We start from the raw sequence: 56,758 nt of genomic DNA, 5'->3' as shown, positions 1-56,758 counted from the left end.
AACAACAATTGGCACTGTATCGCAGTGTGGAAGATTCAGCCGCCGTAAGCCGATCCGAAGTAATACGCGCCGAGGGCGACGCATCGTCAGCGAGCAGCAGGTTGAGCTTGGCTCGTGCCCGCTTGCAAGCGGCAGAGGCCGCAGCTGGAAGCGCGCAGACAGAACTGAGCCGCTTAACCGTGCGCGCTCCGATGTCGGGGGAAATTCTCGAGGTGAACATCCGCCCGGGCGAATTTGTTTCGAACCAAGGCGGCGGAGGCGGTGCACCGTTCATCCGCATGGGACAGACACGGCCGCTTTATGTACGGGTCGACATCGACGAATCCGAAGCGACCCGGCTCGATATGGGGGCCGCCGCGCTTGTCTCTCCACGCGGTGCAGCGGAAAGCCAGGTAAAGGCAGCATTCGTTCGGGCCGAACCGCTGGTTGTGCCCAAAACTTCATTAACCAACAGTGCCACCGAGCGGGTCGATGTCCGCGTTCTGCAGGTATTGTATGAATTGCCCGCGACGGTTGAGGGCCAGCAAGCCCTGTTCCGCGTCGGCCAGCAAATCGACGCGTTTATTCCCGCGAAATCGGGCATGAAGAAGGTAGATGCAGAGTGAAACGCGCTGCCCTCCTCCTTTCGGCATCAATCAGCTTTGCGCTGGTTGGGTGCGTAGCTGGTCCGCCACCAGAAATCGCCACACCGGTTCCCGAGGTCCCACAAAGCTTCACCTATGCACCCACTGGCTCAGAGGCGGCGGCATTGGCAGATTTGCTTCCGAGCGATGACCGAGCCTTTCTCAGCCTTTCAAACGCCGCCTTTGCCAATTCACCGAGCCTGCTCGAAGCAGCTGCACGAGTCGATCGGGCGATAGCCGGGCGAGGCGCGGCGGCCGCCAGTCGCATGCCGCAAATTACCGGTAGCGGATCTGTAGAGGCGACCCGCACCAACCCCAACCAATTTGGCACCAATCTGCCGCAAGGCATTTCAATTGACACCGAACGCGTCGCTTATGGCGCGAACCTGTCGGCGGTTTGGGACCCAGATCTGTTTGGCCGGTTGCGCGCGCAGGAACGCTCAACTGCCCAGCGCGCCGAAGCAGCCGCAGCCGACGTTTCGGCTGTCCGTTTGTCTTTGACTGCCGAAATAGCAGGAGCGGTGATTGACTGGCGCACGCTCAGCGAGCGAGAGGCTGCGCTCAATGAAGATCTTGTCGCGGCAGAATCGCTGGTCGCGCTGGCTGATATTCGCGAGCGCGCAGGTATCGCCCCGGGCTTCGACCGGGTGCGCGCCGAAACCACGGCCGAGGCAAGCCGAAGCCGCCTCGCCGTGCTGGCTAACGAACGTCCACGCATTGTAGGCCGGCTGATAACATTAACAGCCCAACCAGCCTCCAGAGTCCGTGAGATTCTGGACATCAATGCACCTGAAACAAGATTATCCGCCGCGCCAGCCAGCCTGCCGTCGAATTTGCTTAACAACCGCCCTGACATTATCGCTGCCTCGGCAAGGCTGTCGGCAAGCGATTCTGACCTCGCTGCCACCGCCGCCAATCGCTTCCCGCAATTTACCCTGTCTGCCGCCTTGGGCCTGCTGACCTTTGACCTCGGGGACTTGTTTAATGATGACGCAGTCGTCGGATCTGTGGGCGGCTCACTGCTTGCACCGCTCCTGGAATTCGGGCGTATCGAAGCACAAATCGACGGTGCCGCGGCGGATAAGCGGATTGCCTTCCAATCCTATCGCGGACGCGTATTTGCGGCTTTGGGTGAAACCGAAGCGGCCTATGGACTGGTTGCCGCCGCCGATCGTGAATTGGCAGCGGCAACCCGCGAATATGCTAGCGCCAACCGCGCAGCGCAGCTTGCCGAGGTTCGATTTCGTGCTGGTTTAGCCAATTTCCTGACAGTTCTGGATGCCCGCCGTGCCGCCGATGCCTCGGGCGAGCGGGTCGCTGCGTCTCGCGGACGAGCCAGCCGGGCGCGAGTGTTACTATGGCAAGCGCTTGGTGGTAATAATGTTGGTTTGCCCGAATAGAGAGTTGGCGGATTAAAGAATGGTCCGGTCAATCATCCAATATGCGCCGGTAATGCCGATCGCATAAGCCGCCAATCTGATCACCTGCTCAGACCAAGGTTTCGCAAATCTGGCAAGAGCGGCGAGCGCCGCCAGCAGTCCGCCAATAACCAACAACTGCCCTGCCTCTACTCCAATATTGAACGCCAGCAGCGCCGGAATAATCTCGCCATCGGGCAATCCAATGGCATGCAGCGCACCGGCAAACCCAAAACCGTGAAGCAGGCCGAAGAGAAACGCGACCACCCCTGGATGGCGGCGTGCGAGCGAAGGGCTTTCACCAGCCGGACGGAGTATTTCGAGTGCTAAAAATATGATAGAAAGCGCGATCATCGCTTCAACAGGACGCTGTGACAATCCGACAAAGCCGAGCGCTGCTGCGGCCAATGTTACCGAATGTGAAAGGGTGAAGGCCGTAGCCGCCAGGATTACCGCCTTCGGCTTTCGCACCAGTAGCACCAGCGCAATGACAAACAGCAGATGGTCCCAGCCCACTAGAATATGCTCGACACCCAATACGAAATAGGTCCGTAAGACTTGAAGCGTACTTGGCTGTCTGGCGATTTTGGCCACCGGTTCCCGTCCGGTTAGTCGCAACGCTTGTGATGGTTCCTCCAACGGCTTGATTCGCACCAGCATATCCGATTGCCCGATCAGCCCCGGCATCCCGATAGTTTGGCCGCCCAGCGGCCCTTCACACCTTAGCTGAGCGGCGCCGATCACCGCTGCGCCCGATGTGCCAATTTCGGGTTCGCCGGCAAATTTGCAAAGGATCGGGATTTCCGGTGGTGAGGGCATGGTTGTCGGCGGTACGGAGAAGGTCTGCTTCCACACCAGCTGCCATTCCTGCGAGCTTTGCTGGGTTAGATCGATATATCCGGGCCGCAATTCATCTGCCTGCGCGGATGATGGCCACAGCAACAGCGCCAAAATCCAAAGCCAAGCTTTCATTCCTCAATGGTCACTTGATAGGCATCGCGCAGCAATTGGTAAGCATCTTCTCGCCGGGTCTCCAGCGTCTGCGCGCGCCAGTCATTCTCGGCCCGCTCTCGAATATCGGCGAGCGGCGGCACTTCGCCAGCATTGCGCTGCCGCAATCGGACGACATGCCACCCAAAACCCGAAGGGATGGGGCCTACCCACTCACCATCTGGTTGCAGCGCCATCAACCGTTCGAGGAAGATCACGCCAAACCGCCGCTCAATTTCGCCAGACCCGCTCATTTTTGACGTAGTAGGCAGGGAAATAACCTCCCCCATGCCTTGCCATTCAGTCATTTCAGGCAGCTGGCTCAACGCGGCTTCTGCAGCATCTTTCTCTGAGAAATAGAGCTGGTCGAAACTGTAATCGGTATCGGGGGCAAATCTTTGCGGATTGTCAGCCAACCAAGTTTCAAGCGTCGTGTCAGAAGGCTTAGCAGTCTCCGCAATGCTGGTGGCGAGGAAGTCCATCTTATTGGCCAATCGCTTGCGCACCACAGCATCGTCGCGGTCCAGCCCCAGCCGCAAGGCCTCCCGATACAGAACCTCTTCGCGCAGCCATGTCTGTATCAGACTGTCCAGTTCAGCATCAGTGGGCGAGCGGCTCATGGTCTGCTCCCAGCCCAATGCTAACCGCGCCTGATCCTCGCGCGTGACGGTAATCTCGCGGCTCGTCGGATCGGCGGGCTCTCCCTTCCACGCAAAGAACGCGAACAGGATTGCGCCAGCAATCAGGAAGTGGACGAGCGGCTCGCGCGCCCAATTCTTGAAGGTCATGCGCCGGTCGTCGCCTTTGCTGCCGGACCAATCCAGATTGGCGAAGTGTAGGCGCGTTCCTGCGCGACCGATCCCTTCAGCGCCTCCTCCGTCAAATCAAAGCCAAATTTTACGGCATCATATAGAGGCCAGCGCGGAGTCGGGATTTGCAGTACGCGAACATAGTAAAATGCGCTCTGACCTTCGCGATATTCGGGATCTATCCACACGGTCCGGAGTTCAGCCGCGCCAATATCATTGGTGTAGGTTGCTGTTAAGCGGTCGACTGTATCGCCAACACCCGGAATCTTTCCGCCAATTGCGCGCCGCTTATCCTCGTCAGACCACACGACATCGAACACTTTTTCGCGCGTGGCCCCGCTCGCATCAACCCAGCCCTTCACGATCTGCACCCGGTCAAGATGCGCGCCGTCCGGGTCCTTCAGCGCCGACACAATGAATTGCGGCGCGGAGCCACTATCGGTCAACTCGCCGCCCATCGGCACGCCACCCGCATAGGCAGATTCCACCCAGTCGCTGGCGAAATCGATGCCCGCAAAATCAAATCCACCGAAAAACCGCACGGTCATTCGCGGGCCAGTGGTCGCGTAAACTTCTCGCCGCATCATCGCGTCGAAAATCTCGGCCCGCGTGTTCCCTCTTGCCCACACGGCGGCATAGCCGCTGGCGAGATAATGCCAGCCAAACCGGCCCAGCCGCGTACCAAGATTTTGCGATTCAAGGGCGCGGCCCTCGCGGGGCTCGTTTCCGGTATGCTTGCCGAAGAAATTTTCCTCGTCTGCTGTGGCGAGCGAGGTGTGGCTATCGGTCGATCCGATCATCCCGAATTTATAGGGATTTGCGCCGGTCTGCTGCTCGATTGAAAGGCCGCGCTTCAATGCCTCACGCAGATACTCACCGGCGAACATCGAATTATCTTTTCCTGCACTTAGCGGCAAATTGCCGAGTTCCCAGCCCACATCACCGAAACCCGCGAATTCATCATTTGGAGATAGGAACGGGTGACTTTCACTGTCACCCTTAATCTGGGTTGCTTCTATCACAGGTTCCCGCAGGGCACGGCGGCGCGCGGATTCGGCCGTCATTGGCCCACCGTCAGCCTGCGTCATTTCGAACATCAGGCCGTTAGACAGGTTTGAATTATGCGGAATGGCTAGCACCCTGCCGCCAGTCGATTCCTCATAGGCATCCATATAGTCGAATAGGGCGTCAAGCTTGCCATCGATGCCGGGGAAAGGCAGCGTCTTGGATGTGCGCTCATACCCATCGCGGTACATGACGACCCGGTGCAAATTGTTGCCATCAGGCATCAACGTCCATTCATAACCGGCAATCGGAGTGAACTTGCCCGGCTCGTAATATTTATCGAGCGTGGCGAGATGCGCGTTCCAAATGTTGCGGGTGTTTTCCGCCGATGCTTCAGGATCACGCAACGCCGCGGGCAATGTGCCAGCTGCTGCGGCAGTGATCAGTTCGGCAATCGCCAATTGCGACTGCTCGGGCGATTCATGCATCATATCGTGCCACTTACGCAAAGTCGGATCCTGGATCAGCATGCGCGGAGCATCATAAAGACGCCGTGTCGCCCCCAGTCCGTCACTGTGATCGGCGATAACCAGAAAATCGAGCGGATGCGCCAATTGCGCTTTCATGCCCATTGTCGCTTTAACTTCATCTCCGCGCGCGAATTTAAGCGCTGCTTCTGGCCCCAGCCGCGTGCCAAAGCCGAATGCATCGATCGAATTGTCGGTGTGAAGGTGGGTGTCGCCCCACAGGACTTCTTGCGGATATCGGGTCAGAACAACTGCGGCTTCTGCACTGGCCGCTTTTTGTGCATTCGCGACCGGATCCTCACGCAGGAGAAGCCACCATATCCCGACTGCAACAACAGCGAGCAGGGCTATCACACCGAGAATCTTTTTAATCATTAGCATAACTCTCCCCGCCGCGCTTCTGCGCGGTCTTTTCATGATTACGTTGGCAGAAATGGCAGCACGGTCAAGCTAGGCGGAGGATTTCTTGAGCAATGCAGAACGCGTGCAACGGCACACGACTTCATCGCGTTGATTACGCATTTCATGGGTGAACGTGACGATCCCGGCAGTTGGGCGTGAACGCGATTCTTTTAGCCCAGTCACTTCGCTGCTGGCACGCAGTGTATCGCCGATGAATACCGGCTTGGGCATAACCAGATCGCCATAACCCAGATTGGCGACCAGCGTACCGAGCGTTGTATCGCCTACCGAAAGCCCGACCATCAGCGAGAAAGTGAAAGTCCCATTGACCAAAATCTGGCCAAATTCAGACTGTTTGGCGGCCTCTGCGTCAAGATGAAGCGGCTGCGGATTATGCGTCATAGTAGTGAACAGCAAATTGTCCGTTTCGGTCACCGTCCGCCGGATTTCATGCTCAATCCGGTCCGCTAAATTCCACTCATCAAAATACCGGCCTGCCATCATATTTTTCCTTATCCAGCCATGTGTCCACTCCTGTGCCACACAGCCTCTTGATTGCAAATGAAACTGGGTTCAAATCGCGGCCAAGAATCCGCTCCCTTTGTGAGACTACCGCCATGACTAGACCCGAGCCGCTTGACCGTTCGAAACTCCGACTTGCTTACCGGCAAGAGGAAGCTGCGTGTGTCACCGAGAGGGTCCGTCAAGCCGCGCCGGTAACTGCGCTGCATAACCAGGCAGCAAAGATGGCAGTCGGCTTGATCGAGGGCGCGCGCCGCCGCAAAGCCAGCGGCATCGATGCGTTCCTGCACCAATTCGGGCTTGATACGGATGAGGGTATCGCCCTGATGTGTCTGGCAGAAGCGCTGCTGCGCGTTCCCGATTTTGCGACCGCGGACATGCTGATCCGCGACAAAATAGGCGATATCGATTGGGGCGAGCATATGGGCGAAAGCTCATCCACCTTCGTTAATGCAGCGACGTTTTCCTTAATGCTAACCGGCGAAGTGCTGGAACGACCCGAGGAACATCAGCGCGGCATGGGTGCGACGTTGAAACGCGCGGTTGGCAAGCTGGGTGAGCCGGTGATCCGCAAAGCAACATTGCAAGCGATGCGAATTCTTGGCGGACAATTCGTATTTGGACGGACGATCAGGGAAGCGCTCAAACGCGCCGCGCCTGAACGCAAGCAAGGGCTGTCACACAGTTTCGACATGCTTGGCGAAGCGGCGATGACCTTTGCCGATGCGGAACGGTACCGCATTGCCTACGAACACGCCATCGACAGTCTGGTCAAAGAGGCAAAAGGTGGTTTCGCTAAATCGCCAGGAATCTCGGTGAAACTGTCGGCGCTGTATCCGAAATATGATTATCTCCACGCCGATGCCGCGAAGAGCGCACTCGTGCCGATATTGCGCGATCTCGCAATCAAAGCCCGTGATGCCGACATCCATTTCACTATCGACGCGGAAGAGGCCGAACGGCTGGAACTGTCGATGGACATTCTCGAAGCGCTAGCGGCGGATGACGCTGTGTTTGCTAATGGCACTGCGGAAGGCTGGCAGGGTTTCGGCCTAGCGATCCAGGCCTATGCAAAACGTGCCGAGCCGCTGTGCGAATGGGTGGTAAAACTGGCCCGCCGGTATGACCGCCGCTTCATGGTCCGGCTGGTAAAGGGTGCCTATTGGGACACCGAGATTAAGCTGAGCCAAGTTGGCGGCTTCAGCGATTATCCAGTGTTTACGCGAAAAGTCTCGACAGACATTTCTTACCTCGCTTGCGCAGCCAAATTGCTGGAAGCCAGCGATGCTATTTATCCCGCATTCGCTACTCATAATGCTTACACAATTGGCGCGGTCAAAGCCTTGGCGGGTGACAAGCCGTTTGAATTTCAACGTCTGCACGGCATGGGCGAGGATATTTATGAAGAGCTAGCCAAAAGCGAGGGAAGTTCGCCTACGTCGGTCCGTATTTATGCTCCGGTTGGCACGCATAAGGACTTGCTAGCCTATCTGGTTCGGCGCTTGCTGGAAAACGGCGCGAATTCCTCCTTCGTCAACCGGATGGCGGATGCCGAGGTGCCAGCTACGGAACTTGCTACCGATCCAGTTGCGGATTTGAAGGCGCTCGAGCCGATCCGTAATCCATCAATTCCATTGCCAACCGACATTTTTCCTGACCGGATCAACAGCGCCGGGATCGATCTGGCCGATCCGCTGATCCGCGAACCTTTGATGGCGCGGCTTGCTAAACTTGAATCAGTCCATTGGCATGCAGAACCTACTTTCTGCTCTGACGATCCCCATGAAGATGGCGCGGAAATCGCTCCGATCAATAAACCACACGATCTGACCAGCGAAGTCGGGACCCGCCGCGACAGCCTTCCCGAAGAAATCGAACGGGCAATCGGCATTGCGGCAAAAATTCAACCGGGTTGGAACGCCTTGGGCGGTGAGAATCGTGCGCTGCTACTCGAAGCCGCTGCCGACCTGTTTGAAGAGCATTCGGACGAGTTTCTGTCTCTTTGCCAACGTGAAGCGGGCAAGACTTTACCTGATGCAGTTTTGGAGTTGCGAGAAGCGGTCGACTTCCTGCGCTATTATGCCGGCGAGGCGCGAGGCTTATTCAGCGAGCCCTTCATGCTTCCCGGCCCCACCGGAGAAGAGAACCGCCTGAGCCTAGCTGGCCGAGGCGTGTTCGCAACGATCAGCCCTTGGAATTTTCCATTGGCTATCTTCATCGGCCCGGCAGCCGCAGCGCTTGCTGCAGGCAACAGTGTGGTGGCAAAGCCGGCGGAACAAACCCCGCTGATCGCATCGCTGGCCATTCGCCTATGCCACCAGGCTGGCATCCCTGAAGAAGTGCTCCAATTGCTGCCAGGCGCAGGCGATGTCGGGCAGCTTATCACATCCGATCCCCGACTGGCTGGCGTCGCCTTCACAGGTTCGACCGATACCGCCCGCGCCATCAACCGGACGCTCGCGGCGCGGGATGCTCCGATTGCAACCTTTGTGGCAGAGACTGGCGGGCAAAACGCAATGATTGTCGATAGCTCTGCCCTGCCCGAGCAGGTCACCCGCGATGTGGTAGCCAGCGCATTTCAAAGCGCAGGTCAGCGTTGTTCGGCATTGCGGATGCTGTATCTGCAAGACGATATTTTCGACGAAACCCTAGCTATGATACGCGGTGCATTTGAAGCGCTGGACATCGGCGATCCGGTCAAGCTTGCAACCGATGTGGGGCCGGTTATTGATCCTGACGCAAAGGCTGCTCTGGAGCGCCATGTTGCCCGCCGCAAGAAAGCGGGCCGCACTGTTTGGCGGCGCAAGATGCCCAAGGGAACGGGCGCAGGGTGTTATGTTGCGCCAACGATTATCGAGCTCGATTCAATCCTTGATTTAAAGCGAGAGAATTTTGGGCCAGTCCTCCATGTCGCTCGATTCAGATCTGAAGAGATTGAACAGGTTATCGACGATATCAACAGCACCGGATTTGGCCTGACACTCGGGCTCCACAGCCGCATCGAAGCAACGCGGCGCTTGGTCGAGGCGCGCGCAAGAGTGGGCAATTTCTACGTTAATCGCAACCAGATCGGCGCGGTGGTGGAAAGTCAGCCGTTTGGCGGAGAAGGCCTATCCGGCACTGGCCCCAAAGCGGGCGGCCCACATTATGTCACACGCTTTGCAACCGAACGGGTGGTGTGCATCGACACCACGGCGGCCGGCGGCAATGCGAGTCTGCTCGCTAGCTAGCCCTAATCGTGAGTTAGACATTTCATTGCAGGTTCACCCTTCTGTCGGCTAACAGGCCATCATGCGTAAACTGCTTGTCATTTTTGCCGCCCTGATTGCATCTTTCTGGTCATTGCCCGCTGCTGCCGAAGTCACAATAAGCTTCCATAGCTTCAATGGCTCGGTTTTCTTTGGCCGCTATCCGCACGCTTTTGTGATCCTGGAAGGGACACTGGACGGGACGGGCGAGAAGGTGAGTGAGAATTATGGCTTCACCGCGAAGAAGGTCTCGACTGCAATCCTGTCAGGCCCGGTGGAGCATGGCATCATGGTGGAAGAAGCAAGCTACATCAAAAAGACCAACCGCCATTTCAGCGTGACGTTGACTGATGAGCAAGTGGCGAAGGTGCGCGACACAATGCGCGCCTGGCGTGATGCGCCGGGAAAATATTACGACCTGGAGAAGCGCAATTGCATCCATTTCGTTGGCGCGATGGCGGAAATTGCCGGTATCACGGTTGATTTCCCGCAGCAGATGTTGCGCCGCCCCAAGAAATGGATGAATTATATTGCAGCGAAAAATCCTCATCTGGGCGCAAGCCGGATAAGGTAGTATTCGCGCAACAACGGGGAAAAGAACCGCTGAACGCTTGTGCCGGCAGTAACTCTGGGGAATCACACTCAAATGGCGATTCTCAGCGATAAATGGATTAGAACAGCGGCACAGGAAAAGGGCATGATCGAGCCCTTTGTCGAAGCACAGCGCCGCGACGGCTGCATTTCTTACGGGCTCAGTTCATTCGGCTATGATGCACGGGTCGCACCCGAGTTCAAGATTTTCACCAATGTCGATTCGACTATTGTCGATCCCAAGGACTTCAACCCGAAGAATTTTGTCAACCGCGAAACGGATGTCTGCATCATCCCGCCGAACTCCTTCGCGCTAGCGCGGACGGTCGAATATTTCCGTATTCCGGAAGACGTGCTGGTAATCTGCCTCGGCAAGAGCACCTATGCGCGTTGCGGGATCATTGTGAATGTGACACCACTGGAACCGGGCTGGGAAGGCCATGTGACGCTGGAATTTTCCAATACGACACCGCTCCCGGCAAAAATCTATGCCAATGAGGGTGCCTGTCAGTTCCTGTTCCTGAAAGGCAACGAACGCCCCGAAGTCACGTATGCTGACAGGGCCGGCAAATATATGGGCCAAAAGGGCGTCACTCTGCCTAAATTGTGAGGCAATTCGGGGCAGCGAACGTTATTCGTTCCGATCCGAAGCCCCATTGCCGCTACGTCTTTGACTCTGCACCCATCTGCGCCCATTCAAGGCGCAGATAAGGAGAGTTTGATGACCAAAGAAGCCCGCGAATTTGATATCGTTGTTTATGGCGCCACCGGATATACTGGGCGGCTTGTCGCTGAATATCTAACCACCCATTACGCCGGCCATGCCGATGCGCCCAAATGGGCAATGGCTGGCCGCAACCAGTCAAAACTGGAGGATGTGCGGGATCTGATAGGCGCACCGAAAGACACCCCTTTGATCGTCGCCGATGCGTCTGACCCGGACAGCCTGACCGCAATGTGCAAGCGGACCAAAGTCGTGCTGACCACGGTTGGCCCATACCAGCTTTACGGCAATGAATTGGTCGAAGCCTGCGCTCGCGAAGGCACCGACTACACCGATCTGTGCGGTGAACCCACTTGGATGTCGCAGATGATCGAAAAGCATAATGACCTTGCCAAAGCGTCTGGCGCGCGCATCTGTTTCTCCTCCGGCTTTGATTCGATCCCGTTCGATCTGGGCGTGATGATGCTGCAAAAAGAATCCAAAGCGCGGTTCGGCAAGCCAGCCACCAGCGTCAAAGGCCGCGTTCGCGCGATGCAAGGCGGCCCGTCAGGCGGCACCGTCGCCAGCATGAAAGAAACCATGAAAGCGGTGGCAAAGAACCCTAAGCTTATCGGTGTGCTGCAAAGCCCGTTCGGGCTGACCCCCGGTTTTAAAGGGCCAAGCCAGCCGTCTGGTTTAATACCCGAATATGACAAGGATTTGGGTAAATGGGCTGCGCCATTCGTGATGGCGGTAATCAACACCAAGAACGTCCACCGCACCAATTTCCTGCTCGGCCACCCCTATGGCGAAGATTTCAAATATGATGAAATGATGCTCACCAGCGCTGGCGAAATGGGTGAGAAAGCCGCCAAGGCAATCTCCGACATGGCCAAAAATCCTTTCGGAAGCAAACCGCCAGCACCGGGCGAAGGTCCGACCAAGGAAGAACGCGAGAACGGTTTCTATGATGTCGTGTTTCTTGGTGAAACCGCTGACGGTGAGAAGATTAAATACGGCGTAATTGGCAAATATGATCCAGGATATGGCTCGACCAGCCGAATGATCGCTGAAACCGCCATTGCATTGCTCAGCTGCGACGCCGATGGCGGAATCGGAACGCCAGGTTCATTCCTCGGTGAAAGCCTGGTCAAACGCCTTCAGGACAATGCAGAAATCAGCTTTGCGGTTGAAGACTGAATAGTCGGTGCAGCGTGCGGACCGCTTAGAAGCTGGTCCGCACGCTCACTTTGAAGTTTCGGCCGGATAGCGGGACAAAGTCTTTAGTGAAACTGGCGTGACGCCGCCCGGTCGCGTTCAGGATATTGTCCGCCTGCAAGACAATCGCGACAGTGCCATTATCGCGTAGAGGTCTCCACGCAATCGATGCATTCACGAACGTAAATCCATCGGTTTGGGTTTCAAATGGAGCTACGGATTTCTGGCTATCAAACCATTGGACTTCGACACGACTGTCGAAATCTCCAGTTGCGGCCTCGAGCGCGCCAAGCAAGCTCAATGGCGGAATCCTTGGCAAAGCATTACCGTTTGAAAGTTTCGCATTGATGTAATCACCGCGCAGATCAGCGGTCAGGCGGACCGGACCATTCTCGATCAAAGGCAGGGAAATCTCGCCCTCGACCCCGAAATAGTCGACATCGCCCTGCAGATATTCAAACACCGGCAAATCATCTTCCTCGCGGCCGGTTTCGCTCAGAAAAATGTAATCGCTAAACCAGCTTTGGAACACCGCCACATTGACGCTGGCAAGACCCACGCGGCCCCGCACGAACGCTTCGACACCCCACGCAGTCTCGGTGCTCAAAAATGGGTCCCCGACTTCAAATGCCTGTGTCGCAATATGCGGCCCATTCGAGAATAATTCTTCGGCGCTTGGCGCACGTTCTGCGCGCGATCCGGTGACGCCGAAACGAAGCCCGTCTTGCGTTTCATGGGCAATCGAAAGCGCGCCAGACACAGTTCCAAAATCACGCTCGACACCCAAATCCTGTGCGCCCACCTTGGTCGCTTCATATCGCGCCGCCATTTCCAACTGAACCGGGCCGGTTTCTACCTCCTGCAATGTAAAAATAGCGAACTGATCGGTACGGTTCGGCGGTACATAGGCCTCTGCACCTTCAGCGCGGAAATCGCGGAAATAATACTGCGTGCCGATAGACCCATTCCATGTGCCTTTTCGGTTCTGTTCTATAACCGCGCGAGCCTCCAAGCCCGAAACATCGAACACTGTGCCGACCTCGGCGCCTTCAAATTCCGTGTGGGTGTAATCGCTGAATCCAACCCGTGTGTGCAGCGCATTGAAAAAGCCATCACCCAAATCTAGGTCACCGCGCAAATCAGCGCGAACCTGGCGCAGACCAATCGTTACGTTTTCATTTTCTTCCTCTGCGCCAAATTCTGGCGCACCAAAAGCCGGCGCATCGGCCTCTTCTTCGCCATGATGTCCCGCACCAGGGCTAGTCGGGATGCCATAGCTGGTGTCATAAACGCCAACCGAAAAACCGAGGCTGCTTTCACCTTTGAAGAAAGCCAATCCAACATCGGCGCTCCACGTTTCGGTCGCGCTGTTGCGCAAAGTCCCGCGCTGAGCGGCTGTCTCGCGCAATTCATCCGCCTCTTCGAATTCACCCTCCAATTGCTCCGCCGCCGCGTCTTCCAAAAGCTCCGCGCGAAGGCCGGGTGCAATCACGAAACCGGGCACCGTCAGATCACCTGTTTGGCGATAAGCTCCGTTTGCGTGGATGACGAAATTCTTGCCGATTGGGACGTCGACCGACAGCCCGCCTTCATACAAATTGGCGGCGCTATTAGCAGCAATTGAGGCATCCACATGGACAGGCTCTTGCGGCACACGGCGCGGAATTCGCCGGTCGATGATGTTAACGGCACCGCCGATTGCCTGACTACCGTAAAGCATCACGGCCGGCCCGCGCAGGACTTCTATCGATTCGGCGGTTAGCGGGTTGATCGAAACCGCATGGTCTGCCGAGGTGTTGGAGACATCGATTGCACCGATACCGTCCACTAGCACCTTGACGCGTTCACCCGAAAATCCGCGCAGAACCGGACGCGAAGCACCCGGCGAAAAGCTGGTAGCCGATACGCCCGGCAGTTTTGCCAGAACTTCTCCGATTTGGCCGTCCTGATTGCGTTGGAGCTCTAGTCCCTCAACCACTGAAGTCCCTGCAAGGACGTCAAGTTGGGTCAAGCCCACCGCCCTGACAATGATTTCTCCGGCGGCGTTCACACGCCGGTCGTGGTAATCATCATCAAGCCGTTCATCGGAGACGGCTTTGGATTCTGGCTCAGCCTGCGATTGATCTTGTGCCAGCGCAGGATGTGCAAAGCAAAGCCCAACCAGAGGAACAAGCGACACACCAAGCAGGTTTCGAACTTTGTTACGGGGCAAGGAAAAGACTTTCTGTATGTTACAACGTAACGTGCCAATAACTTACTCTGGCTGAGTTGCAACAGGGGATTGCGACAGACAGCGCAAATCATCCGCCGAACTGCAATAATCATCCATAATTTGCGGAGCCGCGAACTGCCGCTTCGCTAGGGAGCATTAAGACAGGAGCGCAGCCAAAGCTGCGCTCCTGTTCATTTTACCCTATACAAGAATTGCAAATTCTATCTGGCGACTTAGCCCGCTGGAGCGACCAGCAAACGGCCGTTCAAATCTTGCACCGGGCGAGCGTTATTACCCATGATCCCGCCAAGTGAGCGCAGCTGATCTTCGCTCATCGTCACCGTGTCCTTGGCGACATGCCAATTAACACCTTCACTACAAGGCGGTGTGGTAAGCGATCCTTGAAAGCGGAAAACATCGAGATCATCCGGCAACATGCCATTGGGATCAAGTGTGACATCGCTTACTGCACGCGGATCGGCTTTGGTTGCCGGCGCCGCTTCGATAATTTTGGCCAACTCGGCATTGGCATCGCCTATTTCAAACAGGACGCCAAGCACCGCCAGCTTTCCTGTGGCATCAGCGTGCACGAAATGCGCAACCATCGGGTATTGCTGGCCGTGCATGACTTCTTCGGATGGTGTATGGAAATGGACCTGAAGCAGATTGAACTGCATTGTTCCGCTGGTCAGCTTTGACCCTTCAGCGAATCTTGCTTCCACTGTGTGGCCATTGTTGAGAATAGTCAGTGGGCCAGGTTGGTAATCGGTGAACACGGAAACATCGGCGCGAGCGTTAGCCTCAGCCAAATCAATCGGCGATTGCATCAGTCCGCTTGAACATTTTTCAAAGGCCGGATCAAGCGATCCCCAATTTTCCGGGCCCGTCGCGCCTTCATAGCTCCAGTCAGTTGCCAGCGCAGTTCCTGCAAGAGAAACAGTCGCAGCCGCAGCAACACCAAATTTTACAAAATTCTTCATGATAGTCCTCTTTGTTGGATATTACCGACAAAACGAGGCGAGCAGAGATTCGTTTCAGTGAAAGTTACAGCCACTTTTGATAGGTTTTGTCTATGGTGAGCCAGCAATCGCAATTCGATGGCAAAGACGAGCGTATGGGCAATTAAATGGGGGCGACGCAGCACAAAGCCTCCCCGCAATGGGGCAGGCTCTGACTTACGATAAATCGAAGAAATGGAGCGGGCGAGGCGATTCGAACGCCCGACCCCAACCTTGGCAAGGTTGTGCTCTACCCCTGAGCTACGCCCGCTCACTAGACGTCCCCGAAACTGGTGAATCACCGTTGTTTCGGTGGGGAAGCGGGCAGTTAGCAGTGGTTTTCAAAGGCGGCAAGCGGAAAGTGGGACAAAGGTCGGAGGAAGACAGATGAATCACTGCCCACCCTGTTTCGCCCTTCACATATCGGGTAAAAGCCCCACATAGAGCGAACACTTTTAGGGCTTAGAAGGATTACATTGTGGCAAGCATGGGGCTGAATATCGAAGAACAGAAGGCAGTTGAGAAGTTCCGCGCCGAAGTAGTCGATCCGTCGATGACCAAATTGGTGATTCTCGATTTCTGGGCGGAATGGTGCGGCCCGTGCAAGGCGCTCACCCCCATGCTTGAGAAAGTGGCAGCAGAATACGCCGACAAGGGCGTGGTGCTGGCGAAGATAAATGTCGATGAAGAAAAATTCATCGCCGGCCAGTTCCAGGTCCAGTCAATCCCGACAGTCTATGCGATGTTCCAAGGCCAGCCAGTCGCAGATTTGACGTCAGCGCGCAGCGAATCGCAGATGAAGCAGATGCTCGACGAATTGCTGGAAAAGCTGCCGCTTGATGGCGCTGCCGATGGCGCGGTGAATAGTGGAGCCGGTCAGCCACAGCAAGATGTTGGACAGTTTGTCGAGATGGCGGAACAGGTGCTGACAAAGGGTGATCATGAACGCGCTGCGGGTGTGTTCATGCAGGTAATCCAGATGGCTCCCGATAACATTCCCGCCCATGCGGGCTTGATCCGTGCGTTGGTTGCTGGCGGACGGACAGAGGAGGCGCGAAACATTGCGGATGCGCTCGAACCGGCGATTAAGGATGACCCTTCGGTTCAGCAGGCTCTGACCGCGCTTGAACTGGCTGGAACACGGGTGGATGCAAGCGAGTTGCAGGCATTGCGCGAAGCAGCTTCTTCGAACCCAGCTGATATGGAAAAGCAATTGGCATTCGCCGAGGCTGCGTTCGCCGCTGGTGAACGCGATGAAGCCGCCAATGTCCTGCTGGCAATGGTTGAGGCAGATCGTGCGTGGAACGAAGGCGCGGCACGCACCAAATTGCTGCAAATCTTTGAGGCGACAGGCCTCGAGGATCCATGGGTCGTCACCACCCGTCGCAGCCTGTCGAAAATCCTGTTCAGCTAAGCGCATGGGCCAGCGACTTTCGATATTTCCGCTCACTGGCGCAATCCTGTTTCCCGGGTTGCAAATGCCGCTGCATTTATTCGAGCCGCGTTACCGCGCGTTGGTGAGCGATGCGTTGGCGCGGGACCGGCGGATTGCGATGATCCAGCCGCAACGCCCGATTGAAGGTGCGCCGCTGTACAATGTCGGCTGTGTTGGCCGGATAAGCGATTTCGAGGCCCTGGAAGACGGGCGCTATAACCTCGTTCTTGAGGGCGAAAGCAGGTTCCGCATCATCAAGGAGCTCGATGTCACTACCCCGTTTCGCCAAGTCGAGGGACAATTGATTGACGAGCCCGAAAATGAATTTCTCAGCAGCATCGAACGCGCCAGCTTTGAACGCGAAGCAAGGCGGTTTGCCGATGCGCAGGGCTACAGCGTCGACTGGACTTCGGTGACCAGCCTCGATGATGTGTCGCTAATCGATGGCGTTTCGCAAATTGCTCCGTTCGATTCAGCTGCCAAGCAAGCCTTGCTCGAAGCCAATACGCTGAACGAACGCTGCGAGTTGCTGGTTCAACTCATGCAGTTTTTCGGCAAGCGTGATGGCGATAATGACCGGGTTACGCTGCAGTAATTAGATCCCGAAACTGCCCTTCAACCCGTCAATCACATATTGTGCGGCGAGCGCCGCGAGCAGCACGCCCAGCAGCCGGGTAATGACCGCTTCGACCTTGTCACCAAGCAAGCGGATCAGTGGACCAGCCGCGATTAAAGCAGCCATTGTAATCAGCAACACCGAAGCAAGCGCGCCCAAGATCACAAGCGTTTGGTCGGTCCCTTGGGCATTGTTCATCAGCAACATGACCGCCGCGATTGCGCCCGGTCCCGCTAGCATAGGCATCGCCATCGGGAATACCGAGACATCTTCCGCCTGTTCGGGGTTAGCCGTGACTTTCTCCGCCCGTTCTTCGCGGCGCTGGGTGCGTTTTTCGAACACCATTTCGAATGCAATCCAGAACAACATGAAGCCGCCAGCAATGCGGAAACTGTCGAGCTCGATATGCAGCGCAGCGAGCAATTGTTCGCCGAACAGGGCAAAGCCGACCAAAATCACCATCGCAATAAAGCAGGCGCGGATCGCCATGCTGCGCTGCTGGGCGGTGCTCGCGTCCTTGGTCAAACCGGCGTAAATTGGCGCACAGCCAGGCGGATCGATAACCACGAACAAAGTGATGAATGCAGAAATGAAGAGCTCGGTCATTTTCGCCGCTTAGTCGTCTTCGAGCGGGGATGAAAGCCCCTCTTCAATCGCTGTTTCCCATCCAGCAGCGGTAAAATAATCGGCGGCGATATACTTGGTCCCGTCAGCGCGGTGCTCCCACCGCCAGCGCAAGGTTCCATCGCGTGAAGTAATTTCACCCCTAGGCTGCTGGCCAATAGCCGTTACCTCAGGCGGGCGAGTAAGGCCTTGCCCGGCGCGCGGGCATATCGCGACAAATCCTTGAACCGAATCCAAAGCTTCAACCGTGATAATACCTTCCGGCGCATCAGATAGATTCCTGGGCGGAGGCTGCGGAACATCGGGTCCGGCCACATCATATATCCAGCGATACTCGGTGTCATTAACCCGCTGCCAAACGGTCACATAATTGCCGACGACGCCGCTAGGCTCCCTGAAACGTCCCTGACTAACCGCCAGTGACCCGTCGCAGCTCATCACCACAGCGCGAGGAGACCAATCAACCGCGCCGGTTCCTGCGTCGCCTGCCGTACCGCTTGCTGCCAAAGCAAGGCGGGCGGGAACGGGGCCATTGCGGCCATGAAGAACCGCATTCGGTCCCGCAAAATCCAACGAAGCGCTCGCCAGGCCGTCTGTCTTCGCCGCCCTCGCAAATTCTAGCTCTGTCGCCACCACTCTACTCGGTTGTGCCAGGCCCGGAGCGCCTACCAAGGCGCGTTCTATCCGGTCGCGCGGCATTCTGGACGGACCACCTACGCAAGCCGAGAGAAGGAGCGAAGAGACAGCAATTGCCGCAAATAATTTTAACATGATTGCCCCTTATCCGGTAGCGCCTCTCTTGTCGAAGCGCTTCATAATGAGAGCGAGAGCTATAGTCCCTCTGGAACGTCCATGCCGGCGTTGCGGTAGGCGGCGACCAGCGTATTGCGCAACAGCACAGCGATGGTCATCGGCCCTACGCCACCTGGAACCGGGGTGATCGCAGCGGCGACTTCGCTTGCTTCTCCAAATGCGACGTCGCCGACTAAGCGGCCCTTTGTCTCGCCATCCGCTGGCGGCAGGCGATTGATGCCAACATCGATTACGGTTGCACCATCCTTGAGCCAGTCTGCCTTGACCATTTCTGGCCGGCCAACCGCCGCCACGACAATATCGGCACGACGCACCACGGCGGGCAGATCTTTGGTTCGGCTGTGCGCGATGGTTACCGTCGCATTCGCATCGAGCAGCAATTGTGCCATCGGCTTGCCAACAATGTTGGATCGCCCGATGACCACCGCCTCCAAACCCGACAAATCTCCCAGCCGGTCTGTCAGCAACATAATGCAACCGAGCGGTGTGCAAGGCACGAAGCCGTTCTGGCCGACGGAAAGTCGGCCCGCATTTATAACGTGAAACCCGTCAACATCCTTGTCGGGACTGATCGAGCCGATGATAGATTGTTCGTCCAGATGGCTAGGCAGGGGCAGCTGGACCAAGATGCCGTCGACTGCCGGATCATTATTAAGCTGCTCGACCAAAGCGAGCAATTCGGCTTCGGCGGTGTCATCTGGCAGACGATGCTCGAAGCTGTTCATATTGGCCGCGACCGTCGCCTTACCTTTACTGCGGACATAGACATTGCTCGCGGGGTCTTCTCCGACCAGCACCACCGCCAAGCCGGCTTTCCGGCCTGCTACAGCTGCAAAATCCGCAGCGATTACGCCTACCCGTTCGCGCAGTTTTTCAGCGAAGGCTTTGCCGTCTATTCTCGTAGCAGTCATGGAGTCACGATATTCCCAAGAATAATCATAATTGCATTGAGCCCGAGAATCAGGACCAAAGGCGAGAAATCCAGAGCGCCGGTTTGCGGCAATATCCGCCTGATCGGCGCTAGCACCGGATCAAGCAGCGAATTTATCGATTCATAAACCTGCCGCAAAAACTGGTTTGACCCATCGATCACGTTGAAGGCAAACAGCATCCCAATGATAAATTGGATAATGATCAGCATCACAAATGCATTAATCAACATTCCCAAAATCTGTAAAAACGCAATCATTCTGTTATGTCTTTCATAAATTCAGTGCTTAAATTCTGTCGCCATGCGAGATGCATAGGTGTATCAATATACTAATACAGCTTAACCTGCGCTTATCAATGTTCCTGCGCCGGTTGATGTGAAAAATTCCAGCAACATTGCATGCGGGACGCGCCCGTCGAGCACAACTGCTGCGTCGCAGCCGCCCTCCACTGCATGAACACAGGTTTCCAGCTTGGGGATCATCCCGCCGCTGATTGTTCCATCGTCGCGCAATTTTGCGACATCAGATGGCTTCAAATCGGTCAGCAAAGCGCCATCCTTGCCCAGCACCCCGGCAACATCGGTCAACAAGAATAACCGCGCAGCGCCAAGTGCTGCGGCAATCGACCCGGCCATAGTGTCGGCGTTAATATTGTAAGTGTGGCCATCCTCACCTGCGCCAATCGGGGCGATAATCGGTATCATTCCGGCGGCCACCGCGGTGTCGATAATATGCGTGTCGACATGAGAAGGTTCGCCGACAAAGCCCAGATCGATCACTTGCTCGATATTGCTCTCCGGATCGCGAGTGGTCCGCTGAACCTTGATCGCGGTGACCAAGCCGCCATCCTTGCCCGAAATACCAATCGCCTTTCCTCCGGCTTTGGCGATCCAGCCGACCAATTCCTTATTAATCGCGCCCGACAGGACCATCTCGGCTACTTCTGCAGTTGCTTTGTCGGTCACCCGCAAACCGTCCACGAATTTGCTTTCTACGCCCAGTTTTTTCAGCATCGCGCCAATTTGCGGGCCGCCACCATGGACTACAACCGGATTGATCCCGACTGCTTTCAGCAGCACGATATCTTCGGCAAACTCACGCGCCGCCTTGGGGTCACCCATCGCATGACCACCATATTTCACCACAAAAGTCCGCCCGGCATAACGCTGAAAATACGGTAGCGCCTCGATCAGCGTCTCGGCTTTGCTCAGCGTGGTGATGTCGTCGGTCGCGCTCATCGCGTGGTCCTTATGCGTTGATGGCTTGCGCTTAGCGGTTCGCGCTCATGTAGGGAAGCCGGAGCGCTAGGTAGTTACTCTTAAATCATTGGTCAGCATTGTACTGTAACTTCCGGCAATGCGACCGCGTTCTTCAAGCACTTCGAATATCAGACCGTTTCGGCGAGCATCGCGCCCGCTATCAGGGGGCGCTTTCGGTTTCCCCATGCTGGTTTCGGGCTGCTGTCTGGCTGTGTTTACGGCCGTATTCCTGTGGGATAGTGCGCCGAGGAGCCAAGCCGCTGATGTGGACAGCTCGCGAAGCGTGATAACAACCGTCACTCACTCCGACACAATCAATGCCAAATTCGGCATCTGTGGAGCCGGACCGCGTTCTACGTGCGTGGTCGATGGCGACACGATCTGGCTTTATGGAACCAAGATCAGGATCGCCGATATCAACACTCCTGAAGTGTCTAATTACGATTGTCAGAACGAATCGCGATTGGGCATGGAAGCAACACGCAAATTGGCAAGCTTGCTCAATGAAGGGCCATTCAGCGTAGAAACCGCGGACAGGGATGAGGACAAATACGGGCGCAAATTGCGGATACTCAGCAGAGACGGAAAGTCGCTCGGCGCGGTTCTGGTAGATGAGGGCCTGGCAGAAGAATGGAATGGCGAGCGCATCGACTGGTGTTGATGACAGCGGCACGGCCCTTCCTGCTTCGCCCGCAATCTGGGAGGGAGGAGCATGGCCCGTACCCCTCGCTTCCACACCAAACCGCTCCGCCGCCGACATAATACTTGGCTTAAACGTATCATGCCATGGCTATCATTTTTGGTCGTTGTAGGGGCGGCAGTGATTATTATGCGGCTTCCGATTGGTGGCGGTGATTGGGAGCGGGTCGATACGCGCTTCAGCCTGTGCGAGGATCGGGATTCAAACGGCTGCGTGATTGATGGCGATACGATCATGTTTGGCCAGGGAAAAACCGCCCGCAAGATCAGATTGACCGGATATAACGCGCCCGAGATGACCGGCGAATGCCCCGCTGAATCAGCGCTGGCAATCCAGTCGCGCGGCGCTTTGCAAAGCTGGCTAAACCAGGGGCCGTTTGACATGAGCGAGGGCGCTGACCCGCCCTACGATCAATATGGCCGAGAGCTTCGCTCGCTGAAGCGCGGCGATGAATGGTTGTCCGAAGTTATGGTGGCGCGCGAATTGGCGCAAGAAACCGGATGGGGCTTTGTTCGCGGCGGGTGGTGCAGCTAAGTCTCCAATTCGGCAATCATGCTGGCATAATCCGCATGACCCGTAACAGGGGCGACATGTTCCGCCCATTGTGCGTCGAGCAGGTCGGAGATCAACGCGGGCAATTCGCGCCGCTCGGCATTTTCCGGCCGCACTTTGGCTGAATCGCTGCCGGAAGGCAGGCCCGCTTTCTCCTCGCTCATGCGGCGCATCATCGGGTCGGCGAAAGGGGCCTTGTGCTCGATCATGAAGCTGCGGCTGGTGCGCTCTTCAACCAGATCAATCGCGGGATCATCTGCCTCAATTCCGCAAAATCCGGCCAAACGCCTGATTGCGTCACGCTTGTCCGACAAAACGGTGCGATAATTCATCAGCAGCGTATCGGCCTCATCCCGCCGCGCCCACCAACTGAGCAGATGCTTGTAATAGTTGAGCTGGCTTGGCCCGCCCATCAGCCACACCGGCGTGAATTCTTCGAGCTGGATGGTCCCCGGTTCAAAAAACCATCCGCTGAAGAAGTGATACATCGAAACGAACGCTTCTTTCGGATCGCGCAAAGTGACCACATATCGCGCACCGGCAGGCAGGCCTTCGTAGTCGAGGTGGCTCTTGAACCCGCGTGGCTCGGCCTTTTGTTCGGCGTTGATATCGAGACCGAGCGACGCGGCGGTTTCAATCCACGGCACCACCCGGCTGATGTCGTCAAAATCCATATCGCCGCCATGCTGAGCCATCCGCAATTGATGGAACATCTGCTGCATCATCGTTGTGCCGCATTTGCCATAGGGCGTGATGATCACATCGGTCGGCCGCGCCTCAAGCGGATCGGACGCCGCAAGCTGTTCCTCAGTCGGTGCGAGCTTCGGCATTACTTCGGCCAGCTCGGCCAAGGAATGTGCGCGGCGCGGTGTTGTCTCGGTCATAAAAATCCCCCCTGATCATACCGGATGAAACATTTCCCACCGACTTGCAAATCAGCAAATGTCCTAACAGCATTGCCACGCAGCGCGCATGCTGCAACACTTGGGCAATGATCAAAACCACCACCATTTCCGCCCTCTCCCTGCCTGCTGCCATCCTACCTGCCGCCGCTCTGCTCAGCCTCTCGGCTTGCTCCGAGGCCCAGACACCTGCACCTGCACCCGCATCAGAATCCGCCAGCCCACAAGACCAATTCTGGCAGGCGCTCTCCACCCATTGCGGCAATGCCTATCAAGGCGCGCTGGTTAGCAATGACGCAGCCGATGCCGATATGCAGGGTGCCGATATGGTCATGCATGTCCGCGAGTGTTCGGACGAGCAAATCTCCGTCCCGTTTCATATCCGCGAGCAAGGCAAGGAGTGGGACCGCTCGCGCACCTGGGTCTTCACTCGCACTGCCGATGGCCTGCGGCTCAAACATGATCACCGTCATGAAGATGGCGAGAGCGACGCGGTCACGATGTATGGCGGCGACACAGCCGATGGCGGAACCGCCACCCGCCAATCATTTCCGGTCGATGCCGAAAGCATCGCGATGTTCGAACGCGAGGGGCTGACCGCCTCGGTCACAAATATCTGGTCGGTCGAAGTCGGTCCCGCCACCGCGCCCGACCCCGAGTTCACCTATCAACTCACCCGCACTGTCGAGGGCGGCGCACCCGAACCGCGCAATTTCCGCGTCACGTTTGACCTTTCCCAACCGGTCGACGCCCCGCCCGCGCCCTGGGGATTTTAAGCGCCCGACATGGCCCGTAACCGGCCCCGTATTTCAGCCCGGCCTCTGCCACCTCACAGTCTGCTCGCTCAACATACGAAAGCGCGGGCCACAGATTACACCGACTGCTTCACTATCGACCTTTCCGGCAAGATCACGCTGCCTGCATTCATTACCGCATTCTATAACTCCCCCGCTTTCCGGCCCGAACGCTGGGCGCTGCATCTGATTGGCAAAGGCTCCGGCGCGCAGGATGTCGCCAGCCTCGCCGCAGCCCAAATCACAGATTTCGCCGCATGGTCGGTGGTCGCGCGGACCGAATCCGAAATCCTGTTGCAGGATTTCCAGCACCGGACCTGCAGCTGGCTGATGGTGGAGCCACTCGCCACCACCGCCCCGACCATCATGGGCCGCACCCGCATCCTTTTCGGCAGCAGCGTGCGCAATCCCGGCAGCCCGGTTTTCCGCGCGCTGATGCCGGTCCACCGCTGGTATGCACACAGGCTGCTCGGCTCTGCGGCGAAGGCGCTGGGCCGCACATCATAAAGCGGTATTGTAGGGTTCAGGGTTACACCTGTCACCTAACACACCTCTGGTAAGTAACCGATTTCATGCGTTTTTCATGTTGGAGAACGGGTTACACATTTGCTCGGGCCTGCAAAACGGGGGTTTTCGATTAAGTTTGAAAGGCCGTTTTAGCAGCGCCCCGCGATGTAGGAAAATCGCAGCGAAATTCAGTCCGGCAGAACGAGCAGTATTACCGCCGCAGCGATCTGGAATAACGCAATGCCGTGCAACCGCGAGGAGAACGGCTGCTTGCGCGTCTTGTGCCGGAACAGCGCCCGTCCGGCATAGGCCCCCAAAGTTCCGCCAATCAAAGCGAAGAACAGCAAATCCGCCTCGGAAGTCCGCCGCGCCCCGTTTTCAGCGCGCGCCTTGTCGATGCCGAATGCGGCAAACGCGATGAAACTGACCGCCGCCAGATAGGTGACGATGTTTGCGGGAGTTAGGTAGGGGAGAATCAGGTCCATGGCGCTGTAATAGCGGGAAAGATTTCAAATGTGTTTAGCGTAGGAAGGCGGGTGAAGTTGGGCGGGGCCGATATCGGAATAGTTGAGGTTTTGATGTCGTCTGCATGAGAACATTAGGCAGCACGCACCGTGACAAGGGTCACATTCGGCGTTCGGCAAAGTGGCTATTGGTGCTGCTCTCAAGCAGGAGCAGTTGAAATGATGAGATCAGTATTAGTTACCGCACTCGCCCTATCATCGGGTGCTTGTGCAAATTTCTCGCCTCTTACGAAACAAGTAACGGTGCCCAATGTCGCCGCGAACAGTGCGCAATGGCTAACCTACGACAGCAGTCGAAGAGGAACTCTCGTAATCCGTGAGGTCGGCGAGAATGGCAAGCCAGATCGGGTGATCAGTTGCGCTGAGCCAGCGCCCGACACAGGCTTTAGTTTCACCAACAGCTTCAAGGCAAACGGGAGTTCAGGCGGAACTACAATCGGAGCTGAAGCAGCCTTCGCGGCCACACTTGTCGCGTTGGCGGGGCGAGATAACCTCGTTTTAATGACTCGTGAGTCGATGTTCAGGCTATGTGAGGCTCGTGCCAACGGCTTCATCAACAACGATCAGTACAATTCTCAGTTTACGAAGCTACTCGAGCAGATTGTGGAGATTGCCCAAGCTGTAAAACAACAATCCGCTCAGGCGACAGCTGCCTTAGTGAAAGCACAAGAGGACAGGCGTTAAGACGGCCTATAAGTGCGGGGAAGGCGCAGACTTTCCCTGTTCGGCCAAGGCGGCCGCCAGTTTACGGTAAAGGTTGGGGTGATAGCGTTTGCTCGCCGGATCATTGCTGATTGTTGATGCAGTCAGCCTATCGCCAGCCGCTGCGGTAGGAGCCGGGGGTGAATAAGCAAAGGTAAAGCCTACTATATCTAGGTTGCATATGGGTCGCGAAGATACAGATTGAAGTGGGCCCCAGCCGATGAGGCGCACACCAACCAACTATAGGGCGAATCGCTGACAGTATATTAGAAATAAAATTCAATAAAATCATTTGGTGCTGATTTTCAGTTTTATATCTCTTGATTTCTCCAATGCAAAAATAGAACTATCTTCCTTTACGATAATAAAGTCATCCAATACTAATATTATAGGAAGACATTTTTTGTCTGAGACTGCACATGGCCATCCACTTGCATTTCGCGCCTCATGTATTCCTACCAAATTTCCTAATATAAACAAAAAATAAGCAACGTTCATGAAAATCAAAGAACAGCGTAAGCTTATTGGAGGCCGGAAAAAAATAATAAAAAAACAGGAAATCATTGGAGCTGCCAGAAAGGGCATAAATCCTCCGGCTAAAAACATATTGCCCAGAGGATTTTCCGCCCCCAAGTATTTAATAACATCTTCGAGATAAAATGTTTGTATCACCATTAGCGCGATGAAAATTAGAAGCGCTAAAAAGGCGATCATAATTCTCAGGAAATTTCGCCTCGGTCGTTCGGAGCCTTCCCCAGAAATATCTTCACCACGGGTTTGGCGCTCTGGATTCAGCAACCCAAGAGCCAACATTGGCACCCCAAGCACAATTGCCGAAATTAGGAACGAGAAGTGCGAAAGTGCAATTCGGTAGAAGTCCGTAAGCGTAAGAAGGTTGGTAAGTTCTACCGCCACCCCAAAGACAACACCGTACGCATAAGCAGCGCTCAAAATAGAATAGGTGACACCAATAATCGCCAGCGATTCACCGAAGCCAAAGCTCCTGATCCATAAGAGAAAATTACGCAGTGTTAGCTTGTCACTATTCACTCCGCCGCAACAGGCTCTCCGCCAGCATCTTCAAACAAGCCCGGGCCGTCATCGACGACTTCGTCATTCGCCTGATCGCCGGCCTTCGCTTTCTTGCGGTTGTCAAAGCTGGACCAGACGTCTTGCCAATCGCCCTTGGTCGCGCCTTTTGAATATTCGGTGGCGCGTTGTTCAAAGAAGTTCGCGTGTTCCACACCGTTCAGCAGCGGGGCGAGCCATGGCAGCGGGTGATCTTCCACCATGTAAATCGCGGGCAGGCCCAATTGGCCCAGACGCCAATCGGCGATGTAGCGGACGTATTTCTTGATTTCTTTTGCGGTCATGCCGGGAACGGGGCCCTGTTCAAACGCCAGATCGATAAAGGCGTCTTCCATCCGCACGACTTTTTGACAGCAATCGATGATGTCTTCCTTCACCGCCTTGGTCAGGCAGCCGGTTTCCTCGCAAAATGCGTGGAACATACGGATGATGCCTTCGCAATGCAGGCTTTCATCGCGGACCGACCAGCTGACGATTTGGCCCATGCCTTTCATCTTGTTGAAGCGCGGGAAGTTCATCAGCATGGCGAAGCTGGCGAACAATTGCAGCCCTTCGGTAAAGCCGCCGAACATCGCCAGCGTGCGCGCGATATCGGCATCATTATCGACGCCGAAATCCTGCATGTAATCGTGTTTCGCCTTCATTTCCTCATATTCGAGGAACATCCCGTATTCGCTTTCGGGCATACCGATCGTGTCGAGCAGATGCGAATAGGCCGCGATATGGACGGTTTCCATATTGGAGAACGCGGCGAGCATCATTTTGATCTCGGTCGGTTTGAACACGCGGCCATATTTTTCGTGGTAGCAATCCTGCACCTCGACATCGGCCTGGGTGAAGAAACGGAAGATCTGCGTGAGCAGATTCCGCTCGTGATCGGTCAGGTTCTGCGCCCAGTCGCGGCAGTCCTCGCCCAAGGGCACTTCTTCGGGCATCCAGTGGATTTGTTGCTGGCGTTTCCAGAAGTCATAAGCCCAAGGGTATTCGAAGGGCTTGTAGGTCTTACGGGATTCGAGCAACGACATGTAGTGTCTCCGTGGGATTACGTCAGCTGCCCATCATACAGAATCACGCTTCTAAATCGAGTGCAAAATCAAAGTTTGTTTGGTGATAAAAAGGTGTAAATTTCGCTTGCCTGATCGGCTGGCGAAGATGCCGCATCCGCCGACCGGCCGCGACTCGCGGAGTTAGGCCCGTTGCTGGGGTGAAGCGCGCTTTGTCCGGCCGGCCGCTCTTGTTTTGCGGAATTCGGCGCCGGTATCACTTGCGGCGGTAATCCCGTTTTAACCCATCCTCGTCATCCGCCTTAAACGGGCTGCTCCTACCAAGTGGGTATGTCGGCCATGCCCTGCCCCCCCTCCAGACATAGTCTGCCCGAGGATATTGATCACGCAATTGATAGCGGGGGACACCCGCGTGAATGGTCCAAACCACTGCAAAGCGCCTATGAAGATGACCAGCGCGGCGGCATTTTTCTGGAAACGCGTTTCCTGTTGGTCGTCGGCCTGGTTGTCGCCATCTCGACGGTTCTGGTCGATGTCACGGTCAGCCCCGAGATTGCCTCGCGTGGTCTGTATTTGCGGCTTGTTTTCGTGGTCCCGGTAATTCTGGCGGGATTGCTGATCAGTAAGCCCGAACGCGCATGGGTAGCGACCTTGGCGATGTGCCTGTCGCAAATTCTTTTTGCGCTGGTGGTGATCCATTTGTCATTCCAGATGCCGGTGGTCTCGGCCAATCGTTATCTGATGTCAGCCGGGATTATCCTCGGCCTGTCAAACCTGCTGTTCCAGTTCCAATTCTGGCAACTCGCCTGTTACAATATCGTCTATTTCATGGCTCAGGTCGGGATCATCCTGCTTCAAGGCCCCGACGGGGTGGCAGGATATTTTGACTATATCTCGATCCTGATTGGCATCAGCCTCGGGACATTGGCGATATCGGAGCGGGTCTCGCGCCTGGTCTCGCGCAATTTCCTGTTGCGTCTGCGCAACGAGCTTGCAGCGGAGGAATTGCGGGCGACCAACCAGTTATTGCAGGAATTATCCGATCGCGATCCGCTTACCGGCCTATCAAACCGCCGCCATTTCGAACGGCTTTTCGGCGAGATCTATGGAACCGAGCAGCCATCTGCCCCGGATAACATCGCGCTGATGATGATTGATATCGACCATTTCAAAGAGTTTAACGACAATTACGGCCACCAGACAGGCGATCGCTGCCTGGGTGCGGTGGCGCTCGTGCTCGACCATATGGTCGGTGCGGAAGGCGGAATTGTCGCGCGGTTCGGCGGCGAGGAATTTGTCGTCGCCATCCCTGAAAAGAACGCCGGACATGCGGCTGATCTGGCCGAACAAGTGCGTCAGGAAATCGAGGGTATTCCGCCCGTCGAACGCACTTCGCGCGATAGCAACGTCACGGTAAGTATCGGCATTGCACAATGTTCTGGGAGAGTCTGCGCCGACCTCGACCAACTGATCAAAAGCGCCGATCAAGCACTTTATCAAGCGAAGCGTTTGGGCCGCAACCGAATATGTCTGGCGGCACCAGTGCGAGAAGCGGCCAAAATCACCGCCTGATCTGGTCAGCGCCGCAAAACTCAATCGCGGCGCTTTTTCGATCCGAAGAATGATCCCCCGCCAAGCACAGTTACCCCGAGAAAGAAGCCGAAATCATACCAGCCACCGCGATTGGGCACCGCGTAAACCGCGATGTCGGGATTGAACAGCGAGCCGATAAACGACCACGGGAAAATGAACCCGTGCCACAGCCCCCACAGAAAACCGGGAGTCTGTGGGTCTTGCGCAATGCCCGCGTCAATTTGGGAAGCGCAGGCCGAGAGGGTGAGGATGAGGAGTGCTCCGACTGCAAAGTTAAGTTTTGTCATCGTGCTTTACCCCTTTATCAATGTCCATCGTCAGCTTCACGTTGCGCTTAAGATAGTATCGTATTCCCCAAAATGGAAGAATCCACCAGAACAGATAGAGCCAACCTTTAGGCCCTGCCTTCGCCGCGCAGTATGGAAGCTCTATCAAACTGCTTCTGTAACCACGCAATTCCAAACAGGCGCTATCCACTCGTAAAGCGGCCCCCAAGAATAGTGTGACAAATATCCAAATGGCCAAGGTCGCCAGAACGCCGAAGAGACCGAACCACGAGACATGCTATGTCCGAGTTCCGGTCTCTTTAGGTAGCTTGGGATTGCTCATGAGAGCCTTGCCATTACTGGCAGCTCAAACATTCCTCATAATCGGTCTGCTCTGCGGCCAGTTCGAACTTCGCGGCGTCGGCCGTGTTGTCCGCTTCCACGCCGCCGGCAAAGCCTGCGCGCTGGATGCTCTTGGAACGCAGGTAATAGAGCGATTTGATGCCTTTTTCCCACGCTTGGAAGTGCAGCATCATCAGGTCCCATTTGTCGACATCAGCCGGAATGAACAGATTGAGACTTTGCGCCTGATCGATGAATGGCGCGCGGTCGGCGGCATATTCGAGCAAGTAGCGTTGATCGACTTCGAAGCTGGTTTTGAAAGTCGCCTTCTCCTCGTCGCTGAGGAAATCGAGATGCTGGACCGACCCTGCGTTTTCGAGGATCGAATTCCACACATTGGTCGAATCCTTGCTCTTCTCGCGCAGCAATTTTTCCAAATACGGGTTCTTCACGATGAAGCTGCCCGACAGGGTTTTGTGCGTGTAGATATTGGCCGGGATCGGTTCGATACAGGCACTGGTGCCGCCGCAAATGATCGAGATCGACGCGGTCGGGGCAATCGCCATTTTGCAGCTGAAGCGCTCCATCGCGCCCATCTCTTCGGCATCAGGACATGGCCCGCGCTCATGCGCGAGGACCATGCTGGCTTCTTCCGCTTTGCCCGAAATATGCTTGAACATTTTCAGGTTCCAGACCTTCGCCATCGACCCTTCTAGCGCGATATTCTTCGCCTGAAGGAACGAGTGGAAGCCCATCACGCCCAGACCGACGCTACGTTCGCGCATCGCGGAATATTTCGCGCGGGCCATTTCTTCGGGCGCACGGTCAATATAATCCTGAAGCACGTTGTCGAGCATCCGCATCACGTCTTCGATGAAGGTCTTGTCACCGTTCCACTCATCCCATTTTTCAAGGTTGAGCGAAGACAGGCAGCATACTGCGGTACGGTCATTGCCAAGGTGGTCAATGCCGGTTGGCAAAGTGATTTCGCTGCACAAATTCGATGTCGAAACCTTCAGGCCCAAGTCGCGGTGATGCTTTGGCATCATCCGGTTCACCGTATCGTTGAACACGATGTAAGGCTCGCCAGTGGCAAGGCGGGTTTCGACCAGTTTCTGGAACAGGGCGCGCGCATCAACATCGCCGCGCACTTCGCCGGTTTTGGGCGAGAGCAATTCAAACCGGTCGCCCGCACGGACCGCTTCCATGAACTTGTCGGTCAACAGCACACCGTGGTGCAGGTTCAGAGCCTTGCGGTTGAAATCGCCCGATGGCTTACGGATTTCGAGGAATTCCTCAATTTCAGGGTGCGACACATCAAGATAACACGCAGCCGAACCGCGGCGCAGCGATCCTTGCGAAATCGCCAGCGTCAGGCTGTCCATCACGCGCACGAAAGGAATGATACCGCTGGTCTTGCCGTTCAGACCGACTGGCTCGCCAATACCGCGAACATTGCCCCAATAGGTGCCGATGCCGCCGCCCTTGGACGCAAGCCATACGTTTTCATTCCAAGTATCGACGATCCCATTGAGGCTGTCCGATACTGAATTGAGATAGCAGCTGATTGGCAGACCGCGCGCAGTACCGCCGTTAGAAAGGACTGGTGTCGCTGGCATGAACCACAAACGCGAAATGTAATCATACAAACGCTGGGCGTGTTCCTGATCATCCGAATAGGCATCGGCCACGCGGGCGAACAAATCCTGAAAATTCTCTCCGGGCAGGAGATAGCGATCGATCAGCGTTTCCTTGCCGAATTCGGTCAGCAGCGCATCGCGCGACAAATCGGTTTCGATGGTGAAACGGCGCGCATTGACCTTCTTGCTGTCATCGACAGGTGCAGCAGCCTTGGCCGCTTCAGCCATCGCGCCAGCCAAGGCTTCGGCACCGAGAGTTTCGGCTTTTTCTGCAACCAGCTCGTCCGAGCCTTTGTCAGCCTTATCCATTGTCACTGCGACTTTCTCTTTTGTGCCCGAACTGGTGGGTGTAATGTTTGGCGCCGATTGCTGTTCGGTAATTGTATTTTCGCTTGATTGCTCGAGCCCCATGGCCGCATCATCCCCGGTTTTGAATTCCATAATATTTCCGCCAGTCCTCAATTTTCGGACACCCGCCCTACTGGCCGAATGTTCCACTTCCGTTCGAATCGGCAGGATGTATCCTACCTAGCATTTTTGGCTCGTCTGGCGGTGAATTACTTTTCCCCCGACTTGCCCCCAATCGTTCTTTTGCCTGCCCATCTTCCTCCCTGCTCAGACCGAATCACTCCCATCGTGCCGCTCGGCACGCCCCCGTAAGAATAGGTGCAAATCACTAGGTCTAGTAGGTGTCCCCAAGGCCAACACACCACTTAGTGAATCAAGCAGGACGTGGGCGCAAGAGGGTAAATAGTATTTAACCATGCGCCGGGCCACCAAATGTGGGGTGTGTTAGCTTGCTGCAACGCAGCGACGCGGCAGAAATCCTTGGGTGGCGAGACTCGCAACCCCAAAAATGAATCTGGGAAAAAATATTTCGCGGGAAAAATGATTTTCGAGGCTTTGATTCAATCGAATCGTGATGCGCAATTTTCGTTCGTGGAATTTGTGTTTTGGACAATGATATTGGGCACGGAAAAAAGCCGCGAGGATGGGCCCAGCCGTAGCCGCATCAACGCTGCCCAGAGATTCTAATTCATCGCAATGCGACCAGCCCTCGCGGTGACCACAAGGATACGATCATGCCGTAATTGCGCCTTCCCGCTAAACCGCTTTTGCATGTTCCGCGATTGCATCAGCCATTGGCTCGACCAGTTCGACTGGCAGATCGTGACCCATTCCCGGGAATGTTTTCAGCGAAGCGCCGGGAATATGTGCGGCGGTATCCTTCCCGCCTGACAGCGGCACCAGCGGATCGTCCTCTCCGTGCACCACCAATGTCGGGGCGGTAATCGCGCCAAGGCGGGTACGGCGGCAACCATCGGCGATGATCGCAGCCAATTGGCGCGGCAGACCCGCGGGATAGAAGCTGCGGCGGAAATTCAACTCGACCTTGTCCTTGATCACTTCGGGATCGGCGCGGTAGCCGGGGCTGCCGATTGCGTGCGACAATTTGAGGCCGTGTTCGCGGATGGTTTCAATCTCGGCATCAGCAGGGCGGGTGGTCAGCGCCTTGATTGCTTCGGGCTTGGCCCGGTCCAGTTTCGGATTGCCGGTGGTCGACATGATTGAGGTCAGCGACAGGACCTTTTCAGGATGGCTGAAACCGATATGCTGGGTGATCATCCCGCCCATGCTCGCTCCGACAATATGCGCCTTCTCAATCCCCAGCGCATCAAGCAACGCCGCGCCGTCTGCTGCCATATCGGCCAGCGAATAGGGGGTACGGATCGGCAGGCCGAATTTGCTGAAGATCATCAATTTCAAGATGCCCGGCGCCTTCGCCCCTTCGAATTTATGGCTCAGACCAATGTCGCGGTTGTCATAACGGATTACCCGGAATCCACGCTCCACCAGCGCATCGACCAGTTCCATCGGCCATAATGTCAGCTGCGCGCCGAGCCCCATCACCAGCAGAATGGGTGGCGCGGATTTATCGCCGTAATCTTCATATTCGAGCTGTAGGCCATTGGCGGTGATTTGGGGCATGATGGTCTCTCTGTTAGTTTCTCGCAGCATGGCCAGATTTGCGCGCCGCCTGCAAGCTTCGGGGAAATTAATTTGACTTAGCAGTGAACCGTTTTGTCCCACTGCGACACCTTGGAGCAGGTAAAAAATAGAGCAGTCCAGAGCTAGAACAGAAAAGCGAGATTGAAGCGTATGACAGTTTCGGGGGCCAATAAACATCCGGGCAGATTGCTCGATGAATATTGGGTCTCTGCTGCCAGAACAGGCGATCGGGCGGCAATGAGCCAGTTGGTCAAACGATGGCAGCCCAAACTGGTCGCGCATGGCTGGCGGCTGACGGGCGACCCTGAAATGGCGCGCGATGCAGCGCAAATCGCTTGGGGCGAGATCATTCGCGGAATTGGCGGGTTGCAGGATGAACGCGCCTTCCCCGCTTGGGCTTTCCGCATAGTATCGCGGATTTGCGCCAGAGAAATTGGCAAGGCGGTGCAGCGACGCGAGCTGAAGAACGCCGTCGCTGCGGAACCAAACGCAACCGAGACGTTGCCGGAGGAGCCGTCCGAAACCGGCGCCTTGCGCGCTGCAATCCGGCAATTGCCAGCCGGAGAACGCGCCGCAATCGCGCTGTATCATTTCGAAGAACTGCGGGTGGCGGAAGTCGCCGTCGCGCTCGCCGTGCCTGTGGGGACAGTCAAGACCAGATTGATGAATGCCCGCCGCAAATTGCGTGCGATATTAGCCCCGAAAACCATAGAAGGAGAAGACCATGCCTGATCCACTCGACACCATGATCGACGAAGCCCTTAACGCCGAGGAGCGCGATCTGCTGCGCACGATTGGCGAGGAGCCGGGATATTTCACCCAAGTCCGGGGCCTGTTCGGCGGCAAAATCGGCTGGGTAACTTGGTTGCTGATGGCCGCGCAGACGATGATGTTTATCGCATCGGTCTATGCTGCTGTGCAGTTTTTCGCCGCTACCGAAGCGCTCGAAGCCCTGCGCTGGGGCCTGCCCGCCGCCGTGCTGCTGATCCTCGCGGCCATGACCAAACTAACCTTATGGCCCTCGCTTCAAGCCAACCGCGTGATCCACGAAGTCAAACGGTTGGAACTGCAAGTTGCACGGATGCAGATGAAGGAGTGACATGTGTGGAGCGCGGAAGCGATCCTATGCGGTCGCCACCCCGAACAGCGCGCCGACACCGGCGGTCACCGCCATCGCTATCGCACCCCAGAAGACCACCCGCAGCACGGGCCGCAGCACCGGCGCGCCGCCGGCTTTGGCACCGAGTGCACCGAGAATTGCAAGGAACAGCAGCGATGCTGCGACCACGCTCTTTACGATCCATCCCTGCGGAACAACCAGCACCGTGAGGAGCGGCAAAGCCGCGCCAATCGCAAAGGTAAAGGCAGAGGCGACGGCTGCTTGGAGTGGTTTGGCGGTAGTCAGATGCGAGATTGCCAGCTCGTCGCGCGCATGTGCGCCAAGCGCATCATGCGCGGTCAATTGTACCGCCACCTGACGCGCCAGATCATCGTCGAGGCCGCGGCTGCGATAGACGCCTGCCAATTCCTCAAGCTCGAATTCGGGCTGGTCGATCAATTCCTGCCGCTCGCGCGCAAGATCGGCAGCTTCAGTATCCGATTGCGAGCTGACCGAGACATATTCCCCTGCCGCCATCGACAGAGCGCCCGCCGCCAGCCCGGCAGAGCCTGCAAGCAAAATCGCCGGTACATCCGCCGAAGCCGCCGCCACCCCGACGATCAGGCTGGCAGTCGAAACAATCCCGTCATTCGCACCGAGCACGGCCGCGCGCAGCCAGCCGATGCGGGTAATATTATGCTGTTCGCTGTGAAGTGCTCTCATGCGCGGATATTAGCAGATCGCGAGGGCTGGGGAAGATGGCTGGGGAAGATGGCTGGAAACGGTTAAGGCACCAGTACCGTATCTCGCGCGACCTCTGCCGTTTCGGGATAATCGAGCGTGTAATGGAGGCCCCGGCTTTCGTGCCGCGCCAGTGCCGATGTGACGATCAGTTCCGCTGCCTGCAAGAGATTGCGCAGCTCAATCAAATCGGTGGTGACGCGGAAGCTGCCATAATAATCCTGCACTTCCTTGTTCATCATCTCGATCCGGTTGCGCGCCCGCTCCAGCCGTTTTGTGGTGCGGACAATGCCGACATAGTTCCACATGAAGCGGCGGATTTCGGTCCAGTTCTGCTTTACCACCACCTCCTCGTCAGAATCGGTAACGCGGCTTTCATCCCAAGGTTTGACCGCGGGCGGGGCCAGCAATTCATCCCATCTTTCGGCAATGTCTTTGGCCGCCGCCTCGCCAAACACGAAGCATTCGAGCAAGCTGTTGGAGGCAAGGCGGTTCGCGCCGTGAAGCCCGCTTTCGGTCACTTCGCCAGCCGCCCACAGGCCGGGCAAATCAGTCCTCGCATCAAGGCCAACCAGCACCCCGCCGCAGGTATAATGCTGCGCAGGAACAACCGGTATCGGGCCGGCCGTCATATCGATGCCTAGCCCCATCAGCTTGTCATAAATCGTCGGGAAGTGACCCTTTACAAACTCTGGCGTTTCATGGCTGATATCGAGATGAACATAGTCGAGACCATAGCGTTTGATCTGGTCATCGATTGCACGCGCCACCACATCACGCGGGGCCAACTCCATCCGTTCGGGATCATAATCCGCCATGAACCGGTGACCGGTTACCGGATGCAGCAAATGACCGCCCTCGCCGCGAACGGCCTCCGTAATCAGGAAGTTTTTGACCTCAAGATTATACAGACAGGTCGGGTGAAATTGCATCATCTCCATATTGGAAACCCGCGCCCCTGCGCGCCATGCCATAGCTATACCATCACCCGTCGCCCCCCTTGGCGCGGTTGAGAATTGATAGACGCGGCCAGTCCCGCCTGCCGCCAGAATGGTTGCCCGTGCGGTATAGGCCTCGACCTCGCCGCTTTCCTGATTAAGCGCATAGGCACCCCAAACGCGGCCCGCCCCCGAATAGACCGCTTCGTGTCGTCCGGTAATCAAATCAACGCAAGCGCGACCTGCCAGCATGGTAATGTTCGGATTCGCATGGGCGGCATTGAGCAGCGCCTCCTGCACCGCCCAGCCCGTCGCATCATCGACATGCACAATCCGCCGGTGCGAATGGCCGCCTTCGCGGGTCAGGTGCAAATCGCCTGAATCCTGGTTGAAAGGCACGCCCAGTTCGATCAGCCGCTCGATGCTCCGCGGCGCACCTTCAATCACGAATTCGACCGTTTCCTTGCGGTTGAGGCCAGCGCCTGCGCGCATCGTATCATGAATATGATTATCGAACGTATCGCCTGCATCGAGCACAGCGGCGATCCCGCCCTGCGCCCACGCGGTCGAGCCGCCGTCGAGTCCGCCCTTGGCCAGCACAAGAACATTCTTGGTTTCAGCCAAAGCCAGGGCAGCGGTCAGGCCAGCAGCGCCAGACCCGATAATCAGGACGTCATATTGTTCGCTCATAGCGCTTTCTCATGGGCGAGTGCTGGCTTGGGAGCAAGGCCCGCAAGCAAGTCTGCCCGATTCAAATTCGCTCGGCTGCACCTGCCTCAAACAATTGCAGGTCGCGGTCATGAATGCCGAACCGGTCCCAATTTGCACGCCATTCGGCCAGGTGGTCTGAAGCAAAATGGGCGTCCAGTGCTTCGCGGTCTCGCCATGCCTCGGTGACATGGATCAGGCCCGGCTCGATCACATCCTCTGAATAGGCATAGGCAGCACAGCCATCCTCCTCCAAACTCGCTTCGATCATTTCCTGCATCGCATATCGCGCTTCATTCAGGTTTTCCGCAGGCATGCGGACAGTCCCGACAATCAACAACATTATGCACTCTCCCCTGCAGATGCGCTCGTCAGGCTCACAAAAACATCTTCCAGATCCGCTTCACGCGTGGTCACATCTTCGACAACCAGCCCCTGCTCCTGCAAGATCGCAAGAACCTGTCCTGCGGTCAGCTTGTCCTTATTATAGGTAATCTCGACTCCGCGTTCACCCGCCAGTTCGGATTTGACGAAGGCATCGTGATTAGGAGCGGCTGTCAGGTCAGCACCAACAGTAACAGCAACAATCTTCTCCCGCGCCATATCGACCATTTCGCGGGTCGGCTTGTTGGCGATCAGCTCGCCGTGGTTTATGATTGCCACACGATCGCACAATTGCTCGGCTTCTTCGAGGTAATGCGTGGTCAGCACAACCGTTACGCCATCGGCGTTCAATTGCTGGACCAATTCCCATAGCAATCGGCGCAATTCCACATCAACGCCAGCGGTCGGTTCGTCCAGAATGAGGATCGGCGGGGTATGGACCATCGCCTTGGCAATCAGCAAACGCCGCTTCATCCCGCCCGATAATGTCCGCGCATAGGCATCGCGCTTATCCGCCAGATGGACCGCCTTCAGCAATTCTTCCGAGCGGCGCAGGCTTTTGGCAATTCCGTAGAATCCGGCCTGATTTTCGAGCACTTCATAGGGAGTGAAGAACGGATCAAACACGATTTCCTGCGGAACGATGCCGATGGCGCGTTTCGCGTTGCGGCGCTGTGTATCAATGTCGAAGCCCCAGATCTCGGCGCTTCCGCTGGTTTTCGTAACCAATCCGGCAAGAATGTTGATCAGCGTAGATTTGCCGGCACCATTGGGGCCGAGCAATCCGAAAATACCGCCTTCGGGCACATCGAAACTGACGCCTTTGAGCGCCAGCTTACCTTCGACTGCTCCTTTTGGCCCCTTCACGCCGGCATAGCGTTTGACGACATCACGGATCTCAATTGCGGGGGGCTGGCTCATATGCATCTCCCTAAGGCGCGAAACCTTCCCGCGTAAAGAGGGCTACTTATGGTTAGCGGCAGTTTAATCTTAATTTAGTGGCTCCTGCCTAAACCGCCGGTTTATGAAACAGATCATTCGAACCATCGCATTCCGTATCAACGCCGGGCGAAACACGGCCAAACGCGAAGCCATGACGCACACTATTTCGCTGGCAGCAATTGGCGTAACCGCACCCGAATTCCTCTAGGCCGCTAATCGATACGCTTGCACAGCAGGGCAATGCGATTTATCGGCAATGGCTATGAGCACCCTGCCACCAGAAACCATCAAAACCGCAACACGCCGCGTCAGCTGCGATGGCGCGACCGCAATCCGTGGCGGCAGCGATTACCGCCCTGCCGCCTTGGGTCATCCCAAGGTCTATCTGGAAATCGACGAGCATGGCTATGTCGATTGCGGATATTGCGACCGACGCTTCGTGCTTGAAGGCGGCCCGGCGGATGGCGCGGATCAATCGCAATTGACCGATATTGCAAACGGCAGCGACCCGGGCCACCGCTAATCCCAGGCTCCAAAACCTGACCGGGGCAGTTGGCTGAGCTTCGCAAACCGAGGGGGGTGGGACTTTCGTCGCGCGGCCCTATATTGGCTGTATGATACCAACCGATATTCACTCGCTCCTCTATACAGATGGCAAGCTTACCCCTGACGAGGCGAGCGCCATAACTGCGCAAACTCTCGGCAATTGCGATGATGGGGAGCTGTACCTGCAACATAGCGAGACCGAGGCTTTCACATTTGATGATGGCCGCTTGAAAACCGCCGACTATTCGCGAGATTCGGGCTTTGGTCTTCGCGGGGTATCGGGCGAAATGACCGGCTTTGCCCATGCCAATGATATCAGCGCCGCCGCCATTCGCCGCGCCGGCGAAACGTTGCAATTGCTCGATCCGGCCACCGGAACAACCTCGCCTCAGCCGCGCAGAAGCAATCAGAAACTCTACACCGATGCCAGCCCGCTTGACGCAGTATCCTTTGCGGAGAAAGTATCCCTGCTGGAGCGCATCGATGCCGCAGCCCGGGCGCGCGATCCGCGTGTTTCGCAAGTGACCGCCTCGCTTGCCGCGAGCTGGAGCGTGATCGAAATAGTTCGCGCCGATGGCTTGCGCGCCACCGACATTCGTCCGCTGGTGCGTTTGAATGTCAGCGTTGTTGCCGAAGTAAATGGCCGGCGGGAACGCGGCACGTTCGGGTTTGGCGGACGGTATTTGTATGACCAGATGTTTGAGGAAGCCGAGTGGAACCGAGCCATCGACGAGGCGGTTGCACAGGCGATGGTCAATCTTGAAAGCATCGACGCCCCAGCCGGGGAAATGCCTGTGCTGCTCGCGCCTGGTTGGCCTGGGATCATTCTGCACGAAGCTGTCGGGCACGGGCTAGAGGGCGACTTCAACCGCAAGGGAACCAGCGCCTTTTCCGGCCGGATCGGAGAGCGCGTTGCGGCCCCCGGCGTCACGATTGTGGATGATGGCAGCATCGCAAACAGGCGCGGCTCGCTGACAATTGACGATGAAGGCACGCCGACCGAGGAGACCGTGCTGATCGAAGATGGTATCCTGAAAGGATACATGCAGGATCGCCTGAACGCGCGATTGATGGGCGTCCAGCCGACCGGCAACGGACGGCGCGAATCCTATCAACACGCGCCGATGCCGCGAATGACCAACACATTTATGCGCGGCGGTCAGGATGACCCCGCCGATCTGCTGGCTGGTATGAAGCGCGGCATTTTCTGCAAGAGTTTTGGCGGTGGGCAAGTCGATATTGTTTCGGGCCGCTTTACCTTCTCCTGCACCGAGGCCTACTTGGTCGAAGACGGCAAATTGGGCGCTCCGATCAAGGGAGCAACGCTTATCGGCGACGGACCAACAGTGCTGACCAAGGTTGAAGGCATCGGCAATGATATGGCGCTGGATGAGGGTATCGGCATGTGCGGCAAAGGCGGGCAAAGCGTGCCGGCCGGTGTGGGTCAGCCGACATTGCTCGTGGGCGGCTTGACGGTTGGCGGAACGGCCTGATCGGACTGTTCGGCTTGATTTAGCCAGTCAGGCGCGGTTCAGCCATATTTGTGCTATGCTTTCCTTATGAGAAAGCTTGCACACCTTGTCGCGCTGGCCGGGCTGGTATCGGCAGCAAACGTCACCCCTTCCTTCGCAGAAGAGGCGGACAGTGAAGTACTGACGAAAAGCGAGGCGGAACTTGCAAAAATTCTGGAAGGCCGCGTTGCTGGGGAACCGGTAAAATGCCTGACCAATTCACAGCGGCGAAACCTGCGCATCATCGATGAAACGGCAATGGTTTTTCGCGCCGGCAGGACAATTTACGTCAACCGCACCAGCGCTCCGCGTTTTCTGAATGATTGGGACTACCCCGTATTCACCGTCTTTGGTTCCAGTCTGTGCAGGATGGACCGCGTTGAAATGCGCAATCGGTCAAGCAATTTCCCGGGACCGGTCCTGACGCTCGGTGAGTTTGTCCCCTATACTAAAATTGAAGCCGGTTCAGAGAGTTACGAACCGCCACTAAAAGAGGAGTTCCCGCAATGAGAAAGCTGACAATTATTGCCGCAGCAGCAGCCATGTTGGCAGCCCCTGCCTTGGGCGCTCAGGAGCAAAATTCGGGCGAGGTGGCAGGACAAACCCGAGGCGAAATCAAACTCGCCGAGATGCTTGAAGGGCGCATTGCGGGGGAACCGCAAAGCTGCATCCGCATGATGCCGAGCACCGATTTGACTGTGATTGACGGAACTGCACTCGTCTACAAATCTGGGCGCACGCTGTATGTAAATGTGACCGATAATCCCGCATCGATTGACGAGGACGATACAATGGTGCGCCGCACGTCTTTCGCAAGCCGACTATGCAACACCGATATCATAACCAAGATCGACCGGTTCCACGGTGGATATACTGGCAATGTTAACCTCGGCCTGTTTATCCCGTACCGCAAAGCCAGCTGAGTCATTTCAGGTGACTGACCCACGTCCCGGCTGGGCAAAATTCCTGTTACAAACATGGTTTGAAGAGCTTGGGCCAAAAGATTGGTTCGGCTCCAGCGACGCGGTCGATGCGATGCTTCGCGAACGGTTTGAAGATACGCTGCACACTCTGTCCGATAGACCCGCCTCCGATTTTCAAACAGGCACCACTACCGCGCAAGCTGCAATTTTGCTGTTCGATCAAGTCCCGCGCAATCTCTATCGCGGAACGGCGCAGGCCTTCGCATATGATCCTCTGGCTCTCCAGCTGGCCAAGGATTTCATAACGTCAGGCCGCGATGCTCAGCTGCCGGATGCGCAGCGCCAATTTATCGCGATGCCGCTGATGCATAGCGAGGAGCTTTCCGATCAGGATGCCAGCCTAGCCTATTTCACCGAGCATTTGCCGGACAATTCGTCCTTCGCCAAAAGCCACCACGAAATGATCGAACGATTTTCCCGCTTCCCGCACCGCAATGAAGCGATTGGCCGCTCGACCACGAAGGCCGAGCAGCGCGCGATTGACGACGGGTTCAGTTGGTAGCGGTTAGCTAAGTTTCGTCACGCCGAGATCGCATTCATCCGCACGCGGATTTCTTCCGCTTCGGCCATGATCCGGTCGATCAATTCCTGACAGGTCGGGATGTCATTAATCAGGCCTGCAACCATCCCGCAGCTCCATGCGCCGGCATCCATTTCGCCCTCCATCATGATCCGCGGATAGACGCCTGCGACCTGTTCGATGACATCTTCGAACTTCAGGTCGTCACCTTTTTCTTTTTCGATTCGGAGCAATTCTTCGACCGCGTCATTGGTCATGACCCGCTCTGTATTGCGCAGCGGGCGCATCACCAGCCGCGTGTCGAGTTCGCTGGCCGCGACAATTGCAGCCTTCACATTCTCATGCACCGGCGCTTCCTTTGTGGCGATGAAGCGCGTGCCCATGTTCATACCCGCGGCACCCAAAGCGATCGATGCCATTAGCGAGCGGCCATCGGCCATCCCGCCAGAGGAAACGAACGGAATTTCCAGCTCGTCCGCAGCACGCGGAAGCAGGATGAAGTTCGGAATATCATCTTCGCCCGGATGGCCGCCGCATTCGAACCCGTCGACCGAGACCGCATCGCAGCCGATGCTTTGCGCTTTCAAAGCGTGCCGAACGGCGGTGCATTTATGGATCACCTTGATCCCCGCGTCTTTCAGGTAAGGCAAGACCGCGACCGGATTGTTACCGGCGGTCTCCACGACGGTCACGCCGCCTTCGATGATCGTTTTGATAATCGCGGGATAATCGGGTGCGTTGACTGTGGGCAGGAAGGTGACGTTTACGCCGATCGGCTTGTCGGTCATATCTTTGCAGCGCGCAATTTCATTGGCGAGATCGGCAGGCGTCTTCTGGGTCAGAGCAGTGATAATTCCCAGCCCGCCAGCATTGGAAACCGCCGCTGCCATTTCAGCAAAGCCGACATAATGCATGCCGCCCTGAATAATTGGATGCTGGATGCCGAACATTTCGGTGATGGCGGTTTTCATAGTCTCTCTCCCGGAATTATTGTGCCGAACGCTCCGCATACCAAAGGCACAGATCGGAGACAGGGCAGGATTCGCATTTTGGAGCGCGCGCCGTGCACACTTTCTTGCCGAACTGAATGAGCCAGAAGTGCCCGTCTCGCAAGGCCCATTTCGGCGCGCGCGCCTCAAGCTGCTGTGCCGTAACGTCAGCGGTCTTGGCATCGGTTAAGCCAATACGGTTGCAGACCCGGTGAACATGAGTATCGACCGCAATCACATCCGTTCCGAAGGTGAAACTCATCACAATATCGGCACATTTGCGGCCGATTCCCGGCAGGCCAAGCAACCCCTTGCGAGTACTTGGCACCAGCCCGCCATGCTCGGCCAGCAATGCCTGGCAGAATTTGCGGATGTTGCGGGTCTTCACATTATACAGCCCGCACGGCTTGATCGCAGCGGCAATATCGCGGTCATCAAGTTCCAGCACATCTTCGGGCGTTTGTGCCAGATCGAACAATGCGCGCGCTGCTTTGGCAGTGTTGCGGTCCAGAGATTGGGCCGACAGCATACATGAAATGCAGGAGCGGAACGCGTCCGGCTGCCCCTTGGGGCCCTTCGCATTGGCGGTCCTGCCGGGCATCGCCTCTGCCAACCGGACAAAGATTTCTGCGGCATCGCTTTCCGGAATCGTTCGACCCATGCCATAGTAGCGGATATTCACGCATTAAGTTCCACGCTGTGCCCGCACCGCACCGCACCGCACCGCACCACCAAAGGAAACAGCATCATGGTTTCTCCACAAGCCCCCATCAAGTCGCCTTTCGGCCACCGCACCACTGCCAACGAAGTTGTTCAGGGTATCGATCTTACTGGCAGAACAATTGTCGTGACCGGCGGATATTCGGGGCTCGGAACTGAGACGGTGCGCGCATTGGCCGGGGCCGGCGCGGATGTTGTGGTTGGCGCGAGGCGGCCCGATGTAGCACAAGAAGTGCTGGCGGAAATGCCCGGCAGCATCTCAATTCTACCACTCGATCTGTCCGATCCGGCATCGATAGATAGCTTTGCCGAGGCGCTTTCAGGGCAGATTTCCAAGATCGATATTCTGATCAACAATGCCGCGATTATGGCCTGCCCGCTGGCGCGTGACGCGCGCGGGTTTGAAAGCCAGTTTGCGACCAATCACTTGGGTCACTTCCAGATGACAGCGCGACTGTGGCCCTTGCTGAAGGCGGCAGATGGCGCGCGCGTTGTGGCGCTGTCTTCTGTCGGCCACCGTATCTGCGGGGTTGATCTGGAGGATCCTAATTTTGAGCGGCGCGATTATGAAAAATGGCCTGCTTACGGACAGGCGAAATCGGCCAATGCTCTATTTGCCTTACAGCTTGATAAAATTGGCGAGGCTCACGGCGTGCGCGCCTTTGCTGTCCATCCCGGCGGCATTGTGACTCCTCTCCAGCGCCACCTGACTCACGAGGAACAGGTCGCGATGGGCTGGTTTGATGAGGCCGGCAACACGCATGAATCCTTCAAATCGGTTGGTGCAGGCGCGGCGACCAGCGTATGGTGCGCCACCTCACCGCTGTTGGATGGTATGGGAGGCGTCTATTGCGAGGATTGTAATGTGGGCGCGATGGCAGACGACACCACGCCGCGCGGATCGGGCGTGGCCCCGCATATCCGCGATGAAGCGGTAGCCGATGCGCTTTGGACCAAGTCAGAAGAACTGACGGGGGTTAGCTTCCCGGGTTGAGGCCGCCAGCCTGCGCGGTTTGGCAATCGGCCTGCAAGGGACAAGCCGCGCAATCTGTGCGCGAAGGGCGGCAATAAGTCTGCCCCACTCGCTTCACCAGCAAGTGATGTTCGTCAATATCCTGCGCGGTCCATTCTGATGGGAGCACCGGCATTATCGCGTCATAGGCGCGCACGGTATCAGCCTTGGGCGGGACCAACCCCACCCGCTGCATCACGCGGAGATGATGGCTGTCGATCACCAACGCGCGGCGGTCAAAAATGCTGGTATTTACGATCCCGGCGCTGATCTTGCGCGCAATGCCGGGCAGCGTTTCAAGCCACGCCATCGCATCGCCGGTCGGCAAATTGGAAAGATGCCGCAAATCGACCGATCCGCGTTGCTCGATAATCATGGTCAGGCAGTCTTTCAGACGCCGCGCCGATTGCTGGGGGAATGTCTGTCTGGAAAGAATTTCAGTCAGCTGTCTGAGCGGCGCAGCAGCCACCGCCTCCCATGATCCAAAACGTTCGAGCAAGGCGTCAGTCGCAGCATTGGAAAGCGCCGTTTTGCTCCGCGCGCCGATCACACCCTGGACCAATGTCCACACCGGATCGCGTCGTTTAGTGTCGGGGCGAGTGATGCGGCCGAAATGGTCGATCAGAGCGGCGTGGATGCGGAGGAGAGTTCCAGTGCGGGGACCAGGGCCGAGGGGGAGCTGCATCGTTCCACTCAATTCACCGATTGGATGCCTAACATCAGGCGCTTAACGCGTGACGGGACAGGTTGCTGGGCGTCACCCGGATTAACAGTCCAACTGCTTTGTCCGGACAGTCGCTGATCGACAAACAGATTGTGATTCCCAGCCTTGATTGCGTTCATTGCAGCCTTTGCACTGGTCAATACGAGATCACGGCCCTCACATTCGGCCAGTTGCTCCAATGCAGGCACGGCTTCTTTGTTCAACGCGTAAGCCAACAGGCCACAAGCGCGGTATCGAACCATATAGGATCGGTCACTCAGGCCCAACAATCCCAAGCCGAGTGCTGATGGCGATTGCCTAGAATATCGGGTCGAATAATACATCAAAGCGCAGCGACCCTGCCATGTCCGGAACGTAGAATAAGCGTCGAGCAAATAGGGTACTACACCAAAGCCAAGCGGCCTTAGCTGCGCCCAAGCCATCTCCTGAGACTCTACTTCGCGGACATCAAGCGCAGCGACCGCGGCCGAAATCTGTTCGCGCCGCATTCGCACTTCACTCCCACTCAATCGTCCCGGGCGGTTTGCTGGTGTAGTCATAGACCACGCGGTTGATGCCCTGCACTTCGTTCACAATACGCGTTGCACATTGGGTAAGGAAGCTTGCATCGAACGGGTAAACGTCGGCCGTCATCCCATCAGTGCTGGTTACTGCGCGCAGGCCACAGACATTGTCATAGGTGCGGGCATCACCCATCACGCCGACAGTTTTGACCGGTAGCAGCACAGCGAATGCTTGCCAGATCGCGTCATACAAACCGGCATTTCGGATTTCTTCCAGGTAAATCGCGTCTGCCTTGCGCAGGATATCGCAGCGTTCCTTGGTCACTTCGCCGGGAATGCGGATGGCGAGGCCGGGCCCGGGGAACGGGTGACGGCCAACGAAAATGTCGGGCAGGCCAAGCTCGCGGCCCAGATCGCGGACTTCGTCTTTGAACAGTTCGCGTAAAGGCTCGACCAATTGCATATTCATGCGTTCGGGCAGGCCGCCGACATTGTGGTGGCTCTTGATCGTCACGCTTGGCCCGCCGGTGAAGGACACGCTTTCGATCACATCAGGATAGAGCGTACCTTGGGCGAGGAAGTCTGCCCCCCCCACTGCTGCCGCTTCTTTTTCGAACAGGTCGATGAAGGCGCCGCCGATGAATTTGCGTTTTCTCTCGGGATCGGTTTCGCCCTTGAGGCCGCCGAGGAATTGTTCTTCTGCATCCACATGAACCAGCGGGATATTGTAGTGATCGCGGAACAGGGTGACGACTTGCTCCGCCTCATTCATCCGCATCAATCCGTGATCGACAAATACGCAAGTTAGCTGGTCGCCAATGGCTTCGTGGATCAGCACCGCCGCAACTGCGCTGTCGACGCCGCCGCTCAGCCCGCAAATGACTTTACCGGCACCCACTTGCGCACGGATTTCTGCGACCTTGGTCTTGCGAAATTCGGCCATTGTCCAATCGCCCTTGAGGCCGCAAACATGGCGCACAAAATTGGCTATCAGCTTTCCGCCATCGGGCGTGTGGACGACTTCGGGATGGAACTGCGTACCGTAAAATTTGCGGCTTTCATCAGCGATAACCGCAAAGGGCGCTCCATCGCTGGTAGCGACAATTTCAAAACCGGGCGCGAATTCGGTGACTTTATCGCCATGGCTCATCCACACCTGATGCCGCTCGCCCTCTTTCCACAATCCGTCGAACAAGGCGCATGGCTTGGTCACGGTCAGAAACGCGCGGCCAAATTCACCGCCCTCTCCCGTCTCGTGGCCAGGCCGCACTTCGCCGCCCAATTGCTTGGTCATCACCTGCTGGCCGTAACAAATGCCCAAGATCGGCAGGCCTGCCTCAAACAGGAATTGCGGCGCACGCGGGCTACCTTCATCGGGCACGCTGGCAGGCGAGCCGGACAGGATAATCCCCTTCGGCTTCATCCGGTGGAATGCTTCTTCCGCCATCGTGAAAGGCGCTATTTCGGAATACACGCCCGCTTCGCGAACCCGCCGCGCAATCAACTGCGTAACCTGGCTGCCGAAATCGACAATGAGGATGGATTCGGGCCCTGAGCCGTGTTGGGAATCGGAGATCTGTTCAGCGTTCATCAGAAGCCGATAGTATCCGCCCGATAGACTGTCCAGCATCCGCCCGGCCGCGAGGCCTTAAGTTGCAAAAAACTCAACAACTCTGGAGGTTTTGTCATTTGAAAAAAGCGGTGCGTAATATTATTTCAACGCTCGAACCGGGTGGCAACCCCTCTCTCCCAAGACTGCCTCCGGTGATAACGGGACTTCGTCGCCTCTCCCTCCTCGGCGCGAATCCCGGCTTTCGGTTCAGCTGCCCGCGAGTGCAGCACGGATGCCCGGCAATTGCCGCCCATCCATGAACCGGTAGCGTAAAGAGACGCGGCTGCCCTTCAGTCCCCCTTAAAATTGAAGGCAGCCGCGTACTCACATTTTTTCGAGTCTATGGATTATTGGGTCAGCCAGTCGATCAGGCGTCTAATCAATCAGGCGCCCAATCAATCAGGTAGGCCAATCTTCTCGGCGCGCTGCCTCAATTCGGTCTTGAGCAATTTTCCAATATGGCTGCGCGGCATTTCATCAATCAGATGCAATTGCGCGAGCCGCTGGGTCTTGCCGAGGCGGTTATTGACGCTGGCCATCACGATTTCCGTGCTGGTTCCGGCATCGGGGTCAAGCGTCACAAATCCGATCGGAGATTCGCCCCATTTCGCGCTCGGCACACCGATCACCGCCGCTTCGGTAACACCTGCTTCCTTCAATAACTCATTCTCCAGATCGACCGGATAGATATTAAAGCCGCCCGAGATAATCATATCCTTGGCGCGGCCCACCAGTTCGACGAAGCCGTCTTCATCGATCCGCCCGATATCGCCCATCCGCATCCACACCGATCCATCCTCCGGATTAGTCCAGAGCGATTCCTGCGTGGCAGCTTCACGGTTTTTGTATCCGACCATCATCGCCGGCGAGATGCCGACCAGATTGCCAGGTGTTCCGGCGGGAACCTCACGGTCATGATCATCGAGCACTTTGAGCGCGTGACCGGGCGCGGGTTGCCCCACGGTGTGCAGCTTTGTGGGGTGTTCATGCGCATAGAGCAGGCACGTCACCCCGCCTTCGGTCATACCGTAAATCTCGATCAAAGCGCCCGGCATTCGCCCCACCACTTGCGCTTTCAATTCAGCAGAGAACGGCGCCGAAGTGCAATATTTAAGCGCCAGAGTAGAAAGATCAAAATCATCGAAAGCCGGTTCATCCATCAATCGCTGATATTGGACGGGCACCAGCATGGTATGCGTTGTCCCGTCACGCTGCGCGGTCTCCAGCCATTTCCTGGTGTCGAATTTGCCCATAATCGTGGTGCAGGCACCGGCAAGAACCGATGACAGAAAACACACCATAGTGGTGTTTGAATAGAGCGGGGTCGATGCCAGCGCCTTAGCCTCGGGCGAATAGGCTCGCCCGGCAGTTGGCGCGAACTGGAACCAGCGCATTTTGTGTGAATGGACGATGCCCTTGGGAATGCCGGTGGTTCCGCTGGAATAGATTATGTTGAACGGCTCGTCCCCGCGCGGGATAAAAGGAGAAGACACCTCACCTTCGGGTGCCATCCATTCGTCCAGCTCTTCATCGAGCACAATCCGGTCGAGGCCCGACATGAATCCGTCGCCAAGCTCGGCCAGCTTGGCTCGGTCAATAAACAGATGTCGCGCACCAGAATCTTTGGCCATGCCTTCAAGCTGTGCGGGACTGGCGCTGGTGGTGAGCGGAGCGGCCACTCCGCCAGCGACCACCGCAGCCAGAAAAACCAGCGCGTAATTGGCCGTAGAAGTGCCCAGAATGGCAACCGACTGGCCCTGTTGCAGGCCGGTTTGCTGCAAGCGGAAGGCAATCCGTTCAACCCGGTCCGCAACCTCGCGCCAGGTCAGCGTCACATTTTCGTCGCGCAGCGCCGGCTTGTCCGCACGCACTTCAGCCCAGCCATGGATGATTTCACGGTAAGTGCCGTAGGGCTCTTGCAGCTTTGTGAGGATGGCTTCTTGGGTTGTCAGTTCTGTCATGGGCTAACCCTACCCCGCCAAACGCCGCAATCAACACTCGATTACATTGACCGCCAATCCACCTTGGCTGGTTTCCTTGTATTTCGTCGACATATCAAGGCCAGTCTGACGCATGGTTTCGATGACTTGATCAAGCGAAACGAGCGTCGCTTCGTCCCTGTGGAGCGCCAACCGCGCCGCGTTGACTGCCTTGACCGCGCCGATCGCGTTGCGTTCGATACACGGCACTTGCACCAATCCGCCGACCGGATCGCAGGTCAATCCCAGATTATGCTCCATCCCGATTTCAGCCGCGCTGGCCACTTGGGTCGGCGACCCTCCCCATAGGGCCGCCAGACCGCCAGCAGCCATCGAACAGGCCACGCCAACTTCGCCCTGACAACCCATTTCCGCACCTGAAATGCTGGCGCGCTGCTTATACAGCAGACCGATTGCGCCCGCGGTTAACAGGAATTTGCGGCGGCTATCGGTGCAGGCGCGTTCCTCCGCATTGATGCAATAGAAGCGCATCACCGCAGGCAGTATCCCCGCCGCGCCATTGGTCGGCGCGGTCACAACTTTGCCGCCAGCCGCGTTCTCTTCATTCACTGCCATCGCAAAGCAATTGAGCCAATCGAACAATTGTTCGCGCTCGTTCGATTGAGGTGCGGCTTGCAATTTGTCCCACAATTCGGGCGCACGTCGGCGGACCTTGAGACCGCCGGGAAGAATGCCGGTCTGCTTCAACCCGCGAGCGATGCAATCATCCATCGCCTTGGCAATGACATCGATGCCCGAGATAGTCTTTTCACGTGGCCGCATGGCGTCTTCATTGGACAAAACCAGCTGATCTATACGCTGTGATTTATCCACGCATAATTGCAAAAGCTCGGCAGCAGAACCGAACGGAAAGGGCACCGGGTTACCGGCTAGTATGCGGTCATTTTTGGGCGGTTTTTCCAGCTGGCGCTGGGTTGCGACAAAACCGCCGCCGGTCGAATAATAGGTCCGGTCGGACAGCATGGCGCCATCGGCGGCAAACGCCCTCATTCGCATACCATTGGGATGCAGTGCAGGCACGATATGGCCCGCTAGATCAACATCGCCGCGCATATCGAATGCAATCTCGCGCTTACCGGCCAGGGGCATCAGTCCTGCTTTCTCCAGCCGTTCCAATTGCGCATCGCCTTTGGCAGGATCGAATGTCTCTGGCCGGTGGCCCATCAGGCCCAAAATGGCCGCGCGCGGAGTGCCGTGCCCGACACCCGTCAGCGCAAGCGAGCCCTGCAATTCAATGTGAATGCGCGCAGTTTGATCAAGCTTCGCTGACCGTTTCAGCGCCTGGATAAACATCGCGGAAATACGCATCGGCCCAACGGTGTGGGAACTGGATGGGCCAATCCCGATCCGGAAGATATCGAGCACAGAAAGCATGGTGCAGCGTTGCGCCGCCATACCCGTTTCGTCAACTGGTTTCATCTGAAACCAGTAATTCGGCAACTGTGAATAAAACGGCGCTTTCCGCTTTGGTTATGGCCCCTCAGCGCCTATATAATGGGCATGAGCGATACACCTGAAAACTCCGCCGAAACTCCCAAGAACCAGCCACCTGAAAAGATCGTCCAAATGGGCGAGTATGGGGCAGATTCCATTAAGGTTCTCAAGGGCTTGGATGCCGTGCGCAAACGGCCCGGCATGTATATTGGCGATACTGATGACGGCAGCGGCCTGCATCACATGGTGTTCGAAGTTTCCGATAATGCCATCGACGAAGCGCTGGCGGGGCATTGCGACCTCGTTTTGATCGAGCTGAACCCCGATGGCTCGGTCTCTGTCGAAGATAATGGCCGCGGTATTCCCACCGGAATGCACAAGGAAGAAGGCGTATCGGCAGCAGAGGTCATCATGACCCAGCTTCACGCTGGCGGTAAGTTCGACAACACCAATGATGAAAACGCCTATAAGGTATCAGGCGGTTTGCACGGGGTTGGCGTATCGGTGGTCAACGCGCTCAGCGAATTTCTGGAGCTGACGATCTGGCGTGACGGTATAGAGCATTGGATGCGGTTTGAGCACGGCAATACGGTCGCGCCGCTGATTGAAAGAGGCCCCGCGCCAGTTGCCGAAGACGGCGGCCCGCGCAAGGGTACCCGCGTTACCTTCATGGCGAGTGAGGACACGTTCAAAAACGTCACTACCTATGATTTTGAAAAGCTGGAGCACCGCTACCGCGAACTCGCCTTCCTCAATTCGGGTGTCCACATCAAATTGCGCGACAAGCGCGGCGAAGAAATGGTCGAGCACGATCTGTTTTACGAAGGCGGAATTGGTGCATTTGTGAACTATCTCGACCGCAACAAGCAGGCGCTTATTCCTGACCCCATTGCCATTTCGGCAGAGAAGGATGGCATCGGCATCGAAGTCGCTCTGGAATGGAACGACAGCTATTATGAAAACGTGCTGTGTTTCACCAACAACATCCCGCAACGCGATGGCGGTACCCATCTTGCAGCGTTCCGTGCGGCTTTGACGCGGACGCTCAACAATTACTCAGTATCTTCGGGCCTGATGAAGAAGGAGAAAGTCTCGCTATCGGGCGAAGATATGCGCGAAGGCCTGACCGCGATTGTCTCGGTCAAATTGCCCGATCCGAAATTTTCGTCGCAAACCAAGGACAAGCTGGTGTCCTCCGAAGTCCGTCAGCCTTTGGAAGCGCTGATGAGCGAGAAAATGACCGAATGGCTGGAAGAAAATCCGGCCAACGCGAAAACCATTATCCAGAAGGTAATTGACGCAGCGGCAGCACGTGAAGCGGCCAAGAAGGCCCGCGAGCTTACCCGCCGCAAAGGCGCGATGGATATTGCAAGCCTGCCCGGCAAGCTGGCCGATTGCCAAGAGCGTGACCCCGCCAAATCCGAACTGTTCCTGGTGGAGGGCGATTCCGCTGGGGGTTCCGCCAAGCAAGGCCGTGACCGGCACTATCAAGCAATCCTCCCGCTCAAGGGTAAGATTTTGAACGTCGAGCGGGCGCGGTTTGACCGGATCATCTCCTCCAAAGAAGTCGGGACGCTGATTCAGGCGATGGGCACTGGTATTCGCGATGAGTTCAACATCGAGAAGCTGCGCTATCACAAAGTCGTGATCATGACCGACGCCGATGTCGATGGCGCGCATATCCGCACATTATTGCTCACATTCTTCCACCGTCAAATGCCCGAGATCATCAAGAACGGTCATCTGTTCATCGCCCAGCCGCCTTTGTTCAAAGTCGCCAAAGGCCGCAGCGAAGTCTATTTGAAAGACCAGGCTGCGATGGACCGCTATCTGGTTGCGGGCGGGCTGCAAGGGCGCTTGCTCGAAAGCGAAAGCGGCGCGCGCGGCGGAGCCGAATTGCAGGGGCTGGTCGAACATGCATTGCGGATTCGCAATTTGATGGCGTTCATCCCGAACAAATATGATGGCGCAATGATCGAAGCGATGGCGTTGGCCGGAGTGTTCAACCCGGACCATGACACGAGCGCCCGGAAGGACGCGCTGGCCAAGGCCGCAACGCGGCTGCACATGGGTGACCGCGACGCGAAATGGTCAGCTGAATTGCGTGACGATGGCACCATCCAGCTTAAGCGTCTGTGGCGCGGCGTGACCGACGTTCATGAAATCGAGGCGGCATTCGTCAGCAGCGCAGAGGCGCGCAAGCTCCACCGCCTGACCGCTGAGCACAGCGATGTTTACGAAACGCCAGCCCGCTTGGTCAAAGGCGCGGACGATTCCGACGAAGAAGCCGATGATGCCGCAACCGATACGATCGAAGTCAGCGATGAGGACGCGATCACCCGCCCGACAGAACTGCTCGACGCGGTACTGAAAGCCGGGCGGAAAGGTCTTTCCAGCCAGCGCTATAAGGGTCTGGGCGAAATGAATGCAGAGCAATTGTGGGAAACCACGCTTGACCCTGAAAATCGCGCATTGCTGCAAGTGAAAGTCGATGATGCCGATGTAACCGATGAAATCTTCACCCGCCTGATGGGTGACGTGGTCGAGCCGAGGCGCGAATTCATTCAGGAAAACGCGCTGAACGTCGCCAATCTGGACGTCTAGTATGGCCGGCTGGATGGACCAGCTTCGCGGGAAACCGGCGGAACAATCCATTCAGCCAGCGCGCTTCGATATCGGCCCCAGCATCGGCCCCAACATCGGCCCCAGCAGTAAATCCGCTCAGGATCATCCCGGCTGGCTGATGCTGGCCGCTGCAGCGGTGGTTCTTTTACCGAACATTCCTTTCGGCAATTACCTGATCTACCCCTTCACGATCCTGAGCACGTGGTTTCACGAGATGGGGCACGGGCTGACCGCCATGCTGCTGGGTTTGGATTTCCAAAAGCTTGTCTTGCTCGAAAACGGCAGCGGCTATGCAATGGTTTCCTCCCCAGTCAGCACATCCGCTCTCGCCCACGCGTTGGTCAGCGCTGGCGGGCCGCTGGGTCCGGCATTGGTAGGCTCGGCCTTCATCCTTGCATCGCAAAATGCGAAGGCGAGACGCATCGCGTTGGTATCGCTGGCAGCCATCTTGATTCTTTCGACCTTAATCTGGGTACGCAGCGCGCTTGGCTGGATGATCCTGCCACCGATTGCGACAGCAGCGCTTCTCATCGCATGGCAAGCCAATGAGGGAGCCAGCCGATTTGCCGTCCAGTTTCTGGGAGTGCACGCAGCGATCAGCATGTTCGCCCAATGGGGGTATTTGTTCTCAAGCGGCGCGGTGATTGGCGGATCGCACCAAACATCGGATACAGGCGCGATAGCAGACAGATTGTTGCTGCCGCATTGGTTTTGGGCTGCGGCAATAATCTTGGCCGGAACAGGGATGATCGCCGCCAGCCTGATACGCGTCCTCCGCATCGGCGCGCCCCGTCAGCCGAGCCATTAACACCAACACAAGTTGATTGGACCAATCACGCCGTCTACCATAGCGCTCGCGCAACCATGTCCAGCCGGAGATCTAATCTTGCAAGCAACCGACCATAAAACTGCAATTGAACGCGGCGGATTTATTCTGTTTTTGGCGGTTGTATCGCTTGGTCTGTTGATGATTGCCCTACCATTTGTGAGGCCGTTATTTTGGGCAACGTTGGCGGCGATCATGTTTCAGCCGCTGTATCAATGGCTATTTGTCAGGATGGGCAATGGCCCGAACCGAGCCGCGATTGCGACCTTGTTGATCATCACAGTCGCTGTCCTGATTCCAGCATTCTTTATCGGAGGAATAATTATCGACCAGGCTGTGGCGGTTTTCCTGGCCTTCCAAGATGGCAAGATCGACGTCGCCGCGTGGTTCATGCAAGTTCATGATGCGCTGCCCGCAGGCGTTCAATCTACACTCGATTCATCAGGCTTTGCCAATCTCGACAGCTTTATCGCACGCGCGCAGGATTTCGCTCGCGAAAGTACTGGTGTGATCGCTCAAAGCGCCTTGGCAATCGGCAGCAGCGCGTTCGGTTTCGTGCTCGCTTTCGGGGTCGGGCTATATGCTACCTATTTCTTGCTTCGGGACGGGCGCAGCCTCGGCGAAGCTGTGGTCGCAGGCCTACCAATCGAGCGCGGGCTTGCTGATCGTTTGGCAGAGAAATTCACCTCGATTGTCCGCGCCACGGTGAAGGGTTCTATCGTTGTCGGGCTGGTCCAGGGCGCACTGGGCGCGATAACTTTCTCCATTGCCGGTGTTCCATCAGCGGCTTTGTTTGGTTTGCTGATGGCAATTTTCTCTTTGCTTCCTGCGCTGGGACCGGCGTTGGTTTGGATACCTGTTGCGATCTATCTGCTCGCCATTGGCGAGATTTGGCAGGGGGTAATCGTGATCGGTTCAGGTGTGCTGATTATCGGTATGGCTGACAATGTGCTGCGACCAATTCTGGTCGGGCGTGACACAGGCATTCCCGATTGGATAATTCTGGTGACGACCTTGGGCGGTATCGGATTGCTCGGCTTGTCGGGCATAGTCGTCGGCCCCCTACTCGCCGGGCTGTTTCTCGCCGGCTGGGCGATTTTGCAGGAGCAGCGCGAAGCCAAAACGGCCTGACCGCGACCGGATATTATGACCTATGATGCAATCATCCTCGGCGCCGGCGCTGCCGGATTGTTCTGCGCGGCGCAGGCCGGGCAGCGGGGCAAACGCGTGCTGCTGCTCGAACGCGCAGAGAAGCCGGGCAAGAAAATCCTGATTTCGGGCGGCGGGCGGTGCAATTTCACCAACATCGGCGCAGGTCCGGCCAATTATCTTTCGGCCAACCCACATTTCTCCAAATCGGCGCTCAGCCGATACACCCCGCGTGATTTTCTGGATTTGATCGAAAGCTACGGCATTGCTTGGCACGAAAAAACCCTCGGCCAATTGTTTTGCGATGGCAGCGCCAAACAGATTGTCGCTATGCTGCTGGAGGAATGCGTCAAGGCAGACAACGCCGGGGGTCAGGTAGATTTGCGCTGCGATGAACACGTGACCGAAGTCGCGCATGAGGATGGCTGCTTCATCGTCACCTCGAACGGCGCACACTATGGGGCGCATAATTTGGTAATCGCAGTGGGCGGGCCGTCGATTCCAAAAATGGGGGCGACCGGATATGCCTATGATCTGGCCCGCCAATTTGGCCTGAAAATTGTCGAGCCGCGTCCAGCTTTGGTGCCGCTGACTTTGGGCGGCGACGATGTGCTGTTCCGCGACCTTTCGGGCGTTGCCGCCGACGTTTCGGCGCACCACGGCAAAGCTTCATTCCGCGAAGCAGCCTTGTTCACCCATCGCGGATTGTCAGGCCCATCTATATTACAAATCTCATCCTATTGGCGGAACGGTGAAGCTATTGGAATCGATTTTCTGCCCGAACGGGATGTCAATTGGTTGCTGGACGCCAAGCAATCACAGCCCCGCGCCACCATCAAAGCGCTGCTGAAGGAAAGCTTGCCTGACCGGCTGGCTACGACTCTTTCAGAACGTCTTGGCATTGACACAGATGTCGGTAACGCCACCGATAAATCGCTAAGGCGGGCACAGGAGCAGCTCTCTCGCTGGGAATTCCGGCCCAATGGATCGGAAGGTTTTGCCAAAGCCGAAGTGACCGCAGGCGGCATCGACACCAAAGAATTGTCGTCCAAAACAATGGAGGCGAAGAAAGTGCCCGGCCTCTATGTCATCGGCGAAGCCGCGGATGTGACCGGCTGGCTGGGCGGATATAATTTCCAATGGGCTTGGGCATCAGGCTGGGCCGCCGCCCAAGCTATGTGATTAGTTCGGGGGCATCAGGCCGGGCCGCCGCCCAAGCTAT

Annotated in this window: 56 protein-coding genes and 1 tRNA gene (1 of these 57 only partly in view); 27 read left to right on the top strand and 30 right to left on the bottom strand. The window is 56.7% G+C overall.

Features of this window, described 5'->3' with window-relative positions; all coding sequences use genetic code 11:
* Together GRI36_RS03875 and GRI36_RS03870 are read left to right on the top strand one after the other, a co-directional pair.
* On the top strand, positions 1-605 hold the 3' portion of the coding sequence (locus tag GRI36_RS03875; RefSeq protein ID WP_160597273.1) for an efflux RND transporter periplasmic adaptor subunit. It extends 406 nt beyond the left edge of the window; the window shows 605 of its 1,011 coding nt (coding positions 407-1,011); the start codon falls outside the window, past its left edge; its stop codon occupies positions 603-605.
* Entirely contained in the window at positions 602-2,023 is a 1,422-nt protein-coding gene (locus GRI36_RS03870) for an efflux transporter outer membrane subunit (protein WP_160597272.1), read from the top strand. Before GRI36_RS03875 ends, GRI36_RS03870 begins: the two co-directional genes overlap by 4 nt.
* Before the next feature lie 12 nt (positions 2,024-2,035).
* Here the strand turns inward: GRI36_RS03870 and GRI36_RS03865 are convergent, their stop codons facing one another.
* The 4 genes from GRI36_RS03865 to GRI36_RS03850 form a co-directional block, all read right to left on the bottom strand.
* Positions 2,036-3,013 carry a HupE/UreJ family protein gene (locus tag GRI36_RS03865; protein ID WP_160597271.1) on the bottom strand — a complete coding sequence of 326 codons (978 nt, stop codon included), beginning with the start codon at positions 3,011-3,013 and terminating at the stop codon, positions 2,036-2,038.
* Entirely contained in the window at positions 3,010-3,819 is an 810-nt protein-coding gene (locus tag GRI36_RS03860; RefSeq protein WP_160597270.1) for a peptidyl-prolyl cis-trans isomerase, read from the bottom strand. Before GRI36_RS03860 ends, GRI36_RS03865 begins: the two co-directional genes overlap by 4 nt.
* On the bottom strand, positions 3,816-5,747 hold the full coding sequence (locus tag GRI36_RS03855) for a DUF3604 domain-containing protein (protein ID WP_160597269.1): 1,932 nt from the start codon (positions 5,745-5,747) through the stop codon (positions 3,816-3,818). The genes GRI36_RS03860 and GRI36_RS03855 overlap by 4 nt, the downstream gene beginning before the upstream one ends.
* Before the next feature lie 75 nt (positions 5,748-5,822).
* Positions 5,823-6,275, bottom strand: a complete 453-nt coding sequence (locus GRI36_RS03850) for a MaoC family dehydratase (protein ID WP_160599035.1) — start codon at positions 6,273-6,275, stop codon at positions 5,823-5,825.
* 116 nt (positions 6,276-6,391) lie between these two features.
* Between GRI36_RS03850 and putA the strand changes: the two genes are divergently transcribed.
* The 4 genes from putA (at position 6,392) to GRI36_RS03830 (ending at position 12,038) form a co-directional block, all read left to right on the top strand.
* A complete protein-coding gene (gene putA, locus GRI36_RS03845; protein ID WP_160597268.1) occupies positions 6,392-9,526 on the top strand; it encodes a bifunctional proline dehydrogenase/L-glutamate gamma-semialdehyde dehydrogenase PutA in 3,135 nt (1,044 codons plus the stop codon).
* Between the two features lie 61 nt (positions 9,527-9,587).
* The gene (locus tag GRI36_RS03840) at positions 9,588-10,118 is read left to right on the top strand and encodes a hypothetical protein (RefSeq protein WP_160597267.1); all 531 of its coding nucleotides are present in this window, start codon (positions 9,588-9,590) and stop codon (positions 10,116-10,118) included.
* A gap of 72 nt (positions 10,119-10,190) precedes the next feature.
* The gene (dcd, locus tag GRI36_RS03835) at positions 10,191-10,745 is read left to right on the top strand and encodes a dCTP deaminase (RefSeq protein WP_160597266.1); all 555 of its coding nucleotides are present in this window, start codon (positions 10,191-10,193) and stop codon (positions 10,743-10,745) included.
* 111 nt (positions 10,746-10,856) lie between these two features.
* A complete protein-coding gene (locus tag GRI36_RS03830; protein WP_160597265.1) occupies positions 10,857-12,038 on the top strand; it encodes a saccharopine dehydrogenase family protein in 1,182 nt (393 codons plus the stop codon).
* A gap of 25 nt (positions 12,039-12,063) precedes the next feature.
* Here the strand turns inward: GRI36_RS03830 and GRI36_RS03825 are convergent, their stop codons facing one another.
* From GRI36_RS03825 to GRI36_RS03815, 3 genes are all read right to left on the bottom strand, one after another.
* A complete protein-coding gene (locus tag GRI36_RS03825) occupies positions 12,064-14,268 on the bottom strand; it encodes a TonB-dependent receptor (RefSeq protein WP_235902156.1) in 2,205 nt (734 codons plus the stop codon).
* Between the two features lie 233 nt (positions 14,269-14,501).
* On the bottom strand, positions 14,502-15,248 hold the full coding sequence (locus GRI36_RS03820) for a carbonic anhydrase (RefSeq protein WP_160597264.1): 747 nt from the start codon (positions 15,246-15,248) through the stop codon (positions 14,502-14,504).
* Between the two features lie 214 nt (positions 15,249-15,462).
* Positions 15,463-15,537: transfer RNA gene (locus GRI36_RS03815), tRNA-Gly, on the bottom strand.
* Between the two features lie 216 nt (positions 15,538-15,753).
* Here GRI36_RS03815 and GRI36_RS03810 point away from each other — a divergent pair.
* Positions 15,754-16,680 (top strand): tetratricopeptide repeat protein, encoded by a 927-nt coding sequence (locus GRI36_RS03810; RefSeq protein WP_160599033.1) that lies wholly within the window; start codon positions 15,754-15,756, stop codon positions 16,678-16,680.
* A 4-nt stretch (positions 16,681-16,684) separates the two neighbouring features.
* Positions 16,685-17,296, top strand: coding sequence for an LON peptidase substrate-binding domain-containing protein (locus GRI36_RS03805; protein WP_160597263.1), 612 nt, complete (start codon positions 16,685-16,687; stop codon positions 17,294-17,296).
* Here GRI36_RS03805 and GRI36_RS03800 read toward each other — a convergent pair whose 3' ends face one another.
* The 5 genes from GRI36_RS03800 to argB form a co-directional block, all read right to left on the bottom strand.
* Positions 17,297-17,923, bottom strand: a complete 627-nt coding sequence (locus tag GRI36_RS03800) for a MarC family protein (protein WP_160597262.1) — start codon at positions 17,921-17,923, stop codon at positions 17,297-17,299. It lies immediately after the preceding gene.
* A gap of 9 nt (positions 17,924-17,932) precedes the next feature.
* A complete protein-coding gene (locus GRI36_RS03795; RefSeq protein ID WP_160597261.1) occupies positions 17,933-18,712 on the bottom strand; it encodes a hypothetical protein in 780 nt (259 codons plus the stop codon).
* A 59-nt stretch (positions 18,713-18,771) separates the two neighbouring features.
* Entirely contained in the window at positions 18,772-19,665 is an 894-nt protein-coding gene (folD, locus tag GRI36_RS03790) for a bifunctional methylenetetrahydrofolate dehydrogenase/methenyltetrahydrofolate cyclohydrolase FolD (protein ID WP_160597260.1), read from the bottom strand.
* Positions 19,662-19,916, bottom strand: a complete 255-nt coding sequence (locus GRI36_RS03785; RefSeq protein WP_235902155.1) for a YggT family protein — start codon at positions 19,914-19,916, stop codon at positions 19,662-19,664. Before GRI36_RS03785 ends, folD begins: the two co-directional genes overlap by 4 nt.
* A 108-nt stretch (positions 19,917-20,024) precedes the next feature.
* On the bottom strand, positions 20,025-20,924 hold the full coding sequence (argB, locus tag GRI36_RS03780) for an acetylglutamate kinase (RefSeq protein WP_160597258.1): 900 nt from the start codon (positions 20,922-20,924) through the stop codon (positions 20,025-20,027).
* A 286-nt stretch (positions 20,925-21,210) separates the two neighbouring features.
* On the opposite strand from argB, the gene GRI36_RS03775 reads away from it, so the two are divergent.
* Together GRI36_RS03775 and GRI36_RS03770 are read left to right on the top strand one after the other, a co-directional pair.
* Positions 21,211-21,606 (top strand): thermonuclease family protein, encoded by a 396-nt coding sequence (locus GRI36_RS03775; RefSeq protein WP_328598344.1) that lies wholly within the window; start codon positions 21,211-21,213, stop codon positions 21,604-21,606.
* Between the two features lie 51 nt (positions 21,607-21,657).
* A complete protein-coding gene (locus GRI36_RS03770; protein ID WP_160597256.1) occupies positions 21,658-22,179 on the top strand; it encodes a thermonuclease family protein in 522 nt (173 codons plus the stop codon).
* Here the strand turns inward: GRI36_RS03770 and GRI36_RS03765 are convergent.
* Positions 22,176-23,081 (bottom strand): sulfotransferase domain-containing protein, encoded by a 906-nt coding sequence (locus tag GRI36_RS03765; RefSeq protein WP_160597255.1) that lies wholly within the window; start codon positions 23,079-23,081, stop codon positions 22,176-22,178. The two genes, GRI36_RS03770 and GRI36_RS03765, sit on opposite strands and share 4 nt — an antisense overlap.
* Before the next feature lie 107 nt (positions 23,082-23,188).
* Here GRI36_RS03765 and GRI36_RS03760 point away from each other — a divergent pair, with 107 nt between their 5' ends.
* Together GRI36_RS03760 and GRI36_RS03755 are read left to right on the top strand one after the other, a co-directional pair.
* Positions 23,189-23,875: a hypothetical protein gene (locus GRI36_RS03760; RefSeq protein WP_202392111.1), complete on the top strand. Its 687-nt coding sequence runs from the start codon at positions 23,189-23,191 to the stop codon at positions 23,873-23,875.
* Between the two features lie 9 nt (positions 23,876-23,884).
* A complete protein-coding gene (locus GRI36_RS03755; RefSeq protein WP_160597254.1) occupies positions 23,885-24,400 on the top strand; it encodes a hypothetical protein in 516 nt (171 codons plus the stop codon).
* A gap of 188 nt (positions 24,401-24,588) precedes the next feature.
* On the opposite strand, the gene GRI36_RS03750 is transcribed toward GRI36_RS03755, so the two are convergent.
* On the bottom strand, positions 24,589-24,885 hold the full coding sequence (locus GRI36_RS03750; RefSeq protein ID WP_160597253.1) for a DUF1294 domain-containing protein: 297 nt from the start codon (positions 24,883-24,885) through the stop codon (positions 24,589-24,591).
* A 198-nt stretch (positions 24,886-25,083) separates the two neighbouring features.
* Between GRI36_RS03750 and GRI36_RS03745 the strand changes: the two genes are divergently transcribed.
* Positions 25,084-25,608, top strand: a complete 525-nt coding sequence (locus GRI36_RS03745; protein WP_160597252.1) for a hypothetical protein — start codon at positions 25,084-25,086, stop codon at positions 25,606-25,608.
* Between the two features lie 306 nt (positions 25,609-25,914).
* On the opposite strand, the gene GRI36_RS03740 is transcribed toward GRI36_RS03745, so the two are convergent.
* Positions 25,915-26,676: a hypothetical protein gene (locus GRI36_RS03740; protein WP_160597251.1), complete on the bottom strand. Its 762-nt coding sequence runs from the start codon at positions 26,674-26,676 to the stop codon at positions 25,915-25,917.
* Positions 26,673-27,740 carry a ribonucleotide-diphosphate reductase subunit beta gene (locus tag GRI36_RS03735; RefSeq protein ID WP_160597250.1) on the bottom strand — a complete coding sequence of 356 codons (1,068 nt, stop codon included), beginning with the start codon at positions 27,738-27,740 and terminating at the stop codon, positions 26,673-26,675. Before GRI36_RS03735 ends, GRI36_RS03740 begins: the two co-directional genes overlap by 4 nt.
* A gap of 318 nt (positions 27,741-28,058) precedes the next feature.
* On the opposite strand from GRI36_RS03735, the gene GRI36_RS03730 reads away from it, so the two are divergent.
* Positions 28,059-29,291: a GGDEF domain-containing protein gene (locus GRI36_RS03730; RefSeq protein ID WP_160597249.1), complete on the top strand. Its 1,233-nt coding sequence runs from the start codon at positions 28,059-28,061 to the stop codon at positions 29,289-29,291.
* A gap of 20 nt (positions 29,292-29,311) precedes the next feature.
* Here GRI36_RS03730 and GRI36_RS03725 read toward each other — a convergent pair whose 3' ends face one another.
* From GRI36_RS03725 to GRI36_RS03715, 3 genes are all read right to left on the bottom strand, one after another.
* Positions 29,312-29,599, bottom strand: a complete 288-nt coding sequence (locus GRI36_RS03725) for a hypothetical protein (RefSeq protein WP_160597248.1) — start codon at positions 29,597-29,599, stop codon at positions 29,312-29,314.
* A gap of 335 nt (positions 29,600-29,934) precedes the next feature.
* On the bottom strand, positions 29,935-31,869 hold the full coding sequence (locus GRI36_RS03720; RefSeq protein ID WP_407985679.1) for a ribonucleoside-diphosphate reductase subunit alpha: 1,935 nt from the start codon (positions 31,867-31,869) through the stop codon (positions 29,935-29,937).
* Positions 31,870-32,664: 795 nt separating this feature from the next.
* Positions 32,665-33,549 carry an alpha/beta fold hydrolase gene (locus GRI36_RS03715; RefSeq protein WP_160597246.1) on the bottom strand — a complete coding sequence of 295 codons (885 nt, stop codon included), beginning with the start codon at positions 33,547-33,549 and terminating at the stop codon, positions 32,665-32,667.
* A gap of 171 nt (positions 33,550-33,720) precedes the next feature.
* Between GRI36_RS03715 and GRI36_RS03710 the strand changes: the two genes are divergently transcribed.
* Both GRI36_RS03710 and GRI36_RS13825 read left to right on the top strand, forming a co-directional pair.
* Complete coding sequence (locus GRI36_RS03710) at positions 33,721-34,302, top strand: RNA polymerase sigma factor (RefSeq protein WP_160597245.1); 582 nt, start codon at positions 33,721-33,723, stop codon at positions 34,300-34,302.
* Positions 34,295-34,669 carry a DUF6768 family protein gene (locus GRI36_RS13825; protein ID WP_235902154.1) on the top strand — a complete coding sequence of 125 codons (375 nt, stop codon included), beginning with the start codon at positions 34,295-34,297 and terminating at the stop codon, positions 34,667-34,669. The genes GRI36_RS03710 and GRI36_RS13825 overlap by 8 nt, the downstream gene beginning before the upstream one ends.
* Before the next feature lie 24 nt (positions 34,670-34,693).
* Here the strand turns inward: GRI36_RS13825 and GRI36_RS03700 are convergent, their stop codons facing one another.
* The 4 genes from GRI36_RS03700 to GRI36_RS03685 form a co-directional block, all read right to left on the bottom strand.
* The gene (locus GRI36_RS03700; protein ID WP_160597244.1) at positions 34,694-35,392 is read right to left on the bottom strand and encodes a VIT1/CCC1 transporter family protein; all 699 of its coding nucleotides are present in this window, start codon (positions 35,390-35,392) and stop codon (positions 34,694-34,696) included.
* Between the two features lie 62 nt (positions 35,393-35,454).
* Entirely contained in the window at positions 35,455-37,038 is a 1,584-nt protein-coding gene (nadB, locus tag GRI36_RS03695; RefSeq protein WP_160597243.1) for an L-aspartate oxidase, read from the bottom strand.
* 61 nt (positions 37,039-37,099) lie between these two features.
* Positions 37,100-37,399, bottom strand: coding sequence for a putative quinol monooxygenase (locus GRI36_RS03690; protein WP_160597242.1), 300 nt, complete (start codon positions 37,397-37,399; stop codon positions 37,100-37,102).
* Entirely contained in the window at positions 37,399-38,361 is a 963-nt protein-coding gene (locus GRI36_RS03685; protein ID WP_160597241.1) for an ABC transporter ATP-binding protein, read from the bottom strand. Before GRI36_RS03685 ends, GRI36_RS03690 begins: the two co-directional genes overlap by 1 nt.
* A 103-nt stretch (positions 38,362-38,464) precedes the next feature.
* Here GRI36_RS03685 and GRI36_RS13925 point away from each other — a divergent pair, with 103 nt between their 5' ends.
* The 6 genes from GRI36_RS13925 to GRI36_RS03660 all read left to right on the top strand — a co-directional run bounded on the left by GRI36_RS13925 (position 38,465) and on the right by GRI36_RS03660 (position 41,924).
* Positions 38,465-38,590, top strand: a complete 126-nt coding sequence (locus GRI36_RS13925) for a hypothetical protein (RefSeq protein ID WP_268893844.1) — start codon at positions 38,465-38,467, stop codon at positions 38,588-38,590.
* A gap of 54 nt (positions 38,591-38,644) precedes the next feature.
* Complete coding sequence (locus tag GRI36_RS03680) at positions 38,645-38,905, top strand: zinc-finger domain-containing protein (RefSeq protein ID WP_160597240.1); 261 nt, start codon at positions 38,645-38,647, stop codon at positions 38,903-38,905.
* Positions 38,906-38,996: 91 nt separating this feature from the next.
* Positions 38,997-40,421 (top strand): metalloprotease TldD, encoded by a 1,425-nt coding sequence (gene tldD, locus GRI36_RS03675; protein ID WP_160597239.1) that lies wholly within the window; start codon positions 38,997-38,999, stop codon positions 40,419-40,421.
* A 66-nt stretch (positions 40,422-40,487) separates the two neighbouring features.
* Entirely contained in the window at positions 40,488-40,949 is a 462-nt protein-coding gene (locus GRI36_RS03670) for a hypothetical protein (RefSeq protein ID WP_160597238.1), read from the top strand.
* Positions 40,946-41,362, top strand: coding sequence for a hypothetical protein (locus GRI36_RS03665; protein ID WP_160597237.1), 417 nt, complete (start codon positions 40,946-40,948; stop codon positions 41,360-41,362). The genes GRI36_RS03670 and GRI36_RS03665 overlap by 4 nt, the downstream gene beginning before the upstream one ends.
* A gap of 10 nt (positions 41,363-41,372) precedes the next feature.
* On the top strand, positions 41,373-41,924 hold the full coding sequence (locus GRI36_RS03660) for a DUF924 family protein (protein ID WP_328598343.1): 552 nt from the start codon (positions 41,373-41,375) through the stop codon (positions 41,922-41,924).
* Positions 41,925-41,941: 17 nt separating this feature from the next.
* Here GRI36_RS03660 and GRI36_RS03655 read toward each other — a convergent pair whose 3' ends face one another.
* Together GRI36_RS03655 and GRI36_RS03650 are read right to left on the bottom strand one after the other, a co-directional pair.
* The gene (locus tag GRI36_RS03655; protein WP_160597235.1) at positions 41,942-42,913 is read right to left on the bottom strand and encodes an NAD(P)H-dependent flavin oxidoreductase; all 972 of its coding nucleotides are present in this window, start codon (positions 42,911-42,913) and stop codon (positions 41,942-41,944) included.
* Between the two features lie 16 nt (positions 42,914-42,929).
* Positions 42,930-43,613 (bottom strand): endonuclease III domain-containing protein, encoded by a 684-nt coding sequence (locus tag GRI36_RS03650; protein ID WP_328598342.1) that lies wholly within the window; start codon positions 43,611-43,613, stop codon positions 42,930-42,932.
* Between the two features lie 66 nt (positions 43,614-43,679).
* On the opposite strand from GRI36_RS03650, the gene GRI36_RS03645 reads away from it, so the two are divergent.
* Positions 43,680-44,645 carry an oxidoreductase gene (locus GRI36_RS03645; RefSeq protein ID WP_160597234.1) on the top strand — a complete coding sequence of 322 codons (966 nt, stop codon included), beginning with the start codon at positions 43,680-43,682 and terminating at the stop codon, positions 44,643-44,645.
* Here the strand turns inward: GRI36_RS03645 and GRI36_RS03640 are convergent.
* The 5 genes from GRI36_RS03640 to GRI36_RS03620 all read right to left on the bottom strand — a co-directional run bounded on the left by GRI36_RS03640 (position 44,629) and on the right by GRI36_RS03620 (position 50,876).
* Complete coding sequence (locus GRI36_RS03640) at positions 44,629-45,348, bottom strand: endonuclease III domain-containing protein (RefSeq protein WP_160597233.1); 720 nt, start codon at positions 45,346-45,348, stop codon at positions 44,629-44,631. The genes GRI36_RS03645 and GRI36_RS03640 overlap by 17 nt on opposite strands.
* A gap of 8 nt (positions 45,349-45,356) precedes the next feature.
* Positions 45,357-45,875 (bottom strand): hypothetical protein, encoded by a 519-nt coding sequence (locus GRI36_RS03635; RefSeq protein ID WP_160597232.1) that lies wholly within the window; start codon positions 45,873-45,875, stop codon positions 45,357-45,359.
* A 7-nt stretch (positions 45,876-45,882) separates the two neighbouring features.
* Positions 45,883-47,481, bottom strand: coding sequence for a glutamine-hydrolyzing GMP synthase (gene guaA, locus GRI36_RS03630; RefSeq protein WP_160597231.1), 1,599 nt, complete (start codon positions 47,479-47,481; stop codon positions 45,883-45,885).
* 416 nt (positions 47,482-47,897) lie between these two features.
* A complete protein-coding gene (locus GRI36_RS03625; protein WP_160597230.1) occupies positions 47,898-49,463 on the bottom strand; it encodes a class I adenylate-forming enzyme family protein in 1,566 nt (521 codons plus the stop codon).
* 30 nt (positions 49,464-49,493) lie between these two features.
* Complete coding sequence (locus tag GRI36_RS03620; protein WP_160599029.1) at positions 49,494-50,876, bottom strand: L-serine ammonia-lyase; 1,383 nt, start codon at positions 50,874-50,876, stop codon at positions 49,494-49,496.
* A 126-nt stretch (positions 50,877-51,002) separates the two neighbouring features.
* Between GRI36_RS03620 and gyrB the strand changes: the two genes are divergently transcribed.
* The 4 genes from gyrB (at position 51,003) to GRI36_RS03600 (ending at position 56,718) form a co-directional block, all read left to right on the top strand.
* On the top strand, positions 51,003-53,540 hold the full coding sequence (gene gyrB, locus GRI36_RS03615; RefSeq protein WP_202392110.1) for a DNA topoisomerase (ATP-hydrolyzing) subunit B: 2,538 nt from the start codon (positions 51,003-51,005) through the stop codon (positions 53,538-53,540).
* 1 nt (position 53,541) lies between these two features.
* Positions 53,542-54,369: a M50 family metallopeptidase gene (locus GRI36_RS03610; RefSeq protein ID WP_160597229.1), complete on the top strand. Its 828-nt coding sequence runs from the start codon at positions 53,542-53,544 to the stop codon at positions 54,367-54,369.
* 78 nt (positions 54,370-54,447) lie between these two features.
* Entirely contained in the window at positions 54,448-55,518 is a 1,071-nt protein-coding gene (locus GRI36_RS03605) for an AI-2E family transporter (RefSeq protein WP_235902153.1), read from the top strand.
* A 15-nt stretch (positions 55,519-55,533) separates the two neighbouring features.
* Complete coding sequence (locus tag GRI36_RS03600; RefSeq protein ID WP_160597228.1) at positions 55,534-56,718, top strand: BaiN/RdsA family NAD(P)/FAD-dependent oxidoreductase; 1,185 nt, start codon at positions 55,534-55,536, stop codon at positions 56,716-56,718.
* Positions 56,719-56,758: the final 40 nt, after the last annotated feature.

This window comes from Pontixanthobacter gangjinensis, from assembly GCF_009827545.1.
Lineage (GTDB): Bacteria > Pseudomonadota > Alphaproteobacteria > Sphingomonadales > Sphingomonadaceae > Pontixanthobacter > Pontixanthobacter gangjinensis.
This window is presented reverse-complemented; position numbering and strand designations above follow the sequence as displayed.

Coding starts and splice junctions, on each gene's coding strand:
- GRI36_RS03865 (WP_160597271.1), bottom strand. CDS start 3,013: ATGAAAGCTTGGCTTTGGATTTTGGCGCTGTTGCTGTGGCCATCATCC.
- GRI36_RS03860 (WP_160597270.1), bottom strand. CDS start 3,819: ATGACCTTCAAGAATTGGGCGCGCGAGCCGCTCGTCCACTTCCTGATT.
- GRI36_RS03855 (WP_160597269.1), bottom strand. CDS start 5,747: ATGATTAAAAAGATTCTCGGTGTGATAGCCCTGCTCGCTGTTGTTGCA.
- GRI36_RS03850 (WP_160599035.1), bottom strand. CDS start 6,275: ATGGCAGGCCGGTATTTTGATGAGTGGAATTTAGCGGACCGGATTGAG.
- putA (WP_160597268.1), top strand. CDS start 6,392: ATGACTAGACCCGAGCCGCTTGACCGTTCGAAACTCCGACTTGCTTAC.
- GRI36_RS03840 (WP_160597267.1), top strand. CDS start 9,588: ATGCGTAAACTGCTTGTCATTTTTGCCGCCCTGATTGCATCTTTCTGG.
- dcd (WP_160597266.1), top strand. CDS start 10,191: ATGGCGATTCTCAGCGATAAATGGATTAGAACAGCGGCACAGGAAAAG.
- GRI36_RS03830 (WP_160597265.1), top strand. CDS start 10,857: ATGACCAAAGAAGCCCGCGAATTTGATATCGTTGTTTATGGCGCCACC.
- GRI36_RS03820 (WP_160597264.1), bottom strand. CDS start 15,248: ATGAAGAATTTTGTAAAATTTGGTGTTGCTGCGGCTGCGACTGTTTCT.
- GRI36_RS03810 (WP_160599033.1), top strand. CDS start 15,754: ATGGGGCTGAATATCGAAGAACAGAAGGCAGTTGAGAAGTTCCGCGCC.
- GRI36_RS03805 (WP_160597263.1), top strand. CDS start 16,685: ATGGGCCAGCGACTTTCGATATTTCCGCTCACTGGCGCAATCCTGTTT.
- GRI36_RS03800 (WP_160597262.1), bottom strand. CDS start 17,923: ATGACCGAGCTCTTCATTTCTGCATTCATCACTTTGTTCGTGGTTATC.
- GRI36_RS03795 (WP_160597261.1), bottom strand. CDS start 18,712: ATGTTAAAATTATTTGCGGCAATTGCTGTCTCTTCGCTCCTTCTCTCG.
- folD (WP_160597260.1), bottom strand. CDS start 19,665: ATGACTGCTACGAGAATAGACGGCAAAGCCTTCGCTGAAAAACTGCGC.
- GRI36_RS03785 (WP_235902155.1), bottom strand. CDS start 19,916: ATGTTGATTAATGCATTTGTGATGCTGATCATTATCCAATTTATCATT.
- argB (WP_160597258.1), bottom strand. CDS start 20,924: ATGAGCGCGACCGACGACATCACCACGCTGAGCAAAGCCGAGACGCTG.
- GRI36_RS03770 (WP_160597256.1), top strand. CDS start 21,658: ATGGCCCGTACCCCTCGCTTCCACACCAAACCGCTCCGCCGCCGACAT.
- GRI36_RS03765 (WP_160597255.1), bottom strand. CDS start 23,081: ATGACCGAGACAACACCGCGCCGCGCACATTCCTTGGCCGAGCTGGCC.
- GRI36_RS03760 (WP_202392111.1), top strand. CDS start 23,189: ATGATCAAAACCACCACCATTTCCGCCCTCTCCCTGCCTGCTGCCATC.
- GRI36_RS03755 (WP_160597254.1), top strand. CDS start 23,885: ATGGCCCGTAACCGGCCCCGTATTTCAGCCCGGCCTCTGCCACCTCAC.
- GRI36_RS03750 (WP_160597253.1), bottom strand. CDS start 24,885: ATGGACCTGATTCTCCCCTACCTAACTCCCGCAAACATCGTCACCTAT.
- GRI36_RS03745 (WP_160597252.1), top strand. CDS start 25,084: ATGATGAGATCAGTATTAGTTACCGCACTCGCCCTATCATCGGGTGCT.
- GRI36_RS03735 (WP_160597250.1), bottom strand. CDS start 27,740: ATGTCGTTGCTCGAATCCCGTAAGACCTACAAGCCCTTCGAATACCCT.
- GRI36_RS03730 (WP_160597249.1), top strand. CDS start 28,059: ATGCCCTGCCCCCCCTCCAGACATAGTCTGCCCGAGGATATTGATCAC.
- GRI36_RS03725 (WP_160597248.1), bottom strand. CDS start 29,599: ATGACAAAACTTAACTTTGCAGTCGGAGCACTCCTCATCCTCACCCTC.
- GRI36_RS03720 (WP_407985679.1), bottom strand. CDS start 31,869: ATGGATAAGGCTGACAAAGGCTCGGACGAGCTGGTTGCAGAAAAAGCC.
- GRI36_RS03715 (WP_160597246.1), bottom strand. CDS start 33,549: ATGCCCCAAATCACCGCCAATGGCCTACAGCTCGAATATGAAGATTAC.
- GRI36_RS03710 (WP_160597245.1), top strand. CDS start 33,721: ATGACAGTTTCGGGGGCCAATAAACATCCGGGCAGATTGCTCGATGAA.
- GRI36_RS13825 (WP_235902154.1), top strand. CDS start 34,295: ATGCCTGATCCACTCGACACCATGATCGACGAAGCCCTTAACGCCGAG.
- GRI36_RS03700 (WP_160597244.1), bottom strand. CDS start 35,392: ATGAGAGCACTTCACAGCGAACAGCATAATATTACCCGCATCGGCTGG.
- nadB (WP_160597243.1), bottom strand. CDS start 37,038: ATGAGCGAACAATATGACGTCCTGATTATCGGGTCTGGCGCTGCTGGC.
- GRI36_RS03690 (WP_160597242.1), bottom strand. CDS start 37,399: ATGTTGTTGATTGTCGGGACTGTCCGCATGCCTGCGGAAAACCTGAAT.
- GRI36_RS03685 (WP_160597241.1), bottom strand. CDS start 38,361: ATGAGCCAGCCCCCCGCAATTGAGATCCGTGATGTCGTCAAACGCTAT.
- GRI36_RS13925 (WP_268893844.1), top strand. CDS start 38,465: ATGAAACAGATCATTCGAACCATCGCATTCCGTATCAACGCCGGGCGA.
- GRI36_RS03680 (WP_160597240.1), top strand. CDS start 38,645: ATGAGCACCCTGCCACCAGAAACCATCAAAACCGCAACACGCCGCGTC.
- tldD (WP_160597239.1), top strand. CDS start 38,997: ATGATACCAACCGATATTCACTCGCTCCTCTATACAGATGGCAAGCTT.
- GRI36_RS03670 (WP_160597238.1), top strand. CDS start 40,488: ATGAGAAAGCTTGCACACCTTGTCGCGCTGGCCGGGCTGGTATCGGCA.
- GRI36_RS03665 (WP_160597237.1), top strand. CDS start 40,946: ATGAGAAAGCTGACAATTATTGCCGCAGCAGCAGCCATGTTGGCAGCC.
- GRI36_RS03655 (WP_160597235.1), bottom strand. CDS start 42,913: ATGAAAACCGCCATCACCGAAATGTTCGGCATCCAGCATCCAATTATT.
- GRI36_RS03645 (WP_160597234.1), top strand. CDS start 43,680: ATGGTTTCTCCACAAGCCCCCATCAAGTCGCCTTTCGGCCACCGCACC.
- GRI36_RS03640 (WP_160597233.1), bottom strand. CDS start 45,348: ATGCAGCTCCCCCTCGGCCCTGGTCCCCGCACTGGAACTCTCCTCCGC.
- GRI36_RS03635 (WP_160597232.1), bottom strand. CDS start 45,875: ATGCGGCGCGAACAGATTTCGGCCGCGGTCGCTGCGCTTGATGTCCGC.
- guaA (WP_160597231.1), bottom strand. CDS start 47,481: ATGAACGCTGAACAGATCTCCGATTCCCAACACGGCTCAGGGCCCGAA.
- GRI36_RS03625 (WP_160597230.1), bottom strand. CDS start 49,463: ATGACAGAACTGACAACCCAAGAAGCCATCCTCACAAAGCTGCAAGAG.
- GRI36_RS03620 (WP_160599029.1), bottom strand. CDS start 50,876: ATGCTTTCTGTGCTCGATATCTTCCGGATCGGGATTGGCCCATCCAGT.
- gyrB (WP_202392110.1), top strand. CDS start 51,003: ATGAGCGATACACCTGAAAACTCCGCCGAAACTCCCAAGAACCAGCCA.
- GRI36_RS03610 (WP_160597229.1), top strand. CDS start 53,542: ATGGCCGGCTGGATGGACCAGCTTCGCGGGAAACCGGCGGAACAATCC.
- GRI36_RS03600 (WP_160597228.1), top strand. CDS start 55,534: ATGACCTATGATGCAATCATCCTCGGCGCCGGCGCTGCCGGATTGTTC.